Source organism: Tepidiphilus succinatimandens (genome assembly GCF_006503695.1).
In the GTDB taxonomy this organism is placed as follows: Bacteria; Pseudomonadota; Gammaproteobacteria; order Burkholderiales; family Rhodocyclaceae; genus Tepidiphilus; species Tepidiphilus succinatimandens.
The window spans coordinates 1-54,787 of sequence record NZ_SBIK01000016.1 but is presented as its reverse complement, the minus strand read 5'-3'; the positions used below and the strand labels follow the sequence as shown (position 1 = coordinate 54,787).

At 65.8% G+C, this 54,787-nt stretch carries 52 protein-coding genes, 1 tRNA gene and 3 pseudogenes (1 of these 56 cut by a window edge); 39 read left to right on the top strand and 17 right to left on the bottom strand.

Annotated elements, in window-relative coordinates; genetic code table 11:
- Together EPD82_RS10055 and EPD82_RS10050 are read right to left on the bottom strand one after the other, a co-directional pair.
- Positions 1–212 carry the 5' end (the start) of a glycoside hydrolase family 17 protein gene (locus EPD82_RS10055; RefSeq protein WP_206202272.1) on the bottom strand. The gene continues 1,348 nt to the left of window position 1, outside the view, so 212 of the gene's 1,560 nt are visible here — the first part of the coding sequence; it begins with the start codon at positions 210–212; its stop codon lies beyond the left edge, outside the window.
- Positions 213–215: 3 nt separating this feature from the next.
- The gene (locus tag EPD82_RS10050; RefSeq protein ID WP_141056570.1) at positions 216–599 is read right to left on the bottom strand and encodes a glycine cleavage system protein H; all 384 of its coding nucleotides are present in this window, start codon (positions 597–599) and stop codon (positions 216–218) included.
- A 166-nt stretch (positions 600–765) separates the two neighbouring features.
- Here EPD82_RS10050 and EPD82_RS10045 point away from each other — a divergent pair, with 166 nt between their 5' ends.
- The 10 genes from EPD82_RS10045 to radA are packed head-to-tail and all read left to right on the top strand — an operon-like array spanning position 766 to position 9,236.
- A complete protein-coding gene (locus EPD82_RS10045) occupies positions 766–1,197 on the top strand; it encodes an FKBP-type peptidyl-prolyl cis-trans isomerase (protein WP_141056569.1) in 432 nt (143 codons plus the stop codon).
- 31 nt (positions 1,198–1,228) lie between these two features.
- Positions 1,229–2,068 carry a 3',5'-nucleoside bisphosphate phosphatase gene (locus tag EPD82_RS10040; protein ID WP_141056568.1) on the top strand — a complete coding sequence of 280 codons (840 nt, stop codon included), beginning with the start codon at positions 1,229–1,231 and terminating at the stop codon, positions 2,066–2,068.
- A gap of 9 nt (positions 2,069–2,077) precedes the next feature.
- Positions 2,078–2,704, top strand: coding sequence for an L-threonylcarbamoyladenylate synthase (locus tag EPD82_RS10035; protein ID WP_055422776.1), 627 nt, complete (start codon positions 2,078–2,080; stop codon positions 2,702–2,704).
- On the top strand, positions 2,701–3,360 hold the full coding sequence (locus EPD82_RS10030; protein ID WP_055422775.1) for a site-2 protease family protein: 660 nt from the start codon (positions 2,701–2,703) through the stop codon (positions 3,358–3,360). Before EPD82_RS10035 ends, EPD82_RS10030 begins: the two co-directional genes overlap by 4 nt.
- Before the next feature lie 28 nt (positions 3,361–3,388).
- Positions 3,389–4,591, top strand: coding sequence for a tryptophan--tRNA ligase (locus EPD82_RS10025; RefSeq protein WP_055422774.1), 1,203 nt, complete (start codon positions 3,389–3,391; stop codon positions 4,589–4,591).
- An 11-nt stretch (positions 4,592–4,602) separates the two neighbouring features.
- On the top strand, positions 4,603–5,430 hold the full coding sequence (locus EPD82_RS10020; RefSeq protein WP_141056567.1) for a segregation and condensation protein A: 828 nt from the start codon (positions 4,603–4,605) through the stop codon (positions 5,428–5,430).
- Positions 5,427–6,008, top strand: a complete 582-nt coding sequence (gene scpB, locus EPD82_RS10015) for an SMC-Scp complex subunit ScpB (RefSeq protein ID WP_055422772.1) — start codon at positions 5,427–5,429, stop codon at positions 6,006–6,008. Before EPD82_RS10020 ends, scpB begins: the two co-directional genes overlap by 4 nt.
- Positions 5,983–6,900 carry a 23S rRNA pseudouridine(2605) synthase RluB gene (gene rluB / locus EPD82_RS10010; protein WP_206202271.1) on the top strand — a complete coding sequence of 306 codons (918 nt, stop codon included), beginning with the start codon at positions 5,983–5,985 and terminating at the stop codon, positions 6,898–6,900. Before scpB ends, rluB begins: the two co-directional genes overlap by 26 nt.
- Before the next feature lie 6 nt (positions 6,901–6,906).
- Positions 6,907–7,848, top strand: a complete 942-nt coding sequence (locus tag EPD82_RS10005; RefSeq protein WP_141056565.1) for a LysR family transcriptional regulator — start codon at positions 6,907–6,909, stop codon at positions 7,846–7,848.
- Entirely contained in the window at positions 7,848–9,236 is a 1,389-nt protein-coding gene (radA, locus tag EPD82_RS10000) for a DNA repair protein RadA (protein ID WP_141056564.1), read from the top strand. Before EPD82_RS10005 ends, radA begins: the two co-directional genes overlap by 1 nt.
- On the opposite strand, the gene EPD82_RS09995 is transcribed toward radA, so the two are convergent.
- A complete protein-coding gene (locus tag EPD82_RS09995; RefSeq protein WP_141056563.1) occupies positions 9,230–11,269 on the bottom strand; it encodes a putative bifunctional diguanylate cyclase/phosphodiesterase in 2,040 nt (679 codons plus the stop codon). The genes radA and EPD82_RS09995 overlap by 7 nt on opposite strands.
- A 74-nt stretch (positions 11,270–11,343) precedes the next feature.
- On the opposite strand from EPD82_RS09995, the gene EPD82_RS09990 reads away from it, so the two are divergent.
- Positions 11,344–13,116 carry a M61 family metallopeptidase gene (locus tag EPD82_RS09990; protein ID WP_141056562.1) on the top strand — a complete coding sequence of 591 codons (1,773 nt, stop codon included), beginning with the start codon at positions 11,344–11,346 and terminating at the stop codon, positions 13,114–13,116.
- Between the two features lie 19 nt (positions 13,117–13,135).
- On the opposite strand, the gene EPD82_RS09985 is transcribed toward EPD82_RS09990, so the two are convergent.
- Positions 13,136–15,235: a methyl-accepting chemotaxis protein gene (locus EPD82_RS09985; protein WP_141056561.1), complete on the bottom strand. Its 2,100-nt coding sequence runs from the start codon at positions 15,233–15,235 to the stop codon at positions 13,136–13,138.
- Positions 15,236–15,399: 164 nt separating this feature from the next.
- Here EPD82_RS09985 and EPD82_RS09980 point away from each other — a divergent pair, with 164 nt between their 5' ends.
- Both EPD82_RS09980 and EPD82_RS09975 read left to right on the top strand, forming a co-directional pair.
- A complete protein-coding gene (locus EPD82_RS09980) occupies positions 15,400–15,879 on the top strand; it encodes an FKBP-type peptidyl-prolyl cis-trans isomerase (RefSeq protein WP_055422767.1) in 480 nt (159 codons plus the stop codon).
- A complete protein-coding gene (locus tag EPD82_RS09975; RefSeq protein WP_082438336.1) occupies positions 15,842–16,903 on the top strand; it encodes a GGDEF domain-containing response regulator in 1,062 nt (353 codons plus the stop codon). The genes EPD82_RS09980 and EPD82_RS09975 overlap by 38 nt, the downstream gene beginning before the upstream one ends.
- A 7-nt stretch (positions 16,904–16,910) precedes the next feature.
- Here the strand turns inward: EPD82_RS09975 and gloB are convergent, their stop codons facing one another.
- Positions 16,911–17,687, bottom strand: a complete 777-nt coding sequence (gene gloB, locus EPD82_RS09970) for a hydroxyacylglutathione hydrolase (RefSeq protein ID WP_141056560.1) — start codon at positions 17,685–17,687, stop codon at positions 16,911–16,913.
- Between gloB and EPD82_RS09965 the strand changes: the two genes are divergently transcribed.
- The 3 genes from EPD82_RS09965 to dnaQ are packed head-to-tail and all read left to right on the top strand — an operon-like array spanning position 17,686 to position 19,583.
- Positions 17,686–18,408 carry a class I SAM-dependent methyltransferase gene (locus EPD82_RS09965; RefSeq protein ID WP_206202270.1) on the top strand — a complete coding sequence of 241 codons (723 nt, stop codon included), beginning with the start codon at positions 17,686–17,688 and terminating at the stop codon, positions 18,406–18,408. The two genes, gloB and EPD82_RS09965, sit on opposite strands and share 2 nt — an antisense overlap.
- Positions 18,405–18,875 carry a ribonuclease HI gene (gene rnhA / locus EPD82_RS09960; protein ID WP_055422764.1) on the top strand — a complete coding sequence of 157 codons (471 nt, stop codon included), beginning with the start codon at positions 18,405–18,407 and terminating at the stop codon, positions 18,873–18,875. Before EPD82_RS09965 ends, rnhA begins: the two co-directional genes overlap by 4 nt.
- Positions 18,876–18,878: 3 nt before the next feature.
- Positions 18,879–19,583, top strand: a complete 705-nt coding sequence (gene dnaQ / locus EPD82_RS09955; RefSeq protein ID WP_055422763.1) for a DNA polymerase III subunit epsilon — start codon at positions 18,879–18,881, stop codon at positions 19,581–19,583.
- Here dnaQ and mutS read toward each other — a convergent pair.
- The 3 genes from mutS to EPD82_RS09940 all read right to left on the bottom strand — a co-directional run bounded on the left by mutS (position 19,573) and on the right by EPD82_RS09940 (position 23,556).
- Complete coding sequence (mutS, locus tag EPD82_RS09950; RefSeq protein ID WP_206202269.1) at positions 19,573–22,209, bottom strand: DNA mismatch repair protein MutS; 2,637 nt, start codon at positions 22,207–22,209, stop codon at positions 19,573–19,575. The genes dnaQ and mutS overlap by 11 nt on opposite strands.
- A 14-nt stretch (positions 22,210–22,223) precedes the next feature.
- Positions 22,224–23,027 (bottom strand): inositol monophosphatase family protein, encoded by an 804-nt coding sequence (locus EPD82_RS09945; RefSeq protein WP_141056559.1) that lies wholly within the window; start codon positions 23,025–23,027, stop codon positions 22,224–22,226.
- Between the two features lie 103 nt (positions 23,028–23,130).
- A complete protein-coding gene (locus tag EPD82_RS09940) occupies positions 23,131–23,556 on the bottom strand; it encodes an organic hydroperoxide resistance protein (RefSeq protein WP_141056558.1) in 426 nt (141 codons plus the stop codon).
- Positions 23,557–23,757: 201 nt separating this feature from the next.
- Between EPD82_RS09940 and EPD82_RS09935 the strand changes: the two genes are divergently transcribed.
- The 8 genes and pseudogenes from EPD82_RS09935 to EPD82_RS09900 all read left to right on the top strand — a co-directional run bounded on the left by EPD82_RS09935 (position 23,758) and on the right by EPD82_RS09900 (position 29,201).
- On the top strand, positions 23,758–24,033 hold the full coding sequence (locus EPD82_RS09935) for a CopG family ribbon-helix-helix protein (RefSeq protein WP_141056557.1): 276 nt from the start codon (positions 23,758–23,760) through the stop codon (positions 24,031–24,033).
- Positions 24,030–24,308 carry a type II toxin-antitoxin system RelE/ParE family toxin gene (locus tag EPD82_RS09930; protein WP_141056556.1) on the top strand — a complete coding sequence of 93 codons (279 nt, stop codon included), beginning with the start codon at positions 24,030–24,032 and terminating at the stop codon, positions 24,306–24,308. The genes EPD82_RS09935 and EPD82_RS09930 overlap by 4 nt, the downstream gene beginning before the upstream one ends.
- A 31-nt stretch (positions 24,309–24,339) precedes the next feature.
- Positions 24,340–25,083 (top strand): RNA methyltransferase, encoded by a 744-nt coding sequence (locus tag EPD82_RS09925; protein ID WP_141056555.1) that lies wholly within the window; start codon positions 24,340–24,342, stop codon positions 25,081–25,083.
- A 41-nt stretch (positions 25,084–25,124) separates the two neighbouring features.
- Complete coding sequence (gene cysE / locus EPD82_RS09920) at positions 25,125–25,901, top strand: serine O-acetyltransferase (RefSeq protein ID WP_141056554.1); 777 nt, start codon at positions 25,125–25,127, stop codon at positions 25,899–25,901.
- Positions 25,902–26,003: 102 nt separating this feature from the next.
- Complete coding sequence (locus EPD82_RS09915) at positions 26,004–26,483, top strand: Rrf2 family transcriptional regulator (RefSeq protein WP_055422758.1); 480 nt, start codon at positions 26,004–26,006, stop codon at positions 26,481–26,483.
- Between the two features lie 4 nt (positions 26,484–26,487).
- Positions 26,488–27,651 carry a cysteine desulfurase family protein gene (locus EPD82_RS09910; RefSeq protein ID WP_141056553.1) on the top strand — a complete coding sequence of 388 codons (1,164 nt, stop codon included), beginning with the start codon at positions 26,488–26,490 and terminating at the stop codon, positions 27,649–27,651.
- 12 nt (positions 27,652–27,663) lie between these two features.
- Positions 27,664–28,806: pseudogene (locus EPD82_RS09905) on the top strand (IscS subfamily cysteine desulfurase); the annotation flags it as partial.
- Between the two features lie 71 nt (positions 28,807–28,877).
- A complete protein-coding gene (locus tag EPD82_RS09900; RefSeq protein ID WP_055422756.1) occupies positions 28,878–29,201 on the top strand; it encodes a HesB/IscA family protein in 324 nt (107 codons plus the stop codon).
- A 55-nt stretch (positions 29,202–29,256) separates the two neighbouring features.
- On the opposite strand, the gene prmB is transcribed toward EPD82_RS09900, so the two are convergent.
- The 4 genes from prmB to dapD are packed head-to-tail and all read right to left on the bottom strand — an operon-like array spanning position 29,257 to position 33,340.
- Positions 29,257–30,183, bottom strand: a complete 927-nt coding sequence (gene prmB, locus EPD82_RS09895; protein WP_141056551.1) for a 50S ribosomal protein L3 N(5)-glutamine methyltransferase — start codon at positions 30,181–30,183, stop codon at positions 29,257–29,259.
- The gene (gene dapE, locus EPD82_RS09890; RefSeq protein WP_055422754.1) at positions 30,170–31,321 is read right to left on the bottom strand and encodes a succinyl-diaminopimelate desuccinylase; all 1,152 of its coding nucleotides are present in this window, start codon (positions 31,319–31,321) and stop codon (positions 30,170–30,172) included. The genes prmB and dapE overlap by 14 nt, the downstream gene beginning before the upstream one ends.
- Entirely contained in the window at positions 31,318–32,496 is a 1,179-nt protein-coding gene (locus EPD82_RS09885) for a PilT/PilU family type 4a pilus ATPase (RefSeq protein WP_141056550.1), read from the bottom strand. Before EPD82_RS09885 ends, dapE begins: the two co-directional genes overlap by 4 nt.
- Positions 32,497–32,509: 13 nt before the next feature.
- On the bottom strand, positions 32,510–33,340 hold the full coding sequence (gene dapD, locus EPD82_RS09880) for a 2,3,4,5-tetrahydropyridine-2,6-dicarboxylate N-succinyltransferase (protein ID WP_055422752.1): 831 nt from the start codon (positions 33,338–33,340) through the stop codon (positions 32,510–32,512).
- Between the two features lie 90 nt (positions 33,341–33,430).
- On the opposite strand from dapD, the gene smc reads away from it, so the two are divergent.
- From smc to galU, 4 genes are read left to right on the top strand one after another with little or no spacing between them, the layout of a single operon-like run.
- Complete coding sequence (smc, locus tag EPD82_RS09875) at positions 33,431–36,922, top strand: chromosome segregation protein SMC (RefSeq protein WP_170210823.1); 3,492 nt, start codon at positions 33,431–33,433, stop codon at positions 36,920–36,922.
- A gap of 32 nt (positions 36,923–36,954) precedes the next feature.
- The gene (locus EPD82_RS09870; RefSeq protein WP_141056548.1) at positions 36,955–38,064 is read left to right on the top strand and encodes a cell division protein ZipA C-terminal FtsZ-binding domain-containing protein; all 1,110 of its coding nucleotides are present in this window, start codon (positions 36,955–36,957) and stop codon (positions 38,062–38,064) included.
- Between the two features lie 10 nt (positions 38,065–38,074).
- Entirely contained in the window at positions 38,075–40,120 is a 2,046-nt protein-coding gene (gene ligA / locus EPD82_RS09865) for an NAD-dependent DNA ligase LigA (RefSeq protein ID WP_141056547.1), read from the top strand.
- 4 nt (positions 40,121–40,124) lie between these two features.
- Positions 40,125–41,039, top strand: coding sequence for a UTP--glucose-1-phosphate uridylyltransferase GalU (galU, locus tag EPD82_RS09860; RefSeq protein WP_240803322.1), 915 nt, complete (start codon positions 40,125–40,127; stop codon positions 41,037–41,039).
- A gap of 39 nt (positions 41,040–41,078) precedes the next feature.
- On the opposite strand, the gene typA is transcribed toward galU, so the two are convergent.
- The gene (typA, locus tag EPD82_RS09855) at positions 41,079–42,899 is read right to left on the bottom strand and encodes a translational GTPase TypA (protein ID WP_055422748.1); all 1,821 of its coding nucleotides are present in this window, start codon (positions 42,897–42,899) and stop codon (positions 41,079–41,081) included.
- Between the two features lie 94 nt (positions 42,900–42,993).
- On the opposite strand from typA, the gene EPD82_RS09850 reads away from it, so the two are divergent.
- Complete coding sequence (locus EPD82_RS09850; protein ID WP_055422747.1) at positions 42,994–43,737, top strand: S-methyl-5'-thioinosine phosphorylase; 744 nt, start codon at positions 42,994–42,996, stop codon at positions 43,735–43,737.
- A 50-nt stretch (positions 43,738–43,787) separates the two neighbouring features.
- Here the strand turns inward: EPD82_RS09850 and EPD82_RS09845 are convergent, their stop codons facing one another.
- The 3 genes from EPD82_RS09845 to EPD82_RS09835 all read right to left on the bottom strand — a co-directional run bounded on the left by EPD82_RS09845 (position 43,788) and on the right by EPD82_RS09835 (position 44,496).
- On the bottom strand, positions 43,788–44,135 hold the full coding sequence (locus EPD82_RS09845) for a type II toxin-antitoxin system PemK/MazF family toxin (protein WP_072247885.1): 348 nt from the start codon (positions 44,133–44,135) through the stop codon (positions 43,788–43,790).
- Positions 44,117–44,326 carry a hypothetical protein gene (locus EPD82_RS09840; RefSeq protein WP_055422746.1) on the bottom strand — a complete coding sequence of 70 codons (210 nt, stop codon included), beginning with the start codon at positions 44,324–44,326 and terminating at the stop codon, positions 44,117–44,119. Before EPD82_RS09840 ends, EPD82_RS09845 begins: the two co-directional genes overlap by 19 nt.
- Positions 44,327–44,402: 76 nt before the next feature.
- A tRNA-Ser gene (locus tag EPD82_RS09835) sits at positions 44,403–44,496 on the bottom strand.
- A gap of 66 nt (positions 44,497–44,562) precedes the next feature.
- Here EPD82_RS09835 and EPD82_RS09830 point away from each other — a divergent pair.
- From EPD82_RS09830 to EPD82_RS09815, 4 genes are all read left to right on the top strand, one after another.
- Positions 44,563–44,793, top strand: coding sequence for a sulfurtransferase TusA family protein (locus tag EPD82_RS09830; RefSeq protein ID WP_055422745.1), 231 nt, complete (start codon positions 44,563–44,565; stop codon positions 44,791–44,793).
- A 95-nt stretch (positions 44,794–44,888) separates the two neighbouring features.
- A complete protein-coding gene (locus tag EPD82_RS12425; protein ID WP_232424736.1) occupies positions 44,889–45,023 on the top strand; it encodes a hypothetical protein in 135 nt (44 codons plus the stop codon).
- Positions 45,020–45,298, top strand: a complete 279-nt coding sequence (locus tag EPD82_RS12420) for a type II toxin-antitoxin system RelE/ParE family toxin (RefSeq protein WP_055422744.1) — start codon at positions 45,020–45,022, stop codon at positions 45,296–45,298. Before EPD82_RS12425 ends, EPD82_RS12420 begins: the two co-directional genes overlap by 4 nt.
- 13 nt (positions 45,299–45,311) lie before the next feature.
- Positions 45,312–45,632, top strand: coding sequence for a HigA family addiction module antitoxin (locus tag EPD82_RS09815; RefSeq protein WP_055422969.1), 321 nt, complete (start codon positions 45,312–45,314; stop codon positions 45,630–45,632).
- A gap of 18 nt (positions 45,633–45,650) precedes the next feature.
- On the opposite strand, the gene EPD82_RS09810 is transcribed toward EPD82_RS09815, so the two are convergent.
- Positions 45,651–48,509, bottom strand: a complete 2,859-nt coding sequence (locus tag EPD82_RS09810; protein ID WP_141056546.1) for a valine--tRNA ligase — start codon at positions 48,507–48,509, stop codon at positions 45,651–45,653.
- A gap of 168 nt (positions 48,510–48,677) precedes the next feature.
- On the opposite strand from EPD82_RS09810, the gene EPD82_RS09805 reads away from it, so the two are divergent.
- The 6 genes and pseudogenes from EPD82_RS09805 (at position 48,678) to EPD82_RS09780 (ending at position 54,720) form a co-directional block, all read left to right on the top strand.
- Entirely contained in the window at positions 48,678–50,168 is a 1,491-nt protein-coding gene (locus EPD82_RS09805; RefSeq protein WP_141056545.1) for a mannose-1-phosphate guanylyltransferase/mannose-6-phosphate isomerase, read from the top strand.
- A 508-nt stretch (positions 50,169–50,676) separates the two neighbouring features.
- Positions 50,677–50,901 (top strand): annotated as a pseudogene (locus EPD82_RS12415) (mannose-1-phosphate guanylyltransferase/mannose-6-phosphate isomerase); the annotation flags it as partial.
- Between the two features lie 18 nt (positions 50,902–50,919).
- The gene (gene gmd / locus EPD82_RS09795; RefSeq protein WP_141056544.1) at positions 50,920–52,008 is read left to right on the top strand and encodes a GDP-mannose 4,6-dehydratase; all 1,089 of its coding nucleotides are present in this window, start codon (positions 50,920–50,922) and stop codon (positions 52,006–52,008) included.
- Between the two features lie 14 nt (positions 52,009–52,022).
- Positions 52,023–53,108 carry a DegT/DnrJ/EryC1/StrS family aminotransferase gene (locus EPD82_RS09790; protein WP_141056543.1) on the top strand — a complete coding sequence of 362 codons (1,086 nt, stop codon included), beginning with the start codon at positions 52,023–52,025 and terminating at the stop codon, positions 53,106–53,108.
- A 97-nt stretch (positions 53,109–53,205) separates the two neighbouring features.
- A pseudogene (locus tag EPD82_RS09785) lies at positions 53,206–53,868 on the top strand (IS5 family transposase); the annotation flags it as partial.
- Between the two features lie 177 nt (positions 53,869–54,045).
- Positions 54,046–54,720: an acyltransferase family protein gene (locus EPD82_RS09780; RefSeq protein WP_206202268.1), complete on the top strand. Its 675-nt coding sequence runs from the start codon at positions 54,046–54,048 to the stop codon at positions 54,718–54,720.
- Positions 54,721–54,787: the final 67 nt, after the last annotated feature.

Sequence of the window (54,787 nt, the reverse complement as noted above, 5' to 3'; positions counted from 1 at the left end):
TCCCGGGTGAGACGCAGGTCTTCCTTGAACGGGGTGTAGCCGTCGCGGTAGTAAGGGGCGTAGGAGACGCACTGCATGCGCGGGTCGGCGAGCGGCGAGGAGGGAAGTTCCACGGGACGGCTCTCGCGCCAGTACCAGCCGAGCATCGCCAGGAGCACGAGCGCCGTCAGAACGAAGAGCAGCCTCGAGGGGGCAGAGGAAGGGGCAGGCATGCTTCAGGCGCAGAGGAGTTCGTCGTAGGAGCGCGCATCCAGCAGCGCCGGCATGGAGGCGCCGTCGTCGGGCAGCAGTTGCACGAGCCAGACTTCGTAGGGGGCTTCGTTGAGCCGCTCGGGCCGCTCGCGGGCTTCTTCGTTCACCGCGACCACGGTGGCGGGAAAGGGGCAGAGGATCTCGGAGGCGACCTTGACCGATTCGACCACCGCGAGCACGTCGCCGGCTTCCAGGTGTTGACCGGGCTCGGGCAGTTGTACATAGACGATGTCGCCGAGCTCGCGCTGGGCGTGATCGGTGATGCCCAGCGTGAAAGCGCCGCCGTCTTCGCGGCGCAGCCATTGGTGCGAGGGCAGGTAGAATCGGTCGTGGGGCGTGGGATTCATCGCAGGCTCCGTGGCAGACGGCAGGGGCGCCAAATTAGCATCAAGCGCCGAAACGGGCAAGGAAATTTTTCCGTGGACGTCTAGCCAAAGCGGGAGAAACCGGGTAAGGTGACGGACGCGCCGGTCTGTGCCGACGTGCACCATTTGACAGCGGAAAGGAAAGATCATGAATCAGGCAGCAAAAGCGGGCGATACCGTCCAGGTCCATTACACCGGCAAGCTCGACGACGGTTCGGTGTTCGACAGCTCCGCCGGGCGCGACCCGCTCGAATTCACCGTCGGCTCCGGACAGGTGATTCCCGGCTTCGAACAGGCCGTGGAAGGCATGGCCGTGGGGCAGACGAAGACCGTCACCATCCCGGCGGCCGAGGCCTACGGCGATCGCGTGGCCGAGGCGGTGCTGCAGGTGCCGCGCGAGCAGCTGCCGCCGGATCTCGAACCGGAAGTGGGGCAGCAGCTGGTGATGCAGTCGCGCGACGGTCGGCAGATCCCCATCGTCGTCGTGGAAGTGACCGAAGATTCGATCACCATCGACGCGAACCACCCGCTTGCTGGGCGCGACCTCACTTTCGAGATCGAGCTCGTTTCCGTTCACTGAACGAAAGGCTCCGGGCGAAGGGCAGGGCGTGATGAAAGTCGATCTGCATTGCCATTCGCTCGTCTCGGACGGGGTGCTCGACCCGGCCGAGGTGGTGCGTCACGCTGCCGCGAACGGCGTGGCGCTGCTTTCCCTCACCGATCACGACGAGACCGCCGGCTGCGCTGCGGCCGAGGCAGAGGCGCGCGCGTGGGGGATCTCGTTCGTGCCGGGGGTGGAGATCTCGGTGTCGTTCGCCGACGAGACGATCCATGTGGTCGGCCTGGGCGTCGACCCCGATGATGCCGCCCTGAGCGAAGGCTTGCAGCGGGTGCGCTCGGGGCGCGACGCGCGGGCCCGGCGTATCGCCGAGGAGCTCGAGCGCCACGGCATCCACGGGGCCTGGGAAGGCGCCATGCGCTTGGCGAAGAATCCAGCCCTGGTGAGCCGCGCGCATTTCGCCCGCCATATCGTCTCGCTCGGCTTGATGCGCTCGGTCTCGGAGGTGTTCCAATACTATCTCGCCAAGGGCAAACCCGGCTACGTCGCGCACGAGTGGGCCGTGCTCGAAGAGGCGATTTCCTGGATTCGCGGCGCAGGCGGCGTGGCGGTGCTGGCGCATCCGGCGCGCTATCGTCTCTCGGCGGCGCAGTTCGAAGAGCTGCTGCGGCGCTTCGATGAGGCGGGGGGCGCGGCCGTCGAAGTGAGCTCTGGTTCCCACGGGCCCGACGACATGCGCCGCTGGGCGCACGTTGCGCGTCACTGGGGCTTTGCCGCCTCGATAGGCTCCGACTTCCATGCCCCGGCCGAATCGCCGGTCGACCTGGGGGCAGCGCATCCCTTGCCGCCCGACCTCACGCCGGTGTGGCAGCTGCTCGAATGCGCGCTATAATGTTTGATTATGGCGCAAATCCTCTCCATTCATCCGGTCGATCCGCAAAAACGTCTCGTCGACCTCGTCGCCCGCCAATTGCGGGAAGGCGCGGTCGTGGCCATGCCCACCGATTCGAGCTACGCCCTCACCTGCCATCTCGGTGACGTCGAGGCGATCCGCCGCATCCGCCGCATCCGCGACATGGACGAGTCACAGCCTTTCACGCTGCTGTGCCGCGACCTCTCCGAGTTGGGCAACTACGCCCGCGTGGATAACCGCGTCTTTCGCCTGCTGAAGGCCAACACCCCCGGCCCCTACGTCTTCATCCTCGAAGGCACGCACGATCTGCCCCGACGCATCCTGCATCCCAAGCGGCGCACCATTGGGCTTCGCGTGCCGCAGCACCGCGTGGTGCAGGCGATTCTGGAAGCGCTGGGCGAACCGCTGCTGAGCACGAGCCTCATCCTGCCGGGCGAGGAAGAACCCCTGCCCGATGCCGAGACCGTGTCCGAGCGTATCGGCAAGCTCATCGACGTGATCGTCGACACCGGCGAGACCTGCCGCGAGCTCACCACCGTGGTCGATCTCACGGGCGAGACGCCGCGCATCGTGCGTGTCGGGGCGGGCGACCCCACGCCGTTTCTCGTCGAATGAACGCCTTCCTTGCCGATCTCGCCGTGTGGGCCCTGCCGGCACTGCTGGCCATCACCTTGCACGAGGCGGCGCACGGCTACGTCGCGCGCGCCTTCGGCGATCCCACCGCCGAGCGTGCCGGGCGCATCTCGCTCAACCCCCTGCGCCATGTCGACCCCGTGGGTACCCTCCTCGTGCCGGCCGGCATCCTCCTGCTGTCGCTACTCACCGGCGCCGGGGCGCTGCTCTTCGGCTGGGCGAAGCCGGTGCCGATCGACCCCTCGCGCCTGCGCCATCCCAAGCGCGACATGTTCTGGGTGGCAGGCGCCGGGCCAGGCATCAACCTGGCGATGGCGCTCGGCTGGGCGCTCTTGTTCAAGCTCGCGCTCACTTTTCTGCCGCCTTTCTGGGCGGTGCCGCTCGCGCGCATGGCCGACGCCGGCATTTCGGTCAACGTCGCGCTCATGGTGCTGAACCTGCTGCCGCTGCCGCCGCTCGACGGCGGCCGCATGCTGGTGAGCCTGCTGCCGCCGCGTCCGGCCTGGGCCCTGTCGCAGGTGGAACCCTACGGCATCGCCATCTTGCTCGTGGCCATGCTGAGCGGCGCGGCTTCCTCGATCCTGTGGCCGATGTTCGTCGCGGTGCGCAGCACCATCCTCGCGACGATCGGCTTTTAGCTCCTCGAACCGGAAAAGGCGAAGAACCATGTATGCTGAAAGGGTACTTTCGGGAATGCGTCCCACCGGGCGCCTGCATCTGGGGCATTACCACGGCGTGCTGAAGAACTGGGCCCGTCTGCAATACGAATATCCCTGCCTCTTCTTCGTGGCCGACTGGCACGCGCTCACCACCACCTACGACAAGCCCGAGGTGATCTCGCAGGCCACCTGGGAGATGCTCATCGACTGGCTGGCGGCGGGCATCGACCCGAACCAGGCCACGCTCTTCATCCAGTCGCGGGTGCTCGAGCACGCCGAGCTGCATCTGCTGCTGTCCATGATCACGCCGCTGGGGTGGCTCGAACGGGTGCCGACCTACAAGGACCAGCTCGAAAAACTTTCGCACAAGGACCTCACCACCTATGGCTTTCTCGGCTACCCGCTGCTGCAGGCGGCCGACATCCTCATCTACCGCGCCAACCTCGTGCCGGTGGGCGAGGACCAGATCCCGCACGTGGAATTCACGCGCGAGGTGGCGCGCCGCTTCAACCATTTCTACGGCCGCGAGCCCAATTTCGAGGAAAACGCCAAAGAGGCGGTGAAGAAGCTCGGCAGCAAGCGCGCCCGGCTCTACCTCGAATTGCGCACCCGTTTCCAGCAGGAGGGCGACGACGAGGCGCTGGCGCAGGCCCGCGCCCTCATCGACGAAGCCCAGAGCCTGTCGCTGGGCGACCGGGAGCGGCTCTACGGCTATCTCGAGGGCTATAGCAAGCACATTCTGGTGGAGCCCCAGGTGCTGCTCACCGAGGCCTCCCGCATGCCCGGTCTCGACGGTCAGAAGATGTCGAAGAGCTACGGCAACACCATCTACCTGCGCGAAGACCCCGAATCGATCACGCGCAAGGTGCGCACCATGCAGACCGATCCGGCCCGGGTACGCCGCACCGACCCCGGCGATCCGGAACGCTGCCCAGTATGGCAGTTCCACAAGATCTACACCGATGCCGAGGTCCACCAGTGGGTGCAGGAGGGCTGCCGCAGCGCCAAGATCGGCTGTCTGGAATGCAAGCAGCCCGTGCTCGAGGCCATCCTCAAGGAACAGGAGGCGATGCGCGAGCGGGCGCAGCCCTACGTGGAGAACCCCAGTCTCGTGCGCAACGTGGTCGCCGACGGTTGCGAGCAGGCGCGCAAGCTCGCCCAGGCGACCATGCGCGACGTGCGCGAAGCGATGGGCCTGGAGTACACGTGAGCGGAGATGGAATGCTGGCCACTGAGGCGCCGATCGCGCGCATCTATGGCGAGCCGCTCACCGCCGTGCCGGAGGATCTCTTCATTCCGCCGGAGGCGCTGCGCGTCTTCCTCGAAACCTTCGAGGGGCCGCTCGACCTCTTGTGGTATCTCATCCAGAAGAACCGGCTCGACGTGCGCGACATCCCGGTGGCGCGGCTCACCGAGCAGTATCTCGCCTACGTGGATGCGATGCGCCGCTTCGACCTCGATCTGGCGGCGGACTATCTGCTGATGGCGGCCATGCTGCTGGAGATCAAATCGCGCTCGCTGCTGCCGCGCGCCCCTTCGGTGCTGCCGGAAGACGGGGAAAGCGATCCGCGGGCCGAGCTCATGCGCCGCCTGCTGGAATACGAGCGCATCAAACGCGCGGCGCGCGTCTTGGGCGAGCATCCGCGGGCGGGACGGGATTTTCTCTGGGCCGGGCCGATCGAGTGGGGTCACACGCCGCAGCGGCCCCAGCCGGAGGCGAGCCTGGATCGGCTCCTCGAGGCGTGGACGGGCATCCTGCAGCGCCTGCGGCTCGAGCGCCGGCATGAAGTCGCCGCCGAGGCCGTTTCGGTGCGCGAAGCCATGAGCCGGGTGCTGCGCCGGCTGCGCCACGCCGCCGGGGCGCTCGCCTTCGCCACCCTGATCGAACCGGAGCAGGGGCGATTGGGCGTGGCCGTCACCTTCGTGGCCGTGCTGGAACTGTGCAAGGAAAGCGCCTTGCACCTGGAGCAGCGCGAGCCGTTCGGCACGCTGTGGGTGCGTCCGGTCGAAGCCGAGCCGCACACCGAACCTCTGGCGGCCGGGTCATGACGAGCGGGCAATTTTCGACCAAGCGCATCGTGGAGGCGGCGCTGCTGGCAAGCGACGAGCCCCTGACGCTGGACGCGCTGCGCCGGCTCTTCGAGCCCGATCCGGGGGCGGACATCCTCGCCTCCGTGCTCGCCGAATTGCAGCAGGAGTGGAGCGGGAAAGCGGTGGAGCTGGTGTGCACGGCGGGAGGCTGGCGTTTTCGCACGCGGGCCGAGATCCAGCCCTGGCTCGACCGGCTGCGGACCCAACGCGCGCCCGCCTACAGCCGGGCGGTGTGGGAGACGCTGGCCGTCATCGCCTACCGTCAGCCGGTCACGCGCGGCGACATCGAAGCGATCCGCGGCGTGACGGTCTCGACGCAGGTGCTGCGCACACTGGAGGGACGGGGCTGGATCGAAATCGTGGGGCATCGCGACGGCCCCGGACGCCCCGCGCTCTATGCCACCACGCAACGCTTTCTCGACGATTTGGGCTTACGCCACGTCAGGGAACTGCCTCCGCTCGCCGAGCTCGAAGCGATGCTCGAACCCCTGCAGGAAGCGCACGACAAGGATGAAGATGAAAACCAAGGAAGTTGAAACGCCCCGCGCTGCGCCGCGGCGCACCCGTGCGCGCAAGGACGCTCCGGCGCCGGCCGCCTCTACCGAGGCGCCGCGCGAGCGGGTGCAGAAGGTACTCGCGCGCATGGGACTTGCCTCGCGCCGCACCATCGAGGAGTGGATCGTGCAGGGGCGGGTGGCGATCAACGATCGGCCAGCGCAGCTCGGCGACCGGGTAGGGCCGGGGGACCGGATCAAGGTCGACGGGAAGCTCCTCGCCTGGCGGCCGGGGCACGGCGTGCCGCGCGTGCTGCTCTATCACAAGCCCGAAGGGGAAATCGTCTCGCGCGAAGACCCGCAAGGACGCCCCTCGGTGTTCGATCGCTTGCCGGCACTGCGCAAAGGGCGCTGGATCGCGGTGGGACGGCTCGACTTCAACACCTCTGGGCTGCTGATTTTCACCGACGACGGGGAGCTTGCCAACCGCTTGATGCACCCGCGCTACGAGCTGGAGCGGGAATACGCCGTGCGCCTCATCGGCGAGCTCACGCCGCAGCAGATCGAGGAACTCACCGGTGGCATCACCCTGGAAGACGGCCCGGCGCGTTTCGAGTCCCTCGTCGATGCGGGAGGCGAAGGGGCGAATCACTGGTATCGCGTCACGATCAAGGAGGGGCGCAACCGCGAGGTGCGGCGCATGTTCGAGGCGCTGGGGCTCACCGTGAGCCGGCTCATCCGCGTGCGTTACGGTCCCGTGGCGCTGCCGCCGCGGCTCCGGCGCGGCATGTGGATGGAGCTGCCGCCGGAGACGGTGGTGCAGACTTTCGGGCTGACGCCGCCGGCGAAGGCAAGCGTTCCTGCCGCAAACGGCAAAGCCCCGCGTCCGCGCGCCACGCCGCGCCCTTCCCCCACTCATCGTTCGAAGAGGTGATTTTCGATGGCTGATCGTCGGCTACAGGTCTTCTACACCGTCGTCAAGGCGGGATCCTTCACCAAGGCGGCGGAGCGGCTCTTCATGACCCAGCCCGCCGTCACCTTCCAGATCAAGCAGCTGGAGGAGCACTTCAACACGCGCCTGCTCGAGCGCGGCCACGGCAAGCTCAAACTCACCCCGGCCGGAGAGATCGTCTTCGCCTACGCGGAAAAGATGCTCTCGCTCGACGAGGAACTCGAGACGCGGGTGGCCGAGCTCACCAGCGAGCTCGCGGGGCTGCTCTCCATCGGGGCTTCGACCACGCTGGCGACGTACTGGATGCCGCGCGTGATCGAGGAGTTCAAGCGGGCCCATCCGCGGGTGATCCCGCGGCTGGTGGTGGGGACTTCGCAGCTCACCCAGCAGCGGGTGCTCGAGCGCGAGCTCGACCTGGGCATCATCGAGATCGCGCCCGACGAGCCGGGACTCGACCAGAAGCAGATCGGCCGGGACGAGCTGTGGGCGATCTTTGCGCCCGGCCATCCCTTGGCGCAACGCAAGGGCAAGCCCGTGCGCGCCAAGGAGCTCGCGGCCTATCCTTTCATCCAACGCGATCCGGGAAACGGCATCCGCGAGATCGCCGAAGCCTTCTTCGAGGCGGCCGGCATCGAGCCCGAATCGCTGACCATCGCCGCCGAGATGGGAACTTTGCAGGGGGTGAAACACCTCGCCGCGGCCGGCATCGGCGTGGCCATCGCGTCGCGCGCGGCGCTGCTCGAAGAGTTGCGCACGGGGCAGCTGGCGGCTGCGCCGCTCGATCCGCCGCAATATACGCCTTTCGAGCTCATCGCGCCCAAGGATCGTTTCCGTTCACGGCTGATCATGACGTTCGTCGATTTTTTGCAGGAGCGCATCCGGGCCATGGAACAGCAGCTGCCTTCGGCTGAATTCTTTTTCGGGCGCTGATGGCCAAGGCACGCACCGTCTTCGTCTGCCGCGAGTGCGGCGCGCGTTTCCCGCGCTGGCAGGGGCGGTGCAGCCAGTGCCAGGCGTGGAACACGCTGGAGGAAACGCGCGAGGCGGATGACTCGGGGCCAACCTTGCATCGGGCCATCCAACGTCCTGCGGCGCTCGCGGTCGACGCGGGCTCGGGCTTGGTCACGCTCGATCGCATCGAGCGCCGCCCCCTCCAGCGTCAGGCCACGGGCATCGAGGAGTTCGACCGGGTGCTGGGCGGAGGCATCGTCCCCGGCGCCGTGGTGCTGCTGGGCGGGGATCCGGGCATCGGCAAATCCACCTTGCTGCTGCAGGCGCTCGCTCGGCTGGAATCCGCCGGGGCCGGTCCCGTGCTCTACGTCACGGGGGAGGAGTCGGCCGAACAGGTGGCGCTGCGCGCCGAGCGCCTGGGACTGGCGGGCTTGCCCCTGCCGCTGCTGCCCGAGATCCAGCTCGAGCGGGTGCTCGCCGCGGCGCAGGGGCTCGCGCCGCGCGTGATGGTGATCGACTCCATCCAGACGATGTACACCGAGGCGCTCACCTCCGCGCCGGGGTCGGTGGCGCAGGTGCGCGAATGCGCGGCCCAGCTCACGCGCTACGCCAAGGGAAGCGGCACGGCGGTGCTGCTCGTGGGGCACGTGACCAAGGAAGGGAGCCTGGCCGGGCCGCGCGTGCTCGAACACATCGTCGATACCGTGCTCTATTTCGAGGGGGACGCGCATTCGAGCTTTCGTCTGGTGCGGGCGGTGAAGAACCGCTTCGGCGCGGCCAACGAACTGGGCGTGTTCGCCATGACCGACCGGGGGCTCAAGGCGGTGAGCAACCCGTCGGCGATCTTTCTCTCCGAGCACCGCGCCGACGTGCCCGGCAGCGCCATCCTCGTCACCCTCGAAGGCACGAGGCCGCTGCTCGTGGAGATTCAGGCGCTCGTCGACGGTTCGGCAAGCCCCACGCCGCGGCGCCTGACGGTGGGGCTCGAGCCCAACCGCCTGGCGATGCTGCTCGCCGTGCTGCACCGCCACGCCGGGGTGTCGTGTTTCGACCAGGACGTGTTCGTCAATGCGGTGGGCGGGGTGCGCATCACCGAGCCGGCTTCCGATCTGGCGATGGCGCTGGCCATCGTCTCTTCGCTCAAGAACCGGGCGCTGCCGCTGCGTCTGGCGGTTTTCGGGGAAGTGGGGCTTGCCGGCGAGATCCGGCCGGCCCCGCGCGGGCAGGAGCGCTTGCGCGAGGCGGCCAAGCTGGGATTCACCCAGGCGATCGTGCCGCGCGCCAACGTCCCCAGGCAGCCCATTCCGGGGCTGGAGGTGATCGGGGTCGATCGCGTCGAGGCAGCGCTCGAGCGCCTGCGTCACTGAGGGCCGTGGCCGTCTTCGCGCAGCCGCTCGGCGAGCGCGGCCGCCGGCATTGGCTTGCCCACGTGCCAGCCCTGGATCTCGTCGACGCCCATCGCGTGCAGGTAATCGGCCTGCCGCGCCGTCTCCACGCCTTCGGCGATGACGCGCTTTCCCAGGGCGTCGGCCATGGTGACGACGCCGCGCACGATGGCGCGATCGACCGGCGTCTCTACCAGGCGATGGACGAAGGACATGTCGAGCTTGATCGCGTCGAAGGGAAACTGCAGCAGGTATTCGAGCGAGGCGTAGCCTACGCCGAAGTCGTCGAGCGCCACGGGGCAGCCCAGCGAGCGGATGGCAGCGATCATGGCGCGGGCCCGTTCGGGGTCGCGGATGGCGAGCGTTTCGGTGATCTCGAATTCGAGCTGCGGCGGGGGCAAGCGGTGGCGGCGCAGGCATTCCGCGATGTGATCGACCAGCCCGTCGTCCAGAATCTGGCGCGCAGAGAGATTGACCGCGAGGCGAAGGGGAATCCCCGCGTCGTTCCAGGCGCCGAGCTGGGTTGCCGCTTCCTCGATGATCCAGCGGCCTGCTTCCAGGATCAGCCCTGTTTCTTCCAGCAGCGGGATGAACTGGATGGGGGGCAGCACGCCGCGCTGGGGATGGCGCCAGCGCAGCAGGGCTTCGGCGCCGACGATCCGGCGCGTCTCGAGCTCGAGTTGGGGCTGGTAGAGGAGGAAGAATTCCTGCCGCGCCAACGCTTGATGCAACGCCGCTTCGAGCTGCACCGTCGGCGCATCGTCCGCTGAAGGCTCCGCCGTGAGGGAGAAACGGCGCCCTGAGGCGAGGGCGTGGCGTTGCTGTCGCTGGGCAAGCCGGATGAGCGCTTCAAGCTCGTTGCCGGCGGCCGGAATCCAGACGCCGCCGATCGTCACGCGGGGCCGTAGTTCCTCGCTTCGATCATCTCGGCCCAGGAGGGGCAATGGCTGCTCGAGCGTTTCCAGGAGTTCCTCCAGCGCTTCCGTCTCATGGCTCTCGGAGCCCGGGATGATGATGGCGGCGAACTCGTCCCCTCCCACGCGGCAGGCGATGCCGCCGTAGCGTGTGCTCCAGTGGGCGAGACGCTGGGCGAGGGTGCGCAGCACGGTGTCCCCGGCCCGGTCGCCGTAGGCGTCGTTGATGCCCGCCAGTTCTGCGACGTCGAGGTAGAGGAGGAGCTGGGGCCGATCGAGGGTTGCATGGGGCAGTATTTCGCGCGCCGCGCGCAGGAAATGCTTGCGGTTGGGAATGCCGGTGAGTTCGTCGTAATGCGATAGATGCGCCAGAGCGGCCTCGAAACGCCTTGCCTGGGTTACATCCACGAGTACGCCCAGGATCAGGTCTTCGTCTTCGGCGCAGGGCTCGGCCACCAGCCGCACGAAACGCACCGCCTCTTCCTTGAGGCGGAATTCGACTTCGGTCTGGCGGCGAATCAGCCGAAGATGCTCGAAAGCCGTCTCGACGCGGAATCGGTCTTCATCGTGCACACGCGCGAGCAGCTCCGAGCGCTGCCGCGGCGGTTCGCCGTGCCACCAGGTCTCGGCGCCGTCGGGCCATTGGAAGCGGTCCTCGTCGGGGCGCCAGCCCCAGCCGAGGATGCCGGCGATGCGCGAAGCGGTGGCGCACAGTTGCCGCAGGCCGTGGAAATGGCGCTGCAGCAGGCGTTCGGCGTGCAGACGCTGCAGCCGGTGGCGCAGCAAGGCCGGGTGCAGCGGGCCGGTCGTGACCTCGCTCGCGCCCGCTTCCAGGGCGCGCACGGCGTCCTCGTCCGCATGCGTCATCACGAAGAATTCGACCTCGTGGCGGCGCCGGCGCCGCAGTTCCTCCAGGAGACGGGGCAGTTCCTCGCCGTCGGCGATCGCCACGAGGTCCGGATGGCGCCGTTCGAAGAGGGCGATGGCTCCTTCGGGCGTCTCCGCCGTCTGCGTTTCGTAGCCCAAGGATGCGAGCACGGCGAGCAACGTGGCCCGTTCGGTCGGTGAAGGGCACAGGACGAGGGCGAGGGATTCGGTCATGGGGGCGCACGGGGGAGTTTGAGGCATTATAGGCTCATCGCCGAGCCTTCGCTGCCGGAACGAGGAGAAGTTCAATGTCGATAGAATACACCGTCCGCTGCGACGATCCCGCGGCCCACGAATTCCTGGTCGAGATGGAAGCCTCTTTGGCCGGAGAGGAGGCGCTTGTGCTGCGTCTGCCAACCTGGATCCCCGGTTCCTATCTGATCCGCGAGTTTGCCCGTCACCTGCTCGAGTTCGAGGCCGAGGCGGTGCTGGCCGATGGGTCGCGGCGGCCCCTCGCCGCGACCAAAATCGACAAGTGCTCGTGGAGGATCGTACCGCCGCGCGGGGCTTGCGCGCTGCGCTGCCGCTACCGCGTGTGGGCCTTCGACGCGTCGGTGCGCGAAGCCTGGCTCGACACGGGCAGGGGGTTTTTCAACGGCACGAGCCTCTTTCTGCGCCTCGAGGGGCGAAGCGGCGAGGAACATCGGGTTCGACTCCTTCCGCCGTCCGATCCCCGCTGTGCCGGATGGAAAGTGGCCACCGCGCTCGAGCCCGCCGAGGGAACGGCCTTCTGGAGCTTCGGGGATTATCGTGCGCCCGACTACGATGCGCTCATCGATGCTCCCGTCTCGATGGGGCCGCTCGAATTCGTCGAATTCCGCGCCGGGGGCGTGCCGCACACGGTGGCGCTCATCGGGCACGCCGAGCCTTTCGACTGGGTGCGCCTGGCGGCCGACCTGACGGCGATCTGCACCTCGGCCCAGGAACTCTTCGGCGAAGTCCCCTTCGCGCGCTATCTCTTCCTGTTGACGCTCACCGACGAGGGCTATGGGGGCCTGGAGCACGGTGAGAGCGCGGCGCTCCTTGCGGCGCGGCGCGATCTGCCCTGGCCGGGCATGGGCGCACCCTCGGACGAGTACGTGCGCTTGCTGGGGCTCTTCAGCCATGAGTATTTCCACGCCTGGGTGGTGAAGCGCTTGAAGCCCGCTGCCTTTACCCCCTACGATCTCTTCGCCGAAAACTACACGCGCCTGCTGTGGCTCTTCGAGGGCTGGACGTCGTACTACGACGATCTACTGCTGGTGCGCGCCGGGGTGATCGATGCGGACCGTTACCTGGGTCTGCTGGCAAAGACGGCTACCCAGGTGCTGACGACTCCGGGGAGGCTGCGCCAGAGCCTGGCGGAAGCCTCGTTCGATGCCTGGATCAAGTTCTACCGCCCGGACGAGAACAGCGCCAACGCCACCGTGAGCTACTACGCCACAGGGGCATTGCTGGCCCTGGCGCTCGATCTGCAGCTGCGCGAACGCGGCGCTTCGCTCGATGCGCTGCTGCGCGCGCTATGGGAACGCTACGGCCGCAGCGGGGAGGGCATGGGGGAAGAGGCGCCGTTTGCCGTGCTCCACGAAATGGCCGGATCGCGGCTCGCGCGTTGGCTGGAAAGAATGGTTCAGGGCACCGAGGATCCGCCTCTGGCGGCGTTGCTGCGCCGCTTCGGCGTGCAGTGGCGCGAGATCGCGGCCGCCTTGCCCGATACGGGATTGCGCTTCGAGCGCGATTCGATGCGGGTGGCAGCGGTGCGCCGCGCGAGCCCGGCCGAGGGTGCCGGCATCGCGCCGCGCGACGAGCTCATCGCGGTCGATGGCTTCAAGGCGAGTTCCGCGCAGTGGGAGAGCGTGCTGCGTCGCCGCGGCGCGGGGGCGCGGGTGCCGGTGCACGCTTTTCGCGAGGGGCGGCTCTATGAGGCGGTGCTCGAACTCGCGCCCCCCGCGCTGGAGCGGGTGGAGCTCGCCCTTGCGCCGCGCCCCACGGCGCAGCAGCGGAAGCGCTTGAACTCCTGGCTGCGCCTCGCCGCGCCGTAGTCGCTCGTTCGCACTGACCTCAGGTGCGGAACTGGCGCAGCATCTGGGCCATCGCCTGGGTCATCGCATCGAGCTCTCGCGCGAGTTCTCGCCCTTGCTGCGCCAGGCGCGCGAGGGATTCCGCCATCTCGGCGATGCGGCCCACTTCCTCGGCTTCGTGCCGCGTCACGGCGGCCTGTTCCTGGACGCTGTCGCGGATCGCGAGCGCCTGTGTTCCGATCTGATCCATGCTCTGTTCGACGAGGGCGATTTCCTGCGCGGCTTCGCGGGCCGATTCCACCGTCTCGCCCACGGTGCGCTGGCCCTCGGCCATGTGGGTCACCGTCGCTTCCACTTTTTGTTCGACCTGGCCGATCATCTCGCCGATCTCGACCGTGGATTTTGCCGTGCGTTCGGCCAGTTTCCGTATCTCGTCGGCCACCACGGCGAAGCCGCGTCCCTGTTCGCCGGCGCGCGCCGCCTCGATCGCGGCGTTGAGCGCCAGCAGGTTCGTCTGCTCGGCGATGTCGCGGATGACTTCGACCACCGAGCGTACCGACTGCATCGCTTCGGTGAGCGACTGTACCTCGCCGGCGAAGGCGCTCAGTTCGTCGGCGAGCCGCTCGGTTTGCTCGGCGCTCGCGCGCACCCGGGCGGCGGCGGCGCGATTGCGCTCGACGCCCTCGGCTACCTGCTGCGCCGAGCGTTCGGCGCTGGCGGCGACTTCGTCCATGGTGGCGGAAAGCTCCTCGATGCTGCTCGCCATGCGCTGCGCCGCCTCGGCCTGCTTGCTCGCCGCATCGGAGGTCTGCAGCGCACGCTGGGTCTCGTCTTGCACCGCGTCCTTGAGCTTGTGTCCGACCTGGCTCAGGGTGATCACCACTTCGTAGAACCGCGCCCGCATGATCTTGAGTGCGTCGAGCAGATCTCCGATCTCGTCGCGCTGCGGGTCGTCCACGTCGGTGCGCAGGTCGAGCCGGGCGATGGAGCGCGCCATGGAGAGCATGTTGGCCATGCCGCGCTCGATGCGCCGCCCCGCCCAGGCGGCCAGCACGGCGAGCAGCACGAAACCGGCCACGCCCAGCCCCAGCAGGGCGTATTCGGTGGTACGGGCCTCGCTGGCGGCACGCTGCAGGCCGGCATCGGTACGGGCGCGCTGGAAGGCGATGAGCTCGTCGAGTGTGGCATGGACCACCCGGCCGCGATCTTCCATCGCGGTCAGGAATCCTCCGGCGATTGCCAGAGCGGTGTCGCGATCGGGCGCCTGCTCCAGGGCGGTGCGCGCCGTCATCAGCAGTTCATGGTAGGCGCTTCGATTTCGTTCGAATTTCTCGAAGAGCGCCCGTTCTTCCGGATCGTCGGTTTTTTTGAGGTAGGAGGCGATGCGCCGGTCGATCTCGGCCGCTGCCCGGTCCATCTCCTGCTCCTCTTCGCGGTAATACTCGCCGCTGCCGTACTGGGTGGCTGCCTCGCCAAACGCGCGGTAGAGCATCGATCCCTTGCGCTCGATGAGGTGCTTCACCGTGGCGAGGTCGGCAAGCGGCAGCACCCGATCCTGGTAGATGGATCCCATCATGCCGATCTCGCTTTGCAGGGTTTGCACGGCGGTATATCCCATGCCGGTGAAGAGCAGCATCGCCACGACCACCGTGGTCCAGAAGCGGGCCTTGAGGGTGATGCGGCGCAGCAGGCGCACCGGCGCCGGGGGGCGCAGCTGTCCGCGTTCGAGCCGCAGGGAGGGATCGGCGTTCAGGCGGGCGTAGAGCGCCTGGGCGGCGGCGATCTCTTCCGGCGAGGCCTTGAGCCGGATGCTCATGTAGCCCGAGCCGTCGGGTAGCGGCGCCACGGTGGCCTTGACCCAGTAGTGATCGCCGTTTTTGCGCCGGTTCTTGATCACGCCTTGCCAGGGATGACCGCTTTGGATGGTTTCCCACAGGTCGCGGAACACCTCGGGCGGCGTGTCGGGGTGGCGGATGACGTTGTGCGGCTGGCCGATGAGCTCCTCGCGCGTCATCCCGGCGTATTCGCAAAAGTCGTCATTCACATATTTTATGACGCCTTCCTTGTCGGTGTGGGAGACGATCACCACGTCGTCGCGCACGGGGTATTCTTGCTGCGTCACGGGTTGGTTGATCCGCATGGTCGGACTCTCTGCTCGATGGATTTTGTAAGATTACGGCGACCGCGACAAAAACTTTAGGAACCTCCTGCCGTGCCGGCGGTCATGCTGCTACAATGGCTCGGCATCGGACGGGGGTGTCCTCGGGCGGTGCCATCTTACTTTGATTGTACGGAGTTCGTTCCATGGAAGTGGCAAAAAACACGGTGGTCACGCTGCGCTACACGGTGCGCGACAGCGACGGCGAATTGATCGACGACGGCAAGGAACCCCTGGTCTATCTGCACGGCGGCTACGACGGGATCTTCCCCAAGATCGAGGAGTCGCTGCAGGGCAAGAGCGTGGGCGACACGCTGCGCCTGAAGCTGCAGCCGGAAGAAGCCTTCGGCGAGTACGACGAAGAGCTCGTCTTCATCGAGGACATCAGCCTCTTTCCCGAGAACATCGAGGTCGGCATGGCCTTCGAGCGCGTGGGTGAGGACGGCGAGGACGACATCCTCTATCGCATCACCGACATCGCCGAAGGCAAGGTGGTGGTCGACGGCAACCACCCGCTCGCGGGTATGGCGCTCGTGTTCGAGCTCGAAGTCGCCGATGTGCGTCCCGCCACGCCCGAAGAGATCGCCCATGGACACCCTCACGGGGCCGGCGGGCACGCGCACTGAGGCGTCCACCGGCAGGCTTCCCGGTAGCGAGCCCAAGGTGCTGGTGATCGAGGATACGGTCACCAGCGCCGCGGTGCTTGCGCGCCACCTCGAAAAAATGGGCTGCACCCCCTTGCTCGCGCACGACGGCGAGGGAGGGTTGGAGCTCTTTTTCCGGGAAAATCCCGATGTCGTACTGCTCGACGTGATTTTGCCCGGCATCGACGGCATCGAGGTGGCCCGGCGCATCCGCCAGTCCGAGCGCCCGGGCGAGTGGACCCCCATCATCTTTCTCACCGCCCGCAGCGACGATCGCGCCATCGAGGCGGGAATCGAGGCGGGCGGCGACGACTATCTCGCCAAGCCGGTCTCTTTCGTGGTGCTGGCAGCCAAGCTGCGGGCCATGCTACGCCTGGCGCACGCCCAGCAGAACCTGCTTCTGCTCACCCGCCGGCTCGACGAGGCCAACCAGAAACTGCGCCGGCTCACCAATCTCGACGGTCTCACCGGCATCGCCAACCGCCGCGGCTTCGACGACAAGCTCGCGCGCGAGTGGGCCCGCTGCCGCCGCGAGGAGCGGCCGCTTGCCCTCTTGATGATCGACGTGGATCACTTCAAGGCGTTCAACGACAGCCTGGGGCATCTGGCCGGCGACGACACCTTGAAGATCGTGGCTGCCACCATCGCCGGCTCCCTGCAGCGTCCCGGCGACATGGCCGCGCGCTATGGTGGCGAGGAGTTCGCCGTGGTGCTGCCCAACACCGACCTTGCCGGAGCGCGCCACATCGCCGAGCGCATCCGCGAGAACGTGGAGAAACTGCGCATTCCCCACCCGGCCCAAGGCACGGCGGAGCATGTGACGATCTCGGTGGGCGGTGCCGTGGCGCATCCGGCAAAATTGCCTGCCATGCCGGCGAACCGCCTCATCGACTTTGCCGATGCCGCCCTTTATCAGGCGAAAAAAGCGGGCAGGAATCGGGTCGTCATCTGTGATGCGGATGCCATTAACCCTGCTTCGCCCGCGCCTCCCTGTGCTTCTTCCTGAACCGGGTTCAACCGCGAAAGCCGTCCTTCCATTGACGCAGCAGACGGAAGCGCTCGACCGGATCGGCGGGGCAGTATCCGTAGTGCTGCGCAATCGCCGCAGCCACCGTCGGCGTATGCACCCTGAGAAAAGGGTTGACCGCGCGCTCGAGGCCGATCGTGCTCGGCAGCGTCGGTTCGCCCGCGGCGCGTTTTGCTTCGCAGCGGCCCTGGTAGGCGATGCGATCGGCGTTATCCGGCTCGACCACGGCGGCGAAACGCAGGTTGGCAAGGGTATATTCGTGGGCGCAGCACACGCGCGTCGTCTCGGGCAGCGCGGCGAGCCGCTGCAGCGAAGCGTACATCTGCGCCGGGGTTCCCTCGAACAGGCGACCGCAGCCGGCGGAGAAGAGGGTATCGCCGCAAAAAACGAAGTCCGCGCCGACATAGGCGAGGTGCCCGCGGGTGTGGCCGGGGATCTCCCAGGTGTCGAGCTTCAGGCCGAGCTCGGGAATTTCCACCGCCTCGCCCTCGCGCAGCCTCTGGGTGAGGCAGGCGATGTCCTCGGCGGCAGGTCCGTACACGGGAACGTCGTAGTCGGCGCGCAGTGCCGGCACGCCGCCGGTGTGGTCGGCGTGATGGTGCGTGACGAGGATGGCGGCCAGGCGCAGGCCGCGGGCGACGAGCGCGGCGCGCACCGGGTCGGTTTCGCTCGGGTCGACCACCAAGGCGTGTCGACCGTCGTGCAACATCCAGATATAGTTGTCGCTCAAAGCGGCGATGGGCTCGAGGAACGTTTGGGTCATGACTTCTCCTGAAATGCGAGAACCGGCTTTTCCCGCCTGGCTGGATACACCGGGCGGCGCACGGGTCTGGGCGTGGTGCGAGGAAGTCGTCGGCCGCTTCGTCACCGACGTCTTCGGATTCTACGCCATCCAGCTCGGCCTGCCGCAGCGCGATCTGCTCGCCTACAGCCGCATCCCGTGGCGCTGGCGCTGCGATCCCGAAGGCGGCGAGGTGCGCACCGCCTGGGACGAGCTGCCGTTCGAATCCAACGCCCTCGACCTGGTGGTGGCCCCGTTTGCACTCGATCGCAGCGCCGATCCGCACGCCCTGCTGCGCGAGCTCGAGCGCGTGCTGGTGCCAGAAGGGCATGCGCTGTTCTTCGGCTTCAACCCTTGGTATCCTTGGCGGCTGCTGTCACGGCACGAACGCTGGCCGCGACTGCCGGGCAGCATGACGGTACCGCGCCTCAAGGACCGGCTGCTCGTGCTCGGCTTCGAGCCGCGCGGTGGGCGTTTCGGCCTGTACGCTCCGCCCGGCGAGCGGCTGCCGCGCGCGCGTCGCGCGTTCGAGGCGGCGGGGGACCGCTGGTGGCCGCTCTTTGGCGGCGTCTACGTGCTCGACGCGGTCAAGCGCGTGCCCGGCATGCGGATCATCCAGCCTGATTGGCAAAACCGCAAGAAACAGCGCGCCGAGCGGCTCGCGGCGATCGCCGAGTGCACGAAGCTGAAAAGGGAATCGTGAGCGAAACGCGCAAGGTAGAGATCCATACCGACGGGGCCTGTTCCGGCAATCCCGGCCCCGGCGGCTGGGGGGCGGTGCTGCGCTGGAACGGTCACTGCAAGGAACTGTGGGGCGGCGAACCCGCCACCACCAACAACCGCATGGAGCTGCGGGCGGTGATCGAGGCGCTGCGCGCGCTGCGCCGGGCCGTGCCGGTGGCGATCTACACCGACAGCCAGTACGTGCAAAAGGGCATCACCGAATGGCTGCCGCAGTGGAAGCGCCGCGGCTGGCGCACCGCCGCTGGCAAGCCCGTGGCCAATCAGGATCTGTGGCAGGAGCTCGATGCGCTTGCGGCGCGTTTTCCCGTCGAATGGCACTGGGTGCGCGGGCATTCCGGGGACGAGGGCAACGAGCGGGCCGACGAGCTCGCGCGCCGCGGCATCGAGGAAGTGCGGCGGGGAGCCGCCGAGACGCAGGAGAAGTGAGCCATGCATCAGATCGTGCTCGATACCGAGACTACGGGGCTCGATTGGAAGAACGGGGATCGCATCATCGAGATCGGCTGCGTCGAGCTGCTGGCGCGGCGCCTTACCGATAACCGCTTCCACCGCTATCTCAACCCCGAGCGTTCGATCGACGCCGGGGCGGTGGAGGTGCATGGCATCACCGACGAGATGCTGCGCGATGCGCCGCGCTTTGCCGATATCGTGGACGAATTCCTCGACTACGTGCGCGGGGCCGAACTCATCATCCACAACGCCGCCTTCGACCTGGGGTTCCTCAACGCCGAACTCTCCCGTCTGGGGCGGGACCCGATCGAGACGGTGGTCAGCGGCGTGATCGACACGCTCAAGCTCGCCAAGACGATCGCCCCGGGCAAGAAGGCCTCGCTCGACGCGCTGTGCGAGCGCTACGGCATCGACAACCGCCACCGTACCCTGCACGGCGCGCTGCTCGACGCGGAACTGCTCGCCGAAGTCTATCTGGCGATGACCCGGGGGCAGGAAACCCTGATGCTGGACGCAGCGCCCGCGGTGAGGGTCCAAGGTGGCGCGCGGCGCGACGGCGCCCCCCGGCCGGCGCTGCGGGTGCTGCGGGCGAGCGAGGAAGAACTCGTCGCCCACGAAGCGGTGCTCGCCGAGATCGACCAAGCGAGCGGCGGCAAAACGCTGTGGCGCACGCTCACCGAGTAAGGCGGGGCGCTTCGTTTTCGGCTGCACGCAGCGCCGCGCGCAGGCGCTCGAACCACTCGATCGCCTCTCCCAGGGTGAGGGTGCGCGGATCGACGTCGGCGAGCGGCGCGAGCCAGGCCGGCAGCACTTCGATGCGCTGCGGCTCGGGTTCGGGCGGCAAGTCCTCGCCCGGTTCGCAGGCGAAGAGCTGCGGCTGGCGACTTTCCTCCATCGCGCGGGCCTCCAGTCGCGCCAGTTCCCGGCGGGCCTGGCTGAGCACGGCGCGCGGCATGCCCGCGAGCGCGGCCACGTGGATGCCGTAACTGCGGCTTGCCGGCCCTTCGCGCACCGAGTGGAGAAAGACCACCCGCCCCTCGTGCTCCACCGCTTCCACGTGTACGTTGGCGCAGGCTTGCAGCTCTTCGGCCAGGCGCGTGAGCTCGAAATAGTGCGTCGAGAAGAGGGTGAGGGCGCGATTTTTGCCATGCAGCTGGCGCGCGATCGCCCAGGCGAGCGCCATGCCGTCGAAAGTCGAGGTACCTCGGCCGATTTCGTCCATCAGCACGAGGCTGCGTTCGCTCGCGTGGTGCACGATGTAGGCCGCCTCCGTCATTTCCACCATGAAGGTGGAGCGGCCGGAGGCGAGATCGTCGCTTGCGCCGATGCGGGTGTAGATGGCATCGAGCGGCCCGATGACGGCGCGCCGCGCCGGCACCCAGGCACCGACGTAGGCGAGCAGGGCGATGAGCGCCGTCTGGCGCATGAAGGTGGATTTGCCGCCCATGTTGGGGCCGGTGATCACCAAGAGCCGCCGCGTTTCGCCGTCGAGCCGTACGTCGTTGGCTACGAACGTCTCCACCTGGCGCTCCACCACGGGGTGTCGCCCGCCTTCGATCGCGAGCCCCGGCGTTTCGGCGAATTCCGGCGCCACGTAACCGTAGCGCTCGGCGGCTTGCGCCAGCGAGGAAAGCCCGTCGAGCTCGGCGGCGGCGCGCCCGGCCTGCTGCAGCGCCGCCACCCAGGCGAGCAGCTGGCGCACCAGATCTTCATAGAGGAAACGCTCCCGCGCGAGCGCCCGCTCGGCCGCCGACAGCGCCCGGTCTTCGAAGGCCTTGAGCTCGGGCGTGATGAAGCGCTCGGCGTTCTTCATCGTCTGGCGCCGGCGGTAGTCGGCCGGCACCTTGTCGGCGTGCGTCTTGCTCACCTCGATGTAGAAGCCATGCACCTTGTTGTATTCGACCTTGAGCGTCGCGATGCCGGAGCGCTCCCGCTCGCGCGCTTCCAGTTCGAGCAGGAACGCGCCGCAGTCGTTTTGCAGGGTGCGCAGCTCGTCGAGCTCGGCGTCGACTCCCGGGGCGATCACGCCGCCGTCGCGCGCGAGCGCCGGCGGCTCGGCTGCGAGCGTGCGCTCGAGGAGCGCGAGCGCTTCGGGCGGCACGGCCAGGGCGTCGCTCAGGGCAACAAGGAGCGGCGCCTCGCGGTGCGGCTCGAGCAGGGCACGCAGCTCGGGCAGGCGGCGCAGCGAGGTGCGTAGCGCCGCCAGTTCCCTGGGGCGCACCGTACCGAGTGCGATGCGCGCGGCGATCCGCTCCAGATCGCCCAGGCCGTCGAGCCGCTCGAGGATCGCGGCGAAGGTGCGCGGTTGCGCGATCAAGGTTCCGATCACCGCCTGGCGCTCGCGCGCCGCTGCGGGATCGCGCCGCGGATGGTGCAGGGCGTGCTTCAGCCAGCGCGCGCCCATCGCCGTGCGGGTGAAATCGAGCGTGGAGAAGAGGGTAGGGGAGGATTCGCCTCGCAGCGTCTCCGTGAGTTCGAGGTTGCGCCGCGTGGCGGCGTCGAGCCACAGATAGTCGTCATCGCGCTCGAGGCGCAGCGTGCGCACGTGGGCGAGCTCGCTCTTCTGCGTCTGGCGCACGTATTCGAAAAGCGCCGCGGCCGCGGCGAGCGCCGGCTCGTGCGCCACTTCCACGCCGAAGGCGGCCAGATCCTGCACCCCGAAATGGGCCGTCAGCAGCCGCCGCGCGATCGTCGCATCGAACTGCCAGCCGGGCAGGCGGCGCAGCGGCGCACGCCCCGTCTCCAGCACCGGCGGCAAGGGCAGTTCCTCGGGCACGAGCACTTCGGCCGGGCGCAGGCGCTCGAGCTGGGCTTCCAGCTCGGCGGTCTCGCACACCAGCAGGCGAAAGTCGCCGCTCGCCAAAGTCAGGGTCGCCACGCCCGTCCTCCCTTTGCGGGTAAAAAGGGCGACAAGCGGCGCATCGCTGCGCTCGTCGAGCAGTGCCGCATCGACGAGCGTGCCCGGCGTGACGATGCGGGTCACCACCCGCTCCATCGGTCCCTTTTGCGCGCCCGGCTCACCCTGCTGCTCGGCGATGGCCACCGCCAGCCCGGCGCGTATCAGCCGCCCCAGGTAGGTCTCCAGGGCATGGAACGGAATGCCAGCCATGGGAATAGGAGCTCCGGCCGACTGGCCGCGGGTGGTGAGCGTGAGATCGAGCAGCCGCGCCGCCTTTTCGGCGTCCTCATAGAAGAGCTCGTAGAAATCCCCCATGCGAAAGAGCAGCAGGCACTCCGGATGCTGCGCCTTGAGGCGCAGGTACTGCTGCATCATGGGGGTGTGGGCGGAGAGATCGGCTACGGCCGGCATGACACGAACCGCCCTCAGCGGGGAAGCTCCGCCGGCAGATGCTCGCGCACCACGCCGAGCAGCGGCACGAAAACCTTGGGGGTGCCGGCCACGACGTTGCCGCTCTCGAGAAAGCCGCCCTCGCCGGAGAGATCGCTCACCAGGCCGCCCGCCTCCAGGATCAGCAAGGCCCCGGCGGCCATGTCCCAAGGCTTGAGACCGAATTCCCAGAAACCGTCGAAGCGGCCGGCGGCCACGTAGGCCAGATCGAGCGCCGCCGCGCCCGGGCGGCGGATGCCGGCGGTCTTTTGCGCCAGATCGCGGAAGATCGCTAGATAGGTGTCGATGTGGCGAAACTCGCGGAACGGGAAGCCCGTGCCGATGAGCGCCTGGTGCAGCTTCACCGTGCGGCTCACCCGGATGCGCCGTTCGTTGAGATAGGCTCCGCCGCCGCGCGAGGCGGTGAAGAGTTCGTTGCGCAGGGGATCGAAGACCACCGCGTGCTCCAAGACGCCGTCCTTGCGCACGGCGATGGAGATGGCGTATTGCGGCACGCCGTGGATGAAGTTCGTCGTGCCGTCGAGCGGATCGATGATCCACTCGAACCCTTCCCCGGCCAGTGCGCCCGATTCCTCGGCGAGGATGGCGTGTTCCGGGTACACTTCGCGGATCGTCTCGATGATCGCCTCTTCGGCCGCGCGATCGACCTCGGTGACGAAGTCGTTGAACGCCTTGGCTTCGATGGTGAGCCGCTCGAGCTGCAGCGCCGCGCGGTTGATGATGGCGGCGGCGCGCCGGGCGGCCTTGATGGCGATGTTGAGGGTAGGATGGACGATCATCGGCGAAATCCTCGGTGGTGAAACGCCCCTGCGGGCCAACCTTGGATTTTACCGTAAAGGGCGGCGGGGCCGGCGGATCAGGAACCGGCCTCGACCGTACGTTTCAGACCGTTCGCACCGACAAGGTGACGTCGATGTTGCCGTGAACGGCGTTGGAGTAGGGGCAGACCTGATGCGCGGCGAGCACCAAGTCTTCCGCCGCCTGTGGATCGACCCCGGCGAGCGCCGCCTCCAGGTCGACCTTGAGACGGAATCCGCCCTCAGGGGCGGATAGGAGAGAGACTGCGGCGGTGATGCTCACGTCGCGGTCGGCGAGCGCAACGCGCTTTTGCCGCGCCACGTGCATCACGGCGCTGCCGAAACAGGCGGCATAGCCGGCGGCGAAGAGCTGTTCGGGGTTGGTTCCTTGGCCAGTGCCACCCAATTCCTTGGGCATGGCAAGCTCGAGTTCGAGCAGACCGTCTTCGCTGCGCGCGTGCCCGTTGCGGCCATTGGTGACGGTGACTCGGGTGGTATAGAGGGCGTTCATCGGAGTCTCCTGAGTGGTTCGATTGGGATTTCATTATCCATGCAAACCCTTTGTCGTCGATGGCGATCGAGACGATCGTCCCGATAGATTTTCTCGATTGGGGCAAGCGGTCGATTCGTTCGCAGGCGTTGCGTTGTCCGCAGGGGTGATTTAAACTCGATCACGTCGATTGAATTTCAATCAAACTCGAGAGTTTGGGGGATGCCGAAAACCGATACCCGCGTTCTGACGGCTCATGTTCCCGTTTCCTTGGCCGAAAAAGTCGATGATCTCGCCCGGCGCATGGAGCGCTCTCGAGGTTGGATCCTGAAACAAGCGCTTGCGGCTTGGATCGCCCAAGAGGAAGAAAAGGATCGCCTCACGATGGAGGCGCTCGCAGACGTCGATGCGGGGCGGGTGCTCGAGCATCGGGCCGTCGAGGAATGGGCCGAACGCCTCGGCACCGATCAGCCTCTGCCGATGCCTGAACCGAGATGAGGAAGATACGCTGGACGGGCAAGGCCTTGTCCGACTTGGAGCGTCTCTACGCTTTTCTTGCCCCGAAGAATGAGCAGGCGGCCAAGAGGGTGCTGAAAACCCTGATTTCGGCGCCGAATATCTTGGTGACGAATCCCCGGATCGGGGAGCAGCTTTTTCAGTTCGCGCCGCGCGAGGTTCGTCGGTTGCTCATAAGCGATTACGAGATGCGATACGAGCTCCGTGACTCGGATATCTTCGTTTTGCGCATATGGCATACACGGGAGCAACGCTGAATTGTTGTCGCTTACGCTAGATCACGAGGGCATGCGATTGCTTTCCCGTGTGCGCGTCGTGCTGTGCCGCCCCTCGCATCCGGGCAACATCGGTGCGGCGGCCCGGGCGATGAAGACGATGGGGCTGTCCCGGCTCGTCTTGGTGGCGCCGCGGCGTTTTCCCGATCCCCAGGCCACGGCGCTCGCCTCGGGCGCGGTCGACGTGCTCGAGGGCGCCACGGTGGTGGAGACGCTCGCCGAGGCGCTCGCCGGAACCGTCGTGAGCGTGGCCTTCACCACGCGCTCGCGCACCTACGTTCAGCCTTTTCGCACGCCGGAAGAGAGCGCCCGGGAAGTGCTGCAGGCGCTGCACTCCACATCCGACACCCAGGCTGCGCTCGTCTTCGGCAACGAGACGAATGGCCTCGCGAACGAGGAAGTGTGGCAATGCACCTTCCCGGCGACGATCCCCGCCAATCCCGCGTATTCCTCGCTCAACCTCGCGGCGGCGGTGCAGGTGGCCTGTTACGTGCTCGCCCGCACCTGCGAAGCCTTTGCGCCGCAGGCAGGCGCCATCGCGGACGCACCCGATTTCGTGCCTGCTTCACACGAGGCGGTCGAAGGTCTGCTCGCGCAGTGGTTCGCCGTGCTCGAGCGGCTCGATTTTTACGATCCAGCTTCGCCGAAACGGCTGGAGGCGCGGCTGCGGCGGCTGCTTGCGCGCGCCCGGCTCGAACGGGCCGAGCTCGACATCCTGCGTGGCATGCTCAAAGCGGTGGCGCGTAAAATCCCGTAAAATGATCCGCCTTGCGGCGCAACCGAGAAAGGAACCCCTTCATGCCCTCCTGGCTGGAACGCCTGCGTGAAGACATCGACAGCATCCTGCAACGCGACCCGGCGGCGCGCTCGCGCTGGGAAGTGCTCACCTGCTATCCGGGCCTGCACGCCCTCTGGCTGCACCGGCTGGCGCATTTTTTGTGGACGAAGCGCTGGCGCTGGCTCGCGCGCTTCCTCAGCCACCTCACGCGCTGGCTCACGGGCATCGAGATCCATCCTGGCGCGACGATCGGCCGGCGCGTGTTCATCGACCACGGCATGGGGGTGGTGATCGGCGAGACCGCCGAGGTGGGCGACGATTGCACCATCTATCAAGGCGTGACGCTGGGTGGCACGTCGCTCTATCGCGGCGTCAAGCGCCATCCCACCCTGGAAGCCGGCGTCGTGGTGGGGGCCGGGGCCAAGGTGCTGGGTGGCTTTACCGTCGGAGCGGGGGCAAAAATCGGCTCGAACGCGGTCGTCGTCAAGCCGGTTCCGGCTGGGGCCACGGCGGTGGGGACGCTCGCGCGCATCCTCGAGCCGGAAAAAGAAGAGTCGCGCGACGAAGCCCGTCGACGCAAGGCCGAGGAGATCGGGTTCACCGCCTATGGGCTCACCAAGGATCTCGACGATCCGCTCGCCAAGGCGGTGCATGCGCTGCTCGATCACGCGGTCGAATCCGACCGGCGCTTCGCCGAACTCGTGCGCCGGCTGGAAGCGGCCGGCATCGCCTTGCCCGATCTGCCCGGCGAGGATCAGGGGTTCGATCCGCAGCGCGTCTCGCGCTGGGTGGAATAGCCCGGGATAGCAGAAACGCATCGCCCGAATAGTTGACTTTTTCAGTAGGGTAAGTTATCTTGCTTACGGCACGTCGGCCACGACCCGGCGGGAGGATGGACGATGCGACTGACGACGAAAGGGCGATTCGCGGTCACCGCGATGGTGGATCTGGCCAAGCACCAGGACAAGGGGCCGGTGGCGCTGGCGACCATCGCCGAGCGCCAGGACATTTCTCTGTCCTATCTCGAACAGCTCTTCAGCCGCCTGCGGCGCGAGGGGCTAGTGTCGAGCGTGCGCGGACCCGGCGGCGGCTACCGCCTCGGGCGGCCGATGGACGAGATCACCATCGCCGAGATCGTCGAAGCGGTGGACGAGCCGCTCGATACCACCCAGTGCGGCGGCAAGGAAAACTGCCAGAACGACCACATCTGCTCCACGCACCACCTGTGGAGCAACCTCAACGTGCGCATGATGGAGTATCTCGATTCCGTCACCCTGGGGGCGGTGGTGCGCGGCGAGATCAAGCGTGTCATCTCCCGTCGCCGTCCCCGCAAGAAGGCGGGCGAGGCGAGCGAGCTCACCGCCTGCGAGGCGTGCTGAGGCGATGACCTTCGCCGCAGGTGGCGTCTATCTCGATTGGAACGCCACCGCGCCGCTCGCCGCGGCGGCGCGCGCCGCGCTGCACGCCTGCCTCGATGACGAGCGGCTCGGTAACCCCTCCAGCCTGCACGCCGCAGGGCGCCGCGCCCGTACGTTGCTCGAAGAGGCGCGGCGTACCTTGGCTGAATGCCTGGAGTCCTCGCCGGAGGAGATCGTCTTCACGAGTGGCGGCACGGAGGCCAACGCGCTTTTTCTGCGCGGGGCGGCGGCGCGCCTGGAACCCGGCCTCATCGCCGTGAGCGCCGTCGAACACTCCAGCGTCTACGAAACGGCAAGGCTCCTTGCCGCGCACGGCTGGCGCCTGGTCGAGATCCCCGTCGATGCCGAAGGCCGAATCGACCCTTTTGCCTTCGAGCGCATCCTGCGCGAGCGTCCGGCGATCGTCTCGGTGATGTTGGCGCACAACGAAACGGGCGTGATCCAGGACGTGGCGGCGCTCGCCCGAGCGGCGCGCGAGGCCGGCGCTCTGGTGCATTGCGACGCGGTGCAGGCGGCCGGGAAAATGCCGTTGTCGCGGCGCGGCCTGGGCGTGCATGCGCTGACGCTGTCGGGGCACAAGTTCGGCGCGCCCCCCGGAATCGGCGCCCTCGTGCTCGCCCGTGAAGTGGCATTGGAGCCACTCATCACCGGTGGCGGGCAGGAGTCAGGGCGGCGCTCGGGCACGGAGAACGTGCCGGGCGCGATGGCCATGGCCGCGGCGCTCGCCGACTCGCTCGAAGCCAGAGAATCCTGGTACGCCCGCCTGCGCTCCTTGCAGCAGCGGCTGGAAGCGGGGCTCGCGGCGCAGGGGGCGGTGATCTTTGGCGCCGGGGCGACGCGGCTACCCAATACCACCTTTTTCGCGCTGCCCGGGCTGGAGGGGGCGGCGCTCGCCAGCCGGCTCGATCGCGCCGGTTTCGCGGTGGGGACCGGCTCGGCCTGTTCCAGCGGTGAGCCTGGCGCACCGCGCAGCCTTCTTGCCATGGGCGTACCCGAGGCGCTCGCCCGCGGGGTCGTGCGCGTGAGTACCGGCAGCAGCACGACCGAAGCCGACATCGACGGGTTTCTCGCCGCGCTCGCGCAGGCGGCAGGCGATCTGCGGCGCCTCGCGGCCCTGTGTGCCGATTGAAAGGATTCCTTCATGCAGCGACGACCGATCTATCTCGACTACGCCGCCACCACGCCGGTGGACCCCCGCGTGCGCGATGCCATGATTCCCTGGCTCACCGAGCGCTTCGGCAACCCGGCGAGCCGCACCCACGCCTACGGCTGGGAGGCGGAAAAAGCCGTGGAAGAGGCGCGCAGCCGTGTGGCCGAGCTCGTCGGCTGCGAACCGCGCGAACTCGTGTGGACCTCGGGCGCGACCGAGGCCGACAACCTCGCCATCAAGGGCGTGGCCGAGTTCTACCGCGACCAGGGACGGCATCTCATCACCCTGCAGACCGAACACAAGGCGGTGCTCGACAGCGTCAAGGCGCTGGAAGCGCGCGGATTCACCGCCACCTATCTGCCGGTGCAGGAAAACGGTCTGGTCGACGTGGACGAACTTGAACGCGCCCTGCGGCCAGACACGCTGCTCGTGTCGGTGGCGCTCGTCAACAGCGAGATCGGCGTCATCCAGCCGATCGAGGAGATCGGGGCGCTGTGCCGCGAGCGCGGCATCCTCTTTCACGTCGATGCGGCGCAGGCCACCGGCAAGGTGACGATCGACCTACAAAAACTCGACGTCTCGCTCATGTCCTTTTCCGCCCACAAGACGTACGGTCCCAAAGGGATCGGCGCGCTCTACGTGCGCCGTCGCCCGCGGGTGCGGCTGGAAGCGCAGATGCACGGAGGAGGGCACGAACGCGGTTTTCGCTCGGGGACGCTGCCCACGCACCAGATCGTCGGCATGGGGGAAGCCTATCGCCTCGCGCGCGCGGAGATGTCCGATGAGCTGCCGCGCATCCGGGCGCTGCGCGACCGGCTGCTCGCCGCCTTGCAGGAACTGCCGGGCATCCACCTCAATGGCGACCTCGAACATCGCGTGCCGCACAACTTGAACGTCTCGGTCGAGGGCATCGAGGGCGATGCGCTGCTCCTGTCGCTGGGCGAGGAACTGGCCGTGTCGGCCGGTTCGGCCTGCACCTCGGCAAGCCTCGAACCCTCCTACGTGCTGCGCGCGCTGGGCCGCTCGCCAGAGCTCGCCCGCAGTGCATTGCGCCTCACCCTGGGGCGCTTCACCACCGCCGAGGAGATCGACACGGCGATCCGCCTGCTGCGCGAGCGTATCCTTGCCCTGCGCAGGCGCTGAAGCGGAACCCCGCCGCACGAGCGGCGTCATTTCATCTACTGCAAGCAAAGGAAACGAAGACCATGACGATCACCCTGACGGAACGCGCCGCTGCCCAGGTGCGGCGGATCCTGGAAAAACGTGGCCACGGCCTGGGCCTGCGCCTGGGCGTGACCCCTTCCGGCTGCACGGGCTTTGCCTACAAGCTCGACGTGACCGACGCGGCGGGGCCACAGGATCTCGTGTTCGAGAGCCACGGCGTGAACGTGGTGGTGGCGCAGGAGGATCTGCCCAAGCTCGACGGCACGGTGATCGACTACCGCCGCGAAGGCTTGAACGAATCCTTCAAGTTCGACAATCCCAACGTGAAGGCGACCTGCGGCTGTGGCGAGAGTTTCGCCGTCTGAGAGAGCGCCGGGGAATCAATCTACTGCGCGGTCCGATTGCGTCGTTGGGCGGTGCTCATAGCGCCGAGGCGGGCAGGAGAAACACCTTGTCCTCGGCCGTCTCCGTGGCGAGCCAGGTGAAGGGGAGCTCGGGGAAGGCCGCTTCCACCAGTGCCCGGTTGTGCCCGACTTCCACGGCGAGCCAGCCCTGCGGCGTGAGGTGGCGCTTCGCTTCGGAGAGGATACGCCGCACCACGTCGAGCCCGTCTTCTCCCGCGGCGAGCGCGAGCGCCGGCTCGTGGCGGTATTCCTGCGGCAATTCGGCCATGACCTGCGCCGTGACGTAGGGCGGGTTGCTCACGATCAAGTCGAACGTTTCACCTCCGAGCGCCGAGAATACGTCCGAGCGCAGTAGCCGTACGCGATCCTGCAGGTCATAGGCTTCGACGTTGATCCGCGCGACTTCCAGCGCCTCGTCCGAGAGATCGGCCGCCACGATCTCCGCTTGGGGAAAAGCATAGGCGGCCATGATCGCGAGGCAGCCCGAGCCGGTGCACAGATCGAGCACCCGCTGTATTCTTTCCGGCTGCTCGAGCCAGGGCGAGAAGCGCTCCTCGAGCAGCTCGGCCAGAAACGAGCGCGGCACGATCACGCGCTCGTCCACGTAGAAGCGAAACGGTCCCAGCCAGGCTTCGTTGAGCAGGTAGGCCGTCGGCACTTTATCGACGGCGCGGCGTGCCACCAGCTCGGCCAGGCGTTGGCGCTCGGACTCGGTGAGGCTTGCGTCCAGAAACCACTCGAAGCGCTCGCGCGGCAGCTTCAAGGCGCCGCTCACCAGCCACACCGCCTCATCGAGGACGTCCTCGCAACCGTGGCCGTAGAACGCCTCTTCGCTCTCGAGCCGGGTGACGGCGTAGCGTACCCAGTCGCGCACCGTGATGAGCGCCTCGGTCTCGTCGTGCTCGTGGGCTTCGAACATCGGATCGTCTTCAGCTTCGTGCATGGGCTTCTCCGGCAGGGGGCAGCAAGCGTTCCAGGACGCCGCGATAGACGGCGGCGAGTGGCTCCAGTTCTTCGAGCGCCACGCATTCGTCGATCTGGTGGATGGTGGCATTGACCGGTCCGAATTCCACCACCTGCGGACAGATGGCGGCGATGAAGCGTCCGTCGGAGGTGCCGCCGCTGGTGGAGAGCCGCGGCGCAATCCCGCAGGCGGCTTCGACGCCGTCCGATAGCGCCGCGACGAGTTCGCCCCGGGGCGTGAGGAAGGGGCGCCCGCCCAGCTCCCAGGAAAGGGAGAAGGGCACGCCGTGGCGGTGCAAAATCGCCTCCACCCACTCCTGCAGGCCCTCCGGCGTCTGCTCGGAGGAAAAGCGGAAATTGAAAGTCATGCGGCATTCGCCGGGCACCACGTTCGTCGCACCCACCCCGGCGTGCAGGTCGGTCACCTGCAGCGACGTGGGCGGAAAATGTTCGTTGCCCCGATCCCATTCGGTGGCCACGAGTTCGGCGAGCGCCGGCGCCAGGCGATGCACCGGGTTATCGACCAGATGGGGATAGGCGACGTGACCCTGCTTGCCATGCACCGTGAGCCGGCCAGTGAGCGAACCGCGCCGGCCGTTCTTGATCGTGTCTCCGAGCACGCGCTCGCAGGTGGGCTCGCCCACCAGGGCGTAGTCGAAGCGCAGGCCGCGCGAGCGCAGAACCTCGACCACGTGGCGTGTGCCGTGCACCGCCGGCCCTTCTTCGTCGGAGGTCAGCAGAAAGCCGATGGAGCCGCGATGCGCGGGGCACCCCGCGAGGAAGGCTTCCACCGCGCACACCATGGCGGCGAGCGAGCTCTTCATGTCGGCGGCGCCGCGCCCGTAGAGCCTGCCCTCGGCCACCGTGGCGGAAAAGGGCGGAAAGCGCCAGCGATCCTCGGGGCCGGGCGGCACGACGTCGACGTGTCCGGCGAAGACGAAGAGCGGCCCCTCTTCCCCGCGCCGCGCCCAGAGGTTGGCCACGCCGCCCGCATCGAGCCGCTCCAGGGTAAAGCCGAGCGCGGCGAGCCGCTCGCCGATGAGCGCCAAGCAGCCGGCTTCCGCGGGCGTGACGGAAGGGCGGCGGATGAGCGCCTGGGCGAGTTCAAGGACGTTCATGTCTTGGTGCTGGCCAGCGAAGGAAACTCGATTTCGGTCATCTGCGAGGGCAGGTCGACGTCGGCGGGGGGAATGCCGCCATCCTGGATCGTGGTCTGCACCCCTGCGTTTTGCAGTTCCCACTGCAGGTTGGTGGGCGAATCGGCCTGGGCGATCGCCTCTTCCAGGGTGATGGCACCGCTGCGGTAGAGTCGCACCAGATCCTGGTCGAAAGTCTGCACACCCGGGGAGAGCGAGCGCTCCATCGCGTCCTTGATCATGGAGAGGTTGCCTTTCTCGATCATCTCGGCGATAAGGCGCGAATTGACGAGGATCTCGACCGCCGGGATGCGTTGCCCCTTCACGTGCCGCACCAGGCGCTGGGCCACGATGGCGCGCAGCGCCACGCTCAGATCCGAGAAGAGCAGCCCCCGGCTCTCCAGCGGATAGAAATTCACGATGCGGTTGAGCGCGTGATAGGTGTTGTTCCCGTGCAGCGAAGCGAGCACCAGGTGTCCGGTGAGCGCATAGGCGATCGCCGCCTGCATGGTTTCCAGATCGCGGATCTCGCCGATGAGGATGCAGTCCGGTGCCTGGCGCATGGCGCTCTTGAGCGCCTCGCCCCAGGAGAGGGTGTCGATCCCCACGTCGCGCTGGTTGACGAGCGATTTCTTGTGGCGGAAGAGGTATTCGATCGGGTCTTCCACCGTGAGGATGTGCCCCGGCAGGTTCGCGTTGCGGTGATCGATCATCGCCGCGAGCGTGGTCGATTTGCCCGAACCGGTGGGGCCGACGACCAGGATGAGCCCGCGTTTGCCCAAAGCCATCTCGCCCAGCACGGGCGGCAGCCCCAGGGCCTCGAACGAGGGGATGTCGCGGCTCACGTAGCGGATCACCGCCGCCGGGCTGTTGCGCTGCCAGAAGGCGTTGATGCGGAAGTTGCCGACATCGGACAAGCCCAGGGAGAAATTGAGCTCCTTGCGTTCGACGTAGCGCTGCCACAGCGCCTCGCTGGCGATGGCCTCTTCGAGGATGCGCCGCACCTGCTCAGGCTTCATCACCTGCTGGTTGATCGGTGCCACGACGCCGTTGATCTTGATGTGGATCGGCGCCCCCGCCGTGATGAAGATGTCGGAGGCGTTGCGATCGTGCATCGCGCGAAAGAGCTTTTCCAGCACCGGCGTGACGATGGGCATGATGGTCGCCTCCTCAGGCTCCGCGCAGCAGTTCGTTGATCGCGGTCTTGGCGCGCGTCTGCGCATCCACGCGCTTGACGATCACGGCGCAGTACAGGCTGTATCTGCCGTCGGGGGAGGGGAGGCTGCCGGGCACGACCACGGCACCGGAGGGCACGCGCCCGTACAGGATCTCGCCGCTTTCGCGGTCGTAAATCTTGGTGCTCATGCCCAGATAGACCCCCATGGAGATCACGGCGTTCTCTTCCACGATCACGCCCTCGACGATCTCGGAGCGCGCGCCGACGAAGACGTTGTCCTCGATGATCACCGGCCCGGCCTGCACCGGTTCCAGCACGCCGCCGATGCCCACGCCGCCGGAGAGGTGCACGTTCTTGCCGATCTGGGCGCAGGAGCCCACCGTGGCCCAGGTATCGACCATGGTGCCCTCATCGACGTAGGCGCCGATGTTTACGTAGGAGGGCATGAGCACCACGTTCTTGGCGATGTAGCAACCGCGCCGCGCCGCCGCCGGCGGCACCACGCGAAAGCCCCCTTCGCGGAAGTCTGCCTCGCCGTAGCGGGCGAACTTCGGCTCGACCTTGTCGAAGTAACGCGTCTCGCCGCCTTCCATGAGGCGGTTGTCGCGCAGGCGGAAGGAGAGCAGCACCGCTTTCTTGATCCACTGATTGACGTGCCAATCGCCCTCGCGTTTCTCGGCCACGCGGATCGCGCCGCGATCGAGCCCGTCGATCACCGCCTCCACTGCGTCGAATACCTCCTTGGGCGCGTTGCCGGGGGAGAAGCGCGCGCGCTCTTCGAACGCGGCGTCGATCAGCGATGCGATGCCTTGCCAGTTGGCCATGAGATCCTCCGTGGAGATGATTCCAGTTTCACCTAACGCGAAATGGTATCATGCGCGGCTCGAAGCCTTCATTGGTCTTCCTTTCACGCCGTGCGACTCATCAAGATCAAACTGGCCGGTTTCAAGACCTTCGTCGAGCCGACCACGCTCGTGCTCCCGGGCGCGCTGGTGGGCATCGTCGGGCCCAACGGCTGCGGCAAATCGAACGTGATCGACGCCGTGCGCTGGGTGCTCGGCGAGATGCGCGCCTCCGCCCTGCGCGGCGAGCAGATGGCCGACGTGATCTTCAACGGCTCGGACAAGCGAAAGCCCCTGGCGCGCGCGAGCGTCGAGCTCGTCTTCGACAACGCCGACGGCGGCGTGCCCGGCCCCTGGGGGCGATTCTCCGAGATCTCGGTCAAGCGCGTGGTCGTCCGCGGCGGCGAATCCAGCTATTTCCTCAATGGGCAGCGCGTGCGCCGCCGCGACGTGGTCGATCTCTTCCTCGGCACGGGACTGGGGCCGCGCGCCTACGCCATCATCGAGCAAGGGATGATCTCGCGTATCGTCGAGGCAAAGCCCGAGGAACTGCGCCGTTTCCTCGAAGAGGCGGCTGGCGTCACCCGCTACCATGAACGGCGCAAGGAGACGGAGGCGCGGCTGAAGGAGGCGCGTTCCAACCTCGAGCGGCTGGCCGACCTGCACGCCGAGCTCGCCGCCCAGGCCGAGACGCTTGCCGTCCAGGCCGAACGTGCCCGGCGCTATCGTGAGCTGGAAAAACGCCTGCGCCTGGCGCGGCAGCAATCCTGGGCGTTGCGGCGGCGCGAGGCGGCCGCGGCGCTTGCCGCCGGAGACGAGCGCATCGCCGCGCTCGAAGCCGAGCTGGAACGGCAGCGGCAGGAACGAACGAGTCTCGAAGCGGCACTCGAATCGGCCCGTGCCGAGGCGCAAGCGGCCGCCGCGGCGCTCGAATCCGCCCAGCAGGTCTATTTCGAGGCGAGCGCCCGGCTCGAACGCGTGATCGGCGAGCGGCGCCATCGCGAGGAGACGCTCGCTGCCCTTGCCGAGCGGCTCGAGCGCATCGGCGAGGAGGCAGGGCGCTGGCAGGAAGAGGGCGATCAGGCCCGCCTCGAGCGGGCGCGCTGGGACGAGCTCGACGCGCTCGCCCAGGCTCGGCGCGAGACGCTGCAGGAACGGCTGGAAGCGCTCGACGAGGTGCTGGAAGCGCTCGAGCGCACCCTGGAAGATGCCCGCCACGGCGCGGCGATCGCCGAGCGCGAGCGGCACGACGCCCAACGGCAGATCGCCGTCGAACGCGCCCGGATCGCCGCGTTGGAGCGCTCGCTGCAGGCGGGCGAGGCCCGGCTCGAGCGCCTGGCGCAGGAAGCCTCGTCGCTCGCTGGCGGCGACGAGGAGGCGCTCGAGCGCGAGCACGCGCGGCAAGAGACGCTCGCCGGGCGGGTCGAAGCGCTGCGCGAGGCGCTCGAGGCCGCGCAAACCCGGCTGCGCGAGGCGCAGGCGCAGCATGACGCATCCCAGGACGAATTCCGCCGGCTCGACACCGAGCTCGGTCGGCTCGAAGCGCGCCGCCGGGCGCTCGCCGAAACCCAGGCGCGCTGCGCTGGTGACTCGGGCGAGGGCGCAACGGCGCTGTGGCCGCGGCTCGAAGTCGCTGCCGGCTGGGAAACGGCGGCCGAAACGCTCCTCGGCCCCTGGCTCGGGGCGCGCCTCGCGCCGCTGTCCGAGGCCACCGTGCGGGTCGAGCACGCGCCGCGTCCCGGCGAAGCCTGGCTGTGGCAGGATCTTCCCTGCGAAGCGGGGTTGGAAGAAGGCGAGCCGCTGCCCGAAGGCGCGGTGCGGGCCGCAGCGGCGATCTCCGCCCGAGACCCGACGCTTGCCGGCGCCCTCCAGCGTCTCCTTGCCCATACCGTCTTCGTCGAGGCGATCGACGAAGCGCTGCTCGATTGGGCGCGCGAACGCGGGCTGCGCCTGGTCGACCGGCGAGGCTGGATCGTCGATCCCCATGGGGCGCGCAGCCTCGGCGCCGACGAACGGATGCTCGCGGGCATCCTCGAGCGCGCCCGCGAGCTCGGCACGCTGGAGGCCGAATGCGCCGAGCGCGAACGGCAGCGCGAATCCGCCGCGGAGAAACGCGCCCGCTGCGCCGCTGCCTGCGACGAAGCAAAGACGGCGCACGACGCCTTGCGCCGCGAGCTGCAGCAGGCCGAAAAGCTGCAGCGCGAGCACGCGCTCGAACTCGCCCGGCTCGAATCCGCCTTCGAGCACGCCCGCCGCCGGCGCCATGCCATCGACGAAGAGCGCACCGCCCTGCGCGAGCAGACCGAGCGCGAGCGCACCGAGCTCGCCACCCTGGAAGAGCGCATCGCTGCCCTGCTCGAACGCGAAGCCGCGCTCGAATCCTCCTGCCTCGAACGCCAGGCCGACCTCCGCCGCCAGCACGAGCGCCTCGAAGACGCCCGCGCGCAGCGCCAGGTGATTGCGCGCGAGCTGCAGGAAGCCGAATTCTCCTGCCGCGAATGCGCCCTCAAACGCGAGGAGAGCGAGCGCCGCGCCCGGATCGCCGCCGAGAGCCTCGAGCGGCTCGAGCGCGAGCGCGCCGAGCGCCTGGCCGAACGCGAACGGCTCGCCGACGCCCCGCTCGAAGAGGAATCCCTCGTGCGCGAGGCGCGCGAACGCGCTTCCAGCGCGCTCGCCCAAGCCCGGCTCGTGCTCGACGAACGTCACCAGAAGCTGCGCGAACTCGAAGAGACCCGCCAGCGGCAGGAATTCGCCCTGCAACCCCTGCGCGACGAACTCGAGCAGGCGCGGCTGCAGCGGCAGGAAGCAGCCGCGGCGCTTGCGCACGCCGAAGAGCGGCTCGCCGAACTCGGCGCCGATCTGGCCGCGCTCGAGCCTCAGCTCGACCATCTCGACGCCGCCAAACTCGCCCGCGAGACCGAGCGGCTGGGGCGCGAGCTCGCCGCGCTGGGCGAAGTCAACCTCGCCGCGCTCGAAACCCTGCGTCAGGTGGAAGAACGCAAGACGGCGCTGGAAGCGCAGCTTGCCGATCTCACCACCGCCATCGGCACGCTGGAAGAAGCGATCCGGCGCATCGACCGCGAGACGCGCCAGGCGCTCGCCGCCACGTTCGACGCCGTCGATGCGCATTTCGGCCGACTGTTTCCCCGGCTCTTCGGCGGCGGGCAGGCCAAGCTCGTGCTCACCGGTGAAGAGATTCTCGATGCCGGCGTGCAGATCCTCGCCCAGCCGCCGGGCAAGAAGAACGCGAGCATCCACCTGCTCTCGGGCGGCGAGAAGGCGCTCACCGCCATCGCGCTCGTCTTCTCCTTCTTCGCCCTCAACCCGGCGCCTTTCTGCATCCTCGACGAGGTGGACGCGCCGCTCGACGACGCCAACACCGAGCGCTACGCCCGATTGTTGCGGGAGATGTCCGGCACGACGCAACTTCTCTTCATCAGTCATAATAAAATCACGATGGCGGCGGCCGAGCAGCTCATCGGCGTCACGATGCAGGAGCAGGGCGTCTCGCGCATCGTCGCCGTCGACATCGACGAGGCGCTGCGGCTCGCCGAAACGCCCTGATTCCGGCCGCGCGCCGAGGCAAAGGAACACGCATGGATACCGATCTGCTCATCGCACTGGGAGGCGTGGTCGTCATCGTCACCGCCGGCTTTTTCGGCTACGGCAAGTGGCAGGAAACCCGCAGCCGGCGCACCCTCGAGCGCACCTTGCACACCCCGTCGCACGACCCGTTGCTCGATGCGGGCGAACGGGGGCCGGGCGACGCGCCCGGCAGCGACTTCACCGAAGAAGAGGGCGTGCTCGGCCCGGCGCACCGCGTCGCCCCCCGGCGCGAACCCGCCGCGGAAGCAGGGTTCGCCCGCACGCCACGGCATCACCCCGACAGCCTCAAGGAAGGGGTCGATCTCATGGTGCGCCTCGAATCGCTCGGCGGCATGGATGCTGCGGCGCTACGGGAAGCCGTCATGCGCGAATTCCGCGATTCGCCGCGTCCGGTCGGCTGGTACGTCTTCGACGACGCGAGCAACGACTGGCAGCCGCTCACCGCCAAGACCGAGGGTCAATACCACCTCGCGCTCGCCTCGCTACAGCTCGCCGACCGAACCGGCGCCATCGGCGAGAAAGAGTACCTGCGCTTCACCGGCGGTGTCGAACGCGTCGCCGACCATCTCGGTGCCGTGCCCGGGGCCATCGAATCGCGCGTCACCGTGCTCGAGCGCGCCGCTGCGCTCGACCGCTTCTGTGCCGAGGTCGACGTGCAGATCGCGGTGAACGTCGTGCCGCGCAACGCCCCCATTCCCGGTACCAAGATCCGGGCTGCCGCCGAAGCGGCCGGCCTCACGCTCGGTGAAGACGGCCTCTATCGCCTGCTCGACGACCATGGCGTCCCGCTCTATGCCCTCGCCGACCTCGACGGGCGGCCCTTGCGCCAGCCCGACATCAAGCTGCACCAGGCAAACGGCGTCACCCTCTTTCTCGAAGTCACGCGCATCCCCTCGCCGGTGGTGTTCGACCGCATGTTCACGTTTGCCGAGAAGCTCGCCGCCACGCTCGACGGCCAGCTGGTCGACGATGCCGGCAACCCCATCACGCCCGAGGCCGGCCGGCTCATCCGCGAGCGCATCGCCCAGATCCACCAGCGCATGAAGGCGCAGGAAATCCCTCCCGGCAGCGCCATCGCCCGCCGCCTCTTCGCTGGATGAAAGGACCACGATGACCTCCCATGCCCCGCCGGAGGCGGTCGAACGCGCCCGCTGGCTGCGCGAAGAGATCGCCCGGCTCGACTACGCCTACTACGTGCTCGCCGAGCCGCTCGTGCCGGATGCCGAATACGACCGGCTCTTCCGCGAACTCGTCGCGCTCGAAACCCGCTATCCCGAGCTCGTCACCCCCGATTCCCCCACCCAGCGCGTGGGTGGCAAACCGGCGCCCGAATTCGCCGAAGTCCGGCACGAAGTGCCGATGCTCTCGCTCACCAACGCCTATACCGACGAAGAAGTGCTCGCCTTCGACCGGCGCTGCCGTGAGCTGCTCGGCATCGAGCGCATCCGCTACGCCTGCGAGCCGAAGTTCGACGGGCTCGCCGTTTCTCTCATCTACCGCGACGGCCTCTTCAGCCTCGGCGCCACCCGGGGCGACGGTTTCACCGGCGAAGACGTCACCGCCAACCTGCGCACCCTCCGCTCCATCCCCCTGCGCCTGCGGCTCGACTCCCCGCCGACGCTGCTGGAAGTGCGCGGCGAAGTCATCATGACGCGCGAAGACTTCAAGCGGCTCAACGAAGCGCAGCTCGAAGCGGGCGAGAAAACCTTCGTCAATCCGCGAAACGCCGCGGCCGGCAGCCTGCGCCAGCTCGACCCGCGCGTCACCGCCAAGCGGCCGTTGCGCTTTTTCGCTTACCAGCTCGTGCGCCTCGAGGGGCACCCTTGGCCGGAAACGCACAGCAAGGCGCTCGCGCTCTTGCAGCGCTGGGGCTTTCCCCTGTCGGACGCGCGCGAAGTGACCGAAGGCGCCGAGGGGCTGCTTGCCTACTACCGCCGCATGGAGGCCGATCGCGACCGGCTCCCCTTCGACATCGACGGCGTGGTCTACAAGGTCGACGATCTGTCCGCGCAGCAGCGCCTGGGCACCATCGCCCGCGCGCCGCGCTGGGCCATCGCCCACAAGTTCCCGCCGCAGGAAGAGATCACCCGCCTCGTCGGCATCGAAGTGCAGGTCGGACGCACCGGCGCGCTCACTCCCGTCGCCCGGCTCGAACCCGTCTTCGTGGGAGGCGTCACCGTCACCAACGCTACGCTACACAACGAAGACTACATCCGCGACAAAGACATCCGCATCGGCGACTGGGTGGTGGTGCGCCGCGCGGGCGAAGTCATCCCCGAGATCGTCAAGGTGCTCCCCGAGCGGCGCGACGGCAGCGAACGCCCCTTCGTCATGCCCGAGCACTGCCCCGTGTGCGGCTCGGCGGTGGCCCGCGACCCGGACGAAGCCGCGGCCTACTGCACCGGCGGCATGTACTGTCCCGCCCAGCGCAAACGCGCCCTCGAGCATTTCGCCTCTCGTCTGGCGATGGACATCGAAGGGCTGGGCGAGAAGCTCATCGAGCAGCTCGTCGATCTCGGCTGGGTCGAAACCCCGGCCGATCTCTACGACCCCGACAAAATCAATGCCGATCGGCTCGCGAGCCTGCCCCGCATGGGGGAAAAATCCGCCGCCAAGCTGATGGCCGCCATCGAGCGCAGCAAGAAGACGACGCTCGCCCGCTTCATCTATGCCCTTGGGATCCGGCACGTGGGCGAGGCCACCGCCAAGCTCCTCGCCGGGCACTTCGGCTCGCTCGACGCCCTCATGAACGCCAGGCTCGACGAGCTCACCGCCATCGAAGGCATCGGCCCGGTGGTGGCGCAGAGCATCCGCGACTTCTTCGACGAGCCCCACAACCGCCAGGTGATCGAGCGCCTGCGCCGGCTCGGCGTGCATTGGGAAGAAAGCGTCCCCGCCAAGAAGAGCAGGGCGCTCGCCGGTCTCACCTTCGTGCTCACCGGCACGCTACCGCGCTTGACGCGCGAAGAAGCGAAGGCTCTCATCGAAGCGCACGGCGGCAAGGTGAGCGCCTCCGTGTCGAAGAAGACCGATTACGTCGTGGCTGGCAGCGAAGCCGGCAGCAAGCTACAGCGGGCGCTCGAGCTGGGCGTTCCCGTCATCGACGAAGACACGCTCGAGCGCCTGATCGCCGAGCGCAGCACAACCCAAGGATGAACCCATGGATCAACCGCAGGAGTCGAATGAAATGAAGAAAGCCGTGCGCAAGGCCGTGTTCCCCGTGGCCGGGATGGGCACCCGGTTCCTCCCCGCCACCAAGGCGAGCCCCAAGGAAATGCTGCCCATCGTCGACAAGCCCCTCATCCAGTACGCCGTGGAAGAAGCGGTGGCCGCCGGCATCACCGAGCTCATCTTCATCACCGGCCGCACCAAGCGCTCCATCGAGGACCACTTCGACAAAGCCTACGAGCTCGAATCCGAGCTGCAGGCCCGCGGCAAGAAGGAACTCCTCGAAGTCGTGCGCAAGACCGTTCCCAAGGGCGTCAACTGCATCTACATCCGCCAGTCGGAGGCGCTCGGCCTGGGACACGCCGTCCTATGCGCCGAATCGGTCGTGGGCGACGAACCCTTCGCCGTGCTGCTCGCTGACGACCTCTGCGACCACCCCGAAGGCAAGCCGGTGCTCTCCCAGATGATCGACGTCTACAACTACCACCGCTGCTCGGTGCTCGGTACCATCAACGTCGCGCGCGAAGAGACGCGCCAGTACGGCATCGTCAGCACCGAGCCGGAGGCGCACGGCAAGATCCAGCGCATCACCGGCATCGTCGAGAAGCCCAAGCCCGAAGAAGCCCCCAGCACCCAGGCGGTGGTGGGGCGCTACATCCTCTCGGGCAACATCTTCGAGCACCTGCATCGCATCCAGCCCGGCGCGGGGGGCGAACTACAGCTCACCGACGCCATCAGCTCGCTGCTGCAGGAAGAAGCCATCCTCGCCTACGAATTCGACGGCGTGCGCTACGACTGCGGCTCCAAGCTGGGCTACCTCAAGGCCACGGTCGAATTCGCCCTGCGCCACCCCGAAGTCGCCAACGAATTCCGCGACTTCCTGCGCGCCCGCTCGGTGGGACTGTAACGAAAAAGCCCCCGAAGGGGCTTTTTCGTGAAAGGAAGCTCAGGCGAGCGCCGTCTGCTTCGCCGCGCGGCGGCGATCGTGTTCCTGCAGGTGGCGCTTGCGCAGGCGGATCGACTTCGGCGTGATCTCGACGAGTTCGTCGTCCTCGATGAACTCCACCGCCGCCTCCAGCGTGAGCTCGATCGGCGGCACGAGCCGGATCGCCTCGTCCGAGCCGGAAGCGCGGATGTTGGTGAGCTGCTTGGTGCGGATCGGATTCACCACCAGGTCGTTTTCCCGCGTGTGGATGCCAATGATCATGCCCTCATAGACCGCATCGCCCGGGCTGACGAACATGCGGCCGCGATCCTGCAGCTTCCACAGCGCATAGGCCACGGCCTGGCCGTCGTCCTGCGACACGAGCACCCCGTTGCGTCGTCCGCCCACGGGACCGGCGAGAGGTCCGTAGCCGTCGAAGATGTGGCTCACGAGCCCCGTGCCGCGCGTGAGCGTCAGGAACTCCCCCTGGAATCCGATGAGGCCGCGCGCCGGCACGCGGTATTCCAGCCGCACGCGCCCCTTGCCGTCGCTCGTCATGTCGAGGAGTTCCGCCCGGCGGCGCCCCAGTTCCTCCATCACCGCGCCCTGGTGTCCTTCCTCGATATCGACCGTGAGCCGCTCGTAGGGCTCGTGGAGTTCGCCGTCGATCTCTTTCAACACCACCCGCGGTCGGCCCACCGCCAGCTCATAGCCCTCGCGGCGCATGGTTTCGAGCAGGATGGTGAGGTGCAGTTCGCCCCGGCCGGAGACCTCGAAGCTGTCGCCATCTTCACTGAAGCGCACGCGCAGCGCCACGTTCTTGAGCAGCTCCTTCTCCAGCCGTTCGCGGATCTGGCGGCTGGTGACGAATTTCCCTTCGCGCCCGGCCAAGGGCGACGTGTTGACCATGAAGGTCATGGTGAGCGTGGGCTCGTCCACCTCGATCGGCGGCAGCGGCTGCGCCGCCTCGGGATCGCACACCGTCACGCCGATGCCAACCTGCTCCACGCCGGAGATCATCACGATGTCGCCTGCCACCGCCTCGGGCACCGCCTCGCGCTCCAGGCCGACGAATTTCAGCACCTGGCCGATCTTCGCCCGACCCAGGTTCTGTTCGCCCAGCCACACGCCCACTTCCTGGTTGGGGCGCAGACGCCCCTGGCGGATGCGGCCGATGCCCAGCTGCCCCACGTAGCTCGAATAGTCGAGCGAGCAGATCTGCAGCTGCAGGGGCGCGTCGATCGTCACCGGCGGCGGCGGAACGTGGGCGATGATGGTCTCGAAGAGCGGGCGCATGTCCTTGCCCGGCTCGTTCAGATCCAGCGTGGCGTAGCCCTGCAGGCCCGAAGCATAGACGATGGGGAAGTCCAGCTGCTCCTCGCTCGCGTCGAGCTCGGCGAAGAGGTCGAACGTGGCGTTGATCACCCAGTCGGGCCGGGCGCCGGGGCGGTCGATCTTGTTGATGACCACGATGGGCTTGAGCCCGCGCGCCAGCGCCTTCTTGGTGACGAAGCGCGTCTGCGGCATGGGGCCTTCGACGGCATCGACCAGCAGCAGCACGCCGTCGACCATGGAGAGCACCCGCTCCACTTCGCCGCCGAAATCGGCGTGGCCCGGGGTGTCGACGATGTTGATGTGGGTGTCGCCATAGCGGATGGCGCAGTTCTTGGCCAGGATGGTGATGCCGCGCTCGCGCTCGAGATCGTTGCTGTCCATCACCCGTTCGGCGACGGTCTGATGCTGGGCAAAGGTGCCGGACTGCTTGAGAAGCTGGTCGACGAGGGTGGTCTTGCCATGATCGACGTGGGCGATGATGGCGATGTTGCGAATGGCGGAGGACATGGACTTCCAGACGTACGAAAGCACCAATTATAACAAAGGGGCAAGGCGGCGTCGTGTAAAATTCCGCATCCTTTCGGCTCGATGCGGAAATTCCATGTTCGCGATCATCGGCGGCACTGGCCTCACCTCGCTCAACAATCTGGAAATCGTGCACCGGCAGGTCGTGCGCACCCCTTATGGCGACCCCTCCGGGCCGCTCACCCTCGGGCGCATCGCCGGCCGGGACATCGCCTTCCTTGCCCGGCACGGCTACGGTCACACCTATGCGCCGCACCGCATCAACTACCGCGCCAACCTCTGGGCGCTGCAACACGTGGGCGTGCGCGAGGTCATCTCGGTGGCTTCCGTCGGCGGCATCCAGGCGCAATACGCTCCGGGCTCCCTCGTGATTCCGCACCAGATCATCGACTACACCTGGGGGCGCGTGTCGACCTTCTTCGAAGGCGAAGAAGATCCGGTCACGCACATCGATTTCACCCTGCCGTTCACCCCGGCGCTGCGCGAGCGTCTGATCCGCGCCGCGCAAAAGGCAGGGGAGCCGGTGATCGACGGCGCGGTCTACGCCTGCACCCAGGGCCCGCGCCTGGAGACCGCCGCCGAGATCGACCGCCTGGAGCGCGACGGCGCCAACGTGGTGGGCATGACCGCCATGCCCGAAGCCGCGCTCGCCCGCGAACTGGGCCTTGCCTACGCCGCGATCAACGTGGTGGCAAACTACGCCGCCGGCCGCGGCGCCGACGCGAGCGAGATTTCATTCACCGAGATCGAGGCGACGCTTTCCGAGACCATGGCCCGGGTCAGGCATGTGCTGGAAGCATTCGCGGCGCAGCGGGAGTGAGGGGGTTTGCTCTGCACCGATCCCAATTGGTTTCATTCTTCGAGCGGCCGTCACTCGGACAGTCGGCCTTTGCGTACCAGCTCGATGACCCGGTTTCGCACCTCTTCGAGTTTCTCATTCCTGATCCGTCCTGCCATGCGTTGGAACAGATCTTGATGAGCGGTAAATAGTTTCCCGGGACGGATATAGCTGGTCTGTTGCAGTGAGCCACAGGAAAAGTCACCTTCCGCCAGTTCAATCGCGAAGGGATCAGCGTAGGATCGGCTGGTGATCTGCAGGCACAGCCAATCCTCCCGTCCGCTATGAGCGAGCACGAGTGCCGGCCGTAGTTTGGATGCTGATAAATCTGAGAATGGAAAAGGCACGAGGACCACGTCGCCTATTGCAGGTGCGTCCATGCCTCATCCTCTTCCGGTTTCAGCCAATCCTCCGCAAGGGCCTTTTCAGCCAGCTGTGTGACCTCGTCGATTTCAGCGGGAGCTTCGTCCAATATGGTCACCAAGGCGCGACGCATTCCTTTGATTTCAACGGGTTCGACCAGGCGGACATGCCCCTTTTCGTCGATGATGGCTTCTACGGTCTGTTTCATCACGTGCCCTCCGCCTTGTTCCGGATCGACAACTCAATGATGGTGGGCATGGGGGCAAGGCGTTATGCGCATGTAATGGCGGAGATGGAGGGATTCGAACCCTCGATACCGGTTTTAGCCGGTATGCTCCCTTAGCAGGGGAGTGCCTTCGACCTCTCGGCCACATCTCCTTGAAGAGGTGCTATTCTAACCGATGAGGACGCTTGGCGTCAAACCTGCGGAGGAAACCATTCATCATGATGGTCGATCTCGAGCTCGACGCGCGCGGGCTGCGCTGCCCGCTGCCCATCCTGCGCACGAAGAAGGCACTGGCCACCTTGCACTCGGGGCAACGGCTACGGGTGCGGACCACGGACCCCGGTTCGATGAAAGACTTCTCCGCCTTCGCCCGCCAGAGCGGCAACGTACTCGAAGTGGCGCGTGAAACCGGCGAAGGGGAATATGAATTCGTGCTGATTCGGCGATAGGATGGGTTAGATTGCAAGACGCAGGAACGTATGAAATGTGACTGATTTACGACGACGTCCGCTTCAGCGAACGCCCGGCAGCGGATTCCGAAGAGGTGGCATCAGGCATCGTGCTCGATTTCGACGAGCTGGGCACAGTGGTTGGGATCGACATTGAGCAACCAGCCAAAACCAGCTTCGTGATCTTGTCGTTGGCGTTCGTCACCTTTGGCGTTACAATCAAACCATGATCCGATCGTTTCGTTGCCGCGACACCGAAGCCTTTTTTCAGGGCAAGCGCATTGCGCGGTTCGTGGCATTCGAGGCAGTGGCCATGCGCAAGCTGCAGCAGCTGCACGCGGCCACATCATTGGAATTTCTCCGTGTTCCACCGGGGAACCGACTAGAATTACTCACGGGGGATCGCGAGGGTCAGTACAGCATCCGCATCAATGTCCAGTGGCGCGTGTGCTTCGTCTGGGACGGGCGCGACGCCTGGGAAGTCGAAATAGTTGATTACCACTGAGAAAGCCATGCCGATGAGCCGTGAAGTTCCTCTGGTCCACCCTGGCACGATCCTGCTAGAAGACTGGCTCAAGCCACTGGGCATCAGCCAGTACGCTTTGGCGCGAGCGATTGGCGTGCCCCGTCGGCGCATTAACGAGATCATCCAGGGGCGGCGGGCCATCAGCGCGGATACGGCGCTGCGCCTGGCCGCTTTCTTTGGGGTCGATGCCGAAAGCTGGCTCGCCTTGCAGGCGCACTACGACGCCGTGCAGCGGCGTGAGGCGCTCGCCCAGGAACTGGCTGCGATCCCGCGCTATGAACACCTGGCGCGGGAGTATTCCGAGTCCGTCTGAGCTGCGAGCGCCTCTGTCTCACCCCCCCGCCAAATGCCGCTCGATGCGCGCGAGCTGCGGTTCGAGCTGCGCGAGCGTGGCGCTGAAGCGCTCGATGCGCTCGCGCTCCTGGGCCACCACTTCGGCCGGCGCGCGTTCCACGAAGCTGGGGTTTTCCAGTTTCTTCTTCGCCTTGGCGATCTCGGCGCGCAGGCGCTCGATCTCCTTGGCAAGCCGCTCGCGCTCCTTGGCGGCGTCGATGGGCACGTCGAGCATGAGCTGCAGCGTCTCCACTGCCGCTACCGGCGCGAGCGCATCTTCGGGTAGGCGCGCCAGCGTGCGCACTTCCGTGAGCCGTGCGAGCGCCTGCAGGTAGGGGACGAACCCGGCGATCGTCGCCGCGAGCGCCTCGTCGGCCGGCTCGCCCAGCGCCACCGCGAGCGGCACGCGCTCGCCCGGGTTGAGCTTCATCTCGGCGCGCAATCCCCGCACCGCCCGCGTGATCGCCTGGAAGAGCGCCATCTCGCGCTCGGCCGCCTCGTCGAGCTTTTCCGGTTGGGCCACGGGGTAGGGCGCCAGCATGATCGAATCGCTCGTCTTGCGCCCGGCCACCGGCGCGACGTGCTGCCAGAGCTCCTCGGTGATGAAAGGAATCACCGGGTGCAGCAGCCGCAGCACGGCTTCGAGCACGCGGATGAGCGTGCGGCGCGTGGCGTGGCGCACCGCCTCGTCTCCTTGCGCAAGACGCACCTTGGCAAGTTCCAGGTACCAGTCGCAGTATTCGTCCCAGACGAATTCGTAGAGCGCCTTGGCGTAGAGGTCGAAGCGGTAGTCGGTGAGGTGGCGCTGCGCTTCCGCTTCCACCCGCTGCAGGCGGGAGACGATCCAGCGTTCGGCAAAGCCCAGCGCCTCGGGCGCGGCGGGCGTCTCCGGCAGATTCTCGCCCACGTTCATGAGCACGAAGCGCGTCGCGTTCCACAGCTTGTTGCAGAAGTTGCGGTAGCCCTCGCAACGGCCGAGATCGAACTTGATGTCTCGCCCCGGGCTCGCGAGCGAGGCGAACGTGAAGCGCAGGGCATCCGCACCGAACGCCGGGATGCCGTTGGGGAATTCCTTGCGCGTGCGCTCCGCGATCGATGCGGCCTGTTTCGGGTTCATCAGGCCGGTGGTGCGCTTCTGGATGAGCGATTCCAGGTCGATGCCGTCGATGAGGTCGATCGGGTCGAGCACGTTGCCCTTGGACTTCGACATCTTCTGCCCCTCGGCATCGCGGATGAGGCCGTGGACATAGACGTGCTTGAACGGAATTTTGCCGGTGACGTGGGTGGTCATCATCACCATGCGCGCCACCCAGAAGAAGATGATGTCGAAACCCGTGACCAGCACCGAAGAGGGCAGGTAGAGATCGAGCGCCGGGTTGGATTTGGCCGGATACTCCGGCGTCCAGTCGAGCGTGGAGAAAGGCCACAGCGCCGAAGAGAACCACGTGTCGAGCACGTCCGCGTCGCGCGTGAGCGGCCCCGTGTAGCCCTCGGCCGCGGCAAGCGCCCGGGCCTGCGCCTCGTCGTGCGCCACCCAGAAGCGACGATTTTCGGCCGGATCTTCGTCGGCGTACCACGCCGGGATCTGGTGCCCCCACCACAGCTGGCGCGAAATGCACCAATCCTGGATATTGACCAGCCACTGGCGGTAGGTATTCACCCAGTTGTCGGGGAAGAAGCGGATGCTGCCGTCCTCGACCACTTCGAGCGCCTTTTGCGCGAGCGACTTGCCGTCCGCCCCGGGCTTGGTGGTGGCCACGAACCACTGGTCGGTGAGCATGGGTTCGAGCACCACGCCCGTGCGCTCGCCGCGCGGCACCATCATCTTGTGCGGCTTCACCTCGACCAAAAGCCCCTGCGCCTGCAGCTCGGCCACGGCCTTTTCCCGGGCGACGAACCGGTCGAGCCCGCGGTAAGGCTCGGGCACCTGGTCGTTCAGATGGGCATCGAGCCGGAAGATGCTGATCAGCGGCAGCCCGTGGCGCTGGGCCACGGCGTAGTCGTTGGCATCGTGCGCCGGTGTCACTTTCACGCAGCCGGTGCCGAAGCTCGGATCCACGGCCGCATCGGCGATGATGGGAATGCGCCGGCCCACGAGCGGCAGGATCACCTCCTTGCCGATGAGCCCCTGATAGCGGGGATCTTCCGGATGCACCATCACCGCCACGTCGCCAAAGAGCGTCTCCGGCCGCGTGGTGGCCACCACCACGCCCCGTTGCCCGTCGATGGGCCCGTCGGCGAAGGGGTAGAGGAGGGACCAGAGGAACCCTTCTTCCTCTTCAGCCGACACTTCCAGATCGGAGACCGCCGTGCGCAGCTTCGGATCCCAGTTGACCAGGCGCTTGCCGCGGTAGATGAGCCCCTCGCGATAGAGCCGGACGAAGACTTCGCGCACCACGCGCGACATTCCCTCGTCCATGGTGAAGCGCTCGCGCGTCCAGTCGGCCGAAGTGCCCAGACGCCGCATCTGTCGCGTGATGGTGCCGCCGGAATATTCCTTCCACTGCCACACGCGCTCGAGGAATTTCTCCCGTCCCAGATCGTAGCGCGTGAGTCCCTCGCGCTCGAGCTGGCGCTCGACCACGATCTGGGTGGCGATGCCGGCATGGTCGGTACCCGGCTGCAGCAGCACGTTGTCCCCGCTCATGCGCCGCCAGCGCACCAGGATATCCATGATGGTCTGGTTGAAGCCGTGCCCCATGTGCAGCGTGCCGGTCACGTTGGGCGGCGGCATCAGGATGCAATAGGGATTTTTTCTGCTCGGATCGAAACCGGCGCGGAAGTAGCCGTGTTCCTCCCAGTAGGGATACCAGCGCGATTCGATCGCCTTGGGTTCGAAGCTCTTGTCCAGGGTCATGGCACCAATGGAATCGGGGGACGAAAGCCGAGGATTATAACCAACTGGAGCGCTGTGGATGAGGTATACTTCGCGTCCAATTCCCTGCATCACGGATCGTTCACGTTCGATACTAATGTAGCATTCCGATTAACCAAAATGCTTTTATTCTCAAATTATTAAATCATCATGTTGATTCCTGTCATTCTTTCTGGCGGCGCAGGAACGCGCCTTTGGCCTGTCTCGCGCGAGGGGCACCCCAAGCCTTTCATCGAGCTTGCCGATGGCGAGACCCTGCTGCACAAAACCTATCGCCGTGCGGCCTCCATCCTCGATGCCGTAGAAGAGGCGCCAAGGGAGATCCTCACCGTCACCAACCGCGATCATTATTTTCTCAGCAAGGATGAATTCGCGCGCTCGGGGCTCGAGGGCCGCTATCGCGGCACGTATCTCTTGGAGCCCGTTGGGCGCAACACGGCCGCGGCGGTGGCGCTGGCCGCGCACGCCGTGGCCGAGCGTTACGGCCCTGAAGCCTTGCTGCTCATTCTGCCGGCTGATCATCTCATTCAAGACGAAGCGGCGTTTCGCCGCGCTGTCGCGCACGCGGCCCAGCTTGCCCGGCAGCGGCGGCTCGTCACCTTTGGCATCGTTCCCGATCGGCCGGAAACCGGCTATGGCTACATCGAAGCGGGCGAGGCGCTGGGCCCGGGGCGGACGGTAGTGCGCTTCGTCGAGAAGCCCTCCCTCGAGCGCGCCGAAGCATATCTTGCCGCGGGTAATTTTTACTGGAACGCCGGCATGTTCTGCTTCCTGGCCGGCTTTCTGCTCGAGCAGATGGCGCGCCATGCGCCGGAGGTGGCCGAGGCGGCGGCGCTTTGCTGGGAAAGCACCCGCGGGCGCATGACCCCGCAAACCTCCATGATCGAGCTCGATGCCGAACGCTTTGCCGGCATCCCTGAAATCTCCATCGACTATGCCCTCATGGAACGCTCGGATGCCGTGGCGGTCGTCCCGGCTGAATTCGGCTGGAGCGACATCGGCTCGTGGTGCGCCTTGAGCGCGCTCGTTCCCGCCGATGCCGCAGGCAACCGGGCGAAAGGGCAGGCGCTCTTTCTCGACAGCCGCGACACCTACGTCCACAGCGAGGATCGGCTGGTGGCTGCGCTCGGCGTGGAGGGGCTGGTAATCGTCGACACGCCCGATGCGCTGCTCGTGATGCACCGTGACAAGGCGCAGGACGTCAAAAAGGTCGTCGCCCAGCTCAAGGAGCGCGATCACGAGACCTACAAGCTGCATCGCACGGTGGTGCGTCCCTGGGGCAGCTATACGGTGCTGGAAGAAGGGCCGGGCTTCAAGATCAAGCGCATCGAGGTGAAGCCAGGGGCGTCGCTATCGCTGCAGATGCACCATCACCGCAGCGAGCACTGGATCGTGGTGCGCGGCATGGCGAAGATCGTCAATGGGGAGCGGACGTGCTACGTGCGCCCCAACGAATCCACCTACATTCCCGCTGGCTGCAAGCACCGCCTGGAAAACCCCGGTGTGCTCGATCTGGTGATGATCGAGGTGCAGTGCGGGGAGTACCTCGGCGAGGACGACATCGTGCGCTTTGACGACGTCTATGGGCGGGGCGGGGGCGAGGGGCGTGTTTCGCCCGAAAAATACTCTTCCCAAGGGTGAGGTAAAATCGCAGTCACACTGGAAAGGAAGACAATGAGGCTTTCGCAGTAGGAGGTCAAACAGACGCTCAGGAACTGGGTGAAAGCGGCGAATGCGGGCAAGCTCAACGGACCGAGGGCAAAGCCGGTCACGCCGGAGCAAAGGGAACTCCGGCTTGCGGGCGGAAAACCTTTGGATCGAGTGGGAGTACGAAATCCTAAATCCTAAAAAAGCGACGGCTGTACTTCACGAAGGGTTCCCTGTAAAGTACGCTTGGATCGACGCTGAGCGCAACCACTTTGACCTGCCCGAGCCGTGCGCCGTGCAGGATGTCGGCGCGAGCAGCTACCGGGCTAGGAAATGGGGTAGAAAGCCCGAGCGCAAGCGGCCGCCGCTACGCCACGCGGGCCGAGAGGCCACGGCGGACGTACGCCGAGGTGTTCGGCAACCGGAAACAGCGTCACTCAACCCTCGGCTACAGGTCGACGACTCAGTTCCTGAATGACTGAATCAGCGTTCAACAGGATGAAAAACTGGTAATTGGATAGTCCTCAACGGCATGGCCAAGCTCGTTAATGGTGAACGTAAAATTATGGTGGGCACCAACGAATCTACGTACATCCCTGCTGGACACAGGCATCGGCTTGAGAACCTAGGGGTGCTGGATTTTATAATGATCAAAGTGTAAATCGGCGAATATTTTGGTGAGGATGATATCGTTCGCTTTTATGACAATTATGGTAGAGTTCAATGAATTGAGAGGTGCATGAACATGAAAAAGAAAGCATTGATTACTGGTATCACGGGGCAAGATGGTTCATATCTGGCCGAACTGCTGTTGTCCAAGGGTTATGAGGTGCACGGCATCCGTCGCCGTACCTCTTTGTTTAATACCGACCGGATTGATCACCTATACCACGATCCCCATAGCAAGGGATTTGATCTGACGTTGCACTACGGCGATCTGACAGACTCATCCAGCCTGATCCGGATCGTTCAGCAGGTTCAACCCGACGAAATCTATAACCTAGCTGCCCAAAGCCACGTCGCCGTTTCTTTTGAACAGCCTGAATACACGGCCAACTCCGATGCCCTAGGTACCCTACGTCTACTCGAGGCTATTCGGATTGCTGGCCTCGAGAAAAAAACCCGCTTTTACCAAGCATCGACTTCCGAACTCTACGGATTGGTCCAGGAAATTCCGCAGAAAGAAACCACACCCTTCTGGCCGCGCTCGCCATATGCCGTAGCAAAAATGTATGCCTACTGGATCACCGTCAATTACCGTGAGGCGTACGGAATGTACGCCTGTAACGGGATATTGTTCAATCACGAGTCGCCTGTTCGTGGCGAGACCTTTGTCACCCGCAAGATCACCCGCGCGCTCGCCCGCATCAAGCTTGGCCTTCAGGAATGTCTCTATCTGGGCAACATGAACGCGTTACGCGACTGGGGGCATGCGCGTGATTACGTGCAAATGCAGTGGATGATGCTGCAGCAGGAAACTCCGGAGGATTTTGTCATCGCTACCGGCGAGCAGCACTCCGTGCGTGAATTTGTCGAGTTGGCGGCTAAAGAAATTGGTATCCAGGTGCAGTGGGAAGGCCAAGGAGAGAATGAGAAGGGTTATGACGCACAAACCGGCAAGTGTATTGTGGCAGTGGACCCAAAATACTATCGCCCGGCAGAAGTAGAAACTCTATTGGGCGACCCGACCAAAGCCAGGCAAAAGCTTGGTTGGGTCCCTACAACATCTTTTCAAGAACTTGTTTCTGAGATGATGCAGGAAGACATGAAGGAAGCCCAACGTGACAAACTAGTTAAGCAGCACGGTTTCAAGTACTTTAACTACCACGAGTAATGAGGTCCAAACCAATGATTCCTGTTTATCAGCCCTATTTAAAAGGTCGCGAAAAAGAGTATGTCAATCAGTGCTTGGATTCTACCTGGATATCATCGAAAGGTGAGTTCATTGAACGTTTCGAGCGAAACTTCGCAGATTTCATTGGCGCAAAATATGCTACCTCTGTTTGCAACGGTACAGTAGCTATTCATCTTGCGCTTGAGGCACTAGGAATAGGCCCTGGGGATGAAGTCATCGTTCCAACTTTGACTTATATCGCTTCAGTGAATGCTATTATTCAGGCCGGTGCAACTCCTGTTTTTGTTGATTCACTGGAGGATACGTGGCAGATTGACCCTGAAGATGTCAGGCGCAAGATTACTCAAAAAACCAAGGCGGTAATGGTTGTACATTTATATGGCTTGCCTTGCGACATGGATGCGATTACTCAAATTTGTAATACGTATGACCTTTTGCTTATAGAGGACTGTGCAGAAGCTTTTGGCTCATTTTTCAAAGGTAAGCATGTAGGCACATTTGGTGACGTCTCGACTTTCAGTTTTTTTGGTAATAAGACTATAACCACCGGTGAAGGTGGAATGGTTGTGGCTAGAGAGCAGGCTGTAATTGAGAAGGCATTTCACCTCAAGAATCAGGGGGTTTCGCAGACACGAGAATACTGGCATGACGTTTTAGCTTACAATTATCGTATGACAAACATTTGTGCAGCAATTGGTTTGGCGCAACTAGAGCAAGCGGAGACAATCTTGTCCAGGAAACGCAGAATTGCTGACAATTACAAGAATGGGTTGGTGGGCTTGCCATTAAAAACACATGATGAACAGCCCGATACAGTTCATTCGTTTTGGATGTGTTCCCTTCTTGTAGATGACGCTTCACTACGCCAGCCTCTTCGTGATCACCTTAAGCGCTTGGAAATAGAGACTCGCCCATTGTTTTACCCGGCTCATACTTTGCCACATTGTGCAACTAACCAGCACTTTCCAATCGCAGAATCGCTTTCTGCGCGCGGAATTAACCTGCCTAGTTGGCCGGGAATGGATGAAAATAAGGTCGGAGAAGTTATCAAAGCCATTAGATCATTCTGGGGGAAGTGATTTTGAATACGCTCACTAAAAAACTTCAATGTTTCTTCATCGACAGAGACCAATCTACCCTTGGTTTTTTTGGATTATAAAAGGGAGAGGCACACGCCTGTTCGAGGCCGTGAAGCGCCAAATTGAACGCAAGGGCTACATTGCCCGGGGCGGGCAAATCGTGGATGCGACGCTGGTGCGAGCGCCCCGTCAGCGCTTGAGCCGGCAGGAACAAGCGCTCGTGGCGCAAAAAGCGATGCCCATCGAGTGGAAACCGGCCAAACGCCGCCAAAAAGACCTCGATGCGACCTGGACCAAGAAACACGGCAAGAGCTACTACGGCTACAAACTTTCGGTCTGTGTCGATCGCAAGCACAAGCTCATTCGTCGCCTGAAGACCGACACGGCCAGCACCCACGACGTCCAGCATCTCGACTGGCTCATCGACCCGGGCAACACGTGCCGCGACCTCTACGCCGACCGGGGCTACGCGAGCAAGGAGCGAGAAGAAGCGCTGCAGGCCAAAGGCTACCGGCCGCAGATTCAGCGCAAAGCCAAGCCCAAGCGGCCACTGTCCCAGCGTCAGAAGCAGCGCAACACGCGCATTGCCCGCATCCGCGCCCGGGTCGAGCACGTGTTTGCCGCGATCGAAGCGATGGGCGGCAAGAGGATCCGCCCCCTCGGACAAGCCCGAGCCGACTTTGCCCTCACCCTGATGGCTGTGTGCTACACCGTTCGGCGCACGGTGTGGCTCGTGAAGTCGGGCGCCATCCCCTGGTGAGGCCTGCCCACGGCCGAGGTGCGCCCAAAGCGGCCGTGGGCAGGGAAAAACCAGGACACGAGGCTGGCAGAAGCGGGCAAAATGAGGGCAATTCCGTGCCGAGGGTCCTGATGGGCTTGTTTCACCCGAAATTTCCCGGAAAACAGGGGTTGATTGAAGTTTCCATCGGCATGAGAAATGCCACTTGAACCAAGCCAGAGAACAAATATGCAGGGAAATTCAAGAATCGACTTTGCCAACACTTTGCGTGGCTTTGCGGCACTGGCAGTTGTCATTTCTCACCACTACGGCGTTTTCTGGTCGAGTCGAGCAGCTGTCGCATACATTACGAATTCTCCGGCCCTCCCGTTAGAGACCCATGCGATACCAGGATATATATCGTGGCTCCATATCTTCCCGATATTCAATTGGGGGGCTTATGGTGTAGCACTGTTTTTTATTATCAGCGGCTTCGTTATTCCTTTTTCGCTTCAAAAAATGAGCTGTGTTGGTTTTTTAATCAACCGCATTCTGCGAATAATGCCGACATATTTTGTTGGCTTTAGCGTCACCCTGCTGGCGCTACTGATAAGTAGCCAATACTTCTCAAGAGAATATCCGTTTAGCATTCGAGAAGTGCTGATTCACTATATCCCAGGAATCCGGGACATCATGTGGTCAAGAGGAATTGATGGCATTGTATGGACGCTTGAAATAGAGATGAAGTTCTATCTTGTATGTGCATTATTGATCGTTTTATTCCGGAAGCAATCTCTAAAAGTGTTTTTTGCACCAGTCGCGCTCTTTTTGCTTGCGCTATATGTCAGGTCCCGGACGATTGCATTGATCCGCGACGTCGTGCATTATTCATAGGTCGCGAGACGATGCGTGAGCTGATCGAGGAGCTACGGAGGCAAAAGTCATGATGGTTCGACTGCAC

What these genes read in the sequence shown, in the direction of transcription:
- EPD82_RS09910 (WP_141056553.1), top strand. Translation starts at nt 26,488, where the DNA reads ATGACCTTCGCCGCAGGTGGCGTCTATCTCGATTGGAACGCCACCGCG.
- EPD82_RS10040 (WP_141056568.1), top strand. Translation starts at nt 1,229, where the DNA reads ATGAAAGTCGATCTGCATTGCCATTCGCTCGTCTCGGACGGGGTGCTC.
- EPD82_RS09975 (WP_082438336.1), top strand. Translation starts at nt 15,842, where the DNA reads ATGGACACCCTCACGGGGCCGGCGGGCACGCGCACTGAGGCGTCCACC.
- typA (WP_055422748.1), bottom strand. Translation starts at nt 42,899, where the DNA reads ATGTCCTCCGCCATTCGCAACATCGCCATCATCGCCCACGTCGATCAT.
- EPD82_RS09830 (WP_055422745.1), top strand. Translation starts at nt 44,563, where the DNA reads ATGATGGTCGATCTCGAGCTCGACGCGCGCGGGCTGCGCTGCCCGCTG.
- EPD82_RS09780 (WP_206202268.1), top strand. Translation starts at nt 54,046, where the DNA reads ATGCCACTTGAACCAAGCCAGAGAACAAATATGCAGGGAAATTCAAGA.
- prmB (WP_141056551.1), bottom strand. Translation starts at nt 30,183, where the DNA reads ATGCACGAAGCTGAAGACGATCCGATGTTCGAAGCCCACGAGCACGAC.
- EPD82_RS09945 (WP_141056559.1), bottom strand. Translation starts at nt 23,027, where the DNA reads ATGATCGTCCATCCTACCCTCAACATCGCCATCAAGGCCGCCCGGCGC.
- scpB (WP_055422772.1), top strand. Translation starts at nt 5,427, where the DNA reads ATGACGAGCGGGCAATTTTCGACCAAGCGCATCGTGGAGGCGGCGCTG.
- EPD82_RS09790 (WP_141056543.1), top strand. Translation starts at nt 52,023, where the DNA reads ATGATTCCTGTTTATCAGCCCTATTTAAAAGGTCGCGAAAAAGAGTAT.
- mutS (WP_206202269.1), bottom strand. Translation starts at nt 22,209, where the DNA reads ATGCCGGCCGTAGCCGATCTCTCCGCCCACACCCCCATGATGCAGCAG.
- EPD82_RS09930 (WP_141056556.1), top strand. Translation starts at nt 24,030, where the DNA reads ATGAGGAAGATACGCTGGACGGGCAAGGCCTTGTCCGACTTGGAGCGT.
- radA (WP_141056564.1), top strand. Translation starts at nt 7,848, where the DNA reads ATGGCCAAGGCACGCACCGTCTTCGTCTGCCGCGAGTGCGGCGCGCGT.
- EPD82_RS09995 (WP_141056563.1), bottom strand. Translation starts at nt 11,269, where the DNA reads ATGACCGAATCCCTCGCCCTCGTCCTGTGCCCTTCACCGACCGAACGG.
- EPD82_RS09810 (WP_141056546.1), bottom strand. Translation starts at nt 48,509, where the DNA reads ATGACCCTGGACAAGAGCTTCGAACCCAAGGCGATCGAATCGCGCTGG.
- dapD (WP_055422752.1), bottom strand. Translation starts at nt 33,340, where the DNA reads ATGGCCAACTGGCAAGGCATCGCATCGCTGATCGACGCCGCGTTCGAA.
- EPD82_RS09805 (WP_141056545.1), top strand. Translation starts at nt 48,678, where the DNA reads ATGTTGATTCCTGTCATTCTTTCTGGCGGCGCAGGAACGCGCCTTTGG.
- EPD82_RS09815 (WP_055422969.1), top strand. Translation starts at nt 45,312, where the DNA reads ATGAGCCGTGAAGTTCCTCTGGTCCACCCTGGCACGATCCTGCTAGAA.
- EPD82_RS10020 (WP_141056567.1), top strand. Translation starts at nt 4,603, where the DNA reads ATGCTGGCCACTGAGGCGCCGATCGCGCGCATCTATGGCGAGCCGCTC.
- EPD82_RS09985 (WP_141056561.1), bottom strand. Translation starts at nt 15,235, where the DNA reads ATGCGGATCAACCAACCCGTGACGCAGCAAGAATACCCCGTGCGCGAC.
- ligA (WP_141056547.1), top strand. Translation starts at nt 38,075, where the DNA reads ATGACCTCCCATGCCCCGCCGGAGGCGGTCGAACGCGCCCGCTGGCTG.
- EPD82_RS09900 (WP_055422756.1), top strand. Translation starts at nt 28,878, where the DNA reads ATGACGATCACCCTGACGGAACGCGCCGCTGCCCAGGTGCGGCGGATC.
- EPD82_RS09935 (WP_141056557.1), top strand. Translation starts at nt 23,758, where the DNA reads ATGCCGAAAACCGATACCCGCGTTCTGACGGCTCATGTTCCCGTTTCC.
- EPD82_RS10030 (WP_055422775.1), top strand. Translation starts at nt 2,701, where the DNA reads ATGAACGCCTTCCTTGCCGATCTCGCCGTGTGGGCCCTGCCGGCACTG.
- EPD82_RS09980 (WP_055422767.1), top strand. Translation starts at nt 15,400, where the DNA reads ATGGAAGTGGCAAAAAACACGGTGGTCACGCTGCGCTACACGGTGCGC.
- rluB (WP_206202271.1), top strand. Translation starts at nt 5,983, where the DNA reads ATGAAGATGAAAACCAAGGAAGTTGAAACGCCCCGCGCTGCGCCGCGG.
- EPD82_RS09990 (WP_141056562.1), top strand. Translation starts at nt 11,344, where the DNA reads ATGTCGATAGAATACACCGTCCGCTGCGACGATCCCGCGGCCCACGAA.
- gloB (WP_141056560.1), bottom strand. Translation starts at nt 17,687, where the DNA reads ATGACCCAAACGTTCCTCGAGCCCATCGCCGCTTTGAGCGACAACTAT.
- dnaQ (WP_055422763.1), top strand. Translation starts at nt 18,879, where the DNA reads ATGCATCAGATCGTGCTCGATACCGAGACTACGGGGCTCGATTGGAAG.
- EPD82_RS09870 (WP_141056548.1), top strand. Translation starts at nt 36,955, where the DNA reads ATGGATACCGATCTGCTCATCGCACTGGGAGGCGTGGTCGTCATCGTC.
- EPD82_RS09845 (WP_072247885.1), bottom strand. Translation starts at nt 44,135, where the DNA reads ATGGACGCACCTGCAATAGGCGACGTGGTCCTCGTGCCTTTTCCATTC.
- EPD82_RS09885 (WP_141056550.1), bottom strand. Translation starts at nt 32,496, where the DNA reads ATGCCCATCGTCACGCCGGTGCTGGAAAAGCTCTTTCGCGCGATGCAC.
- gmd (WP_141056544.1), top strand. Translation starts at nt 50,920, where the DNA reads ATGAAAAAGAAAGCATTGATTACTGGTATCACGGGGCAAGATGGTTCA.
- EPD82_RS10050 (WP_141056570.1), bottom strand. Translation starts at nt 599, where the DNA reads ATGAATCCCACGCCCCACGACCGATTCTACCTGCCCTCGCACCAATGG.
- EPD82_RS09915 (WP_055422758.1), top strand. Translation starts at nt 26,004, where the DNA reads ATGCGACTGACGACGAAAGGGCGATTCGCGGTCACCGCGATGGTGGAT.
- EPD82_RS09940 (WP_141056558.1), bottom strand. Translation starts at nt 23,556, where the DNA reads ATGAACGCCCTCTATACCACCCGAGTCACCGTCACCAATGGCCGCAAC.
- EPD82_RS09965 (WP_206202270.1), top strand. Translation starts at nt 17,686, where the DNA reads ATGACTTCTCCTGAAATGCGAGAACCGGCTTTTCCCGCCTGGCTGGAT.
- EPD82_RS10005 (WP_141056565.1), top strand. Translation starts at nt 6,907, where the DNA reads ATGGCTGATCGTCGGCTACAGGTCTTCTACACCGTCGTCAAGGCGGGA.
- EPD82_RS10025 (WP_055422774.1), top strand. Translation starts at nt 3,389, where the DNA reads ATGTATGCTGAAAGGGTACTTTCGGGAATGCGTCCCACCGGGCGCCTG.
- EPD82_RS09925 (WP_141056555.1), top strand. Translation starts at nt 24,340, where the DNA reads ATGCGATTGCTTTCCCGTGTGCGCGTCGTGCTGTGCCGCCCCTCGCAT.
- galU (WP_240803322.1), top strand. Translation starts at nt 40,125, where the DNA reads ATGGATCAACCGCAGGAGTCGAATGAAATGAAGAAAGCCGTGCGCAAG.
- cysE (WP_141056554.1), top strand. Translation starts at nt 25,125, where the DNA reads ATGCCCTCCTGGCTGGAACGCCTGCGTGAAGACATCGACAGCATCCTG.
- EPD82_RS09850 (WP_055422747.1), top strand. Translation starts at nt 42,994, where the DNA reads ATGTTCGCGATCATCGGCGGCACTGGCCTCACCTCGCTCAACAATCTG.
- dapE (WP_055422754.1), bottom strand. Translation starts at nt 31,321, where the DNA reads ATGAACGTCCTTGAACTCGCCCAGGCGCTCATCCGCCGCCCTTCCGTC.
- EPD82_RS10035 (WP_055422776.1), top strand. Translation starts at nt 2,078, where the DNA reads ATGGCGCAAATCCTCTCCATTCATCCGGTCGATCCGCAAAAACGTCTC.
- EPD82_RS09840 (WP_055422746.1), bottom strand. Translation starts at nt 44,326, where the DNA reads ATGAAACAGACCGTAGAAGCCATCATCGACGAAAAGGGGCATGTCCGC.
- EPD82_RS10045 (WP_141056569.1), top strand. Translation starts at nt 766, where the DNA reads ATGAATCAGGCAGCAAAAGCGGGCGATACCGTCCAGGTCCATTACACC.
- EPD82_RS12420 (WP_055422744.1), top strand. Translation starts at nt 45,020, where the DNA reads ATGATCCGATCGTTTCGTTGCCGCGACACCGAAGCCTTTTTTCAGGGC.